General features: G+C 71.2%; 49 protein-coding genes, 3 tRNA genes, 1 other RNA gene and 1 pseudogene (1 of these 54 running past the window's edge). 43 read left to right on the forward strand and 11 right to left on the reverse strand.

From position 1 onward, the window contains the following. Positions 1-85, reverse strand: a tRNA-Ser gene (locus M3C17_RS06055). A 180-nt stretch (positions 86-265) separates the two neighbouring features. On the opposite strand from M3C17_RS06055, the gene mpaB (M3C17_RS06060) reads away from it, so the two are divergent. From mpaB (M3C17_RS06060) to M3C17_RS06120, 14 genes and pseudogenes are all read left to right on the forward strand, one after another. Further along, the gene (mpaB, locus tag M3C17_RS06060; protein ID WP_259976757.1) at positions 266-1,327 is read left to right on the forward strand and encodes a daptide biosynthesis RiPP recognition protein; all 1,062 of its coding nucleotides are present in this window, start codon (positions 266-268) and stop codon (positions 1,325-1,327) included. Then, complete coding sequence (gene mpaB / locus M3C17_RS06065; protein WP_259976758.1) at positions 1,324-2,361, forward strand: daptide biosynthesis RiPP recognition protein; 1,038 nt, start codon at positions 1,324-1,326, stop codon at positions 2,359-2,361. Before mpaB (M3C17_RS06060) ends, mpaB (M3C17_RS06065) begins: the two co-directional genes overlap by 4 nt. Continuing rightward, on the forward strand, positions 2,358-3,725 hold the full coding sequence (gene mpaD, locus M3C17_RS06070; RefSeq protein WP_259976759.1) for a daptide-type RiPP biosynthesis aminotransferase: 1,368 nt from the start codon (positions 2,358-2,360) through the stop codon (positions 3,723-3,725). The genes mpaB (M3C17_RS06065) and mpaD overlap by 4 nt, the downstream gene beginning before the upstream one ends. After that, positions 3,722-4,936, forward strand: coding sequence for a daptide-type RiPP biosynthesis dehydogenase (gene mpaC / locus M3C17_RS06075; protein WP_259976760.1), 1,215 nt, complete (start codon positions 3,722-3,724; stop codon positions 4,934-4,936). Before mpaD ends, mpaC begins: the two co-directional genes overlap by 4 nt. Further along, the gene (gene mpaA1, locus M3C17_RS06080; RefSeq protein WP_259976761.1) at positions 4,920-5,054 is read left to right on the forward strand and encodes an MpaA1 family daptide-type RiPP; all 135 of its coding nucleotides are present in this window, start codon (positions 4,920-4,922) and stop codon (positions 5,052-5,054) included. Before mpaC ends, mpaA1 begins: the two co-directional genes overlap by 17 nt. 34 nt (positions 5,055-5,088) lie before the next feature. Continuing rightward, a complete protein-coding gene (mpaA2, locus tag M3C17_RS06085) occupies positions 5,089-5,214 on the forward strand; it encodes an MpaA2 family daptide-type RiPP (RefSeq protein WP_259976762.1) in 126 nt (41 codons plus the stop codon). A 34-nt stretch (positions 5,215-5,248) separates the two neighbouring features. Next, positions 5,249-5,368, forward strand: a complete 120-nt coding sequence (gene mpaA3 / locus M3C17_RS18770; RefSeq protein WP_311198432.1) for an MpaA3 family daptide-type RiPP — start codon at positions 5,249-5,251, stop codon at positions 5,366-5,368. A 62-nt stretch (positions 5,369-5,430) separates the two neighbouring features. Beyond that, on the forward strand, positions 5,431-6,258 hold the full coding sequence (mpaM, locus tag M3C17_RS06090; protein ID WP_259976763.1) for a daptide-type RiPP biosynthesis methyltransferase: 828 nt from the start codon (positions 5,431-5,433) through the stop codon (positions 6,256-6,258). After that, positions 6,245-7,984 (forward strand): daptide biosynthesis intramembrane metalloprotease, encoded by a 1,740-nt coding sequence (gene mpaP, locus M3C17_RS06095; protein WP_259976764.1) that lies wholly within the window; start codon positions 6,245-6,247, stop codon positions 7,982-7,984. Before mpaM ends, mpaP begins: the two co-directional genes overlap by 14 nt. Then, positions 7,977-8,395 (forward strand): annotated as a pseudogene (locus tag M3C17_RS06100) (ATP-binding cassette domain-containing protein); the annotation flags it as partial. The gene mpaP and the pseudogene M3C17_RS06100, both read left to right, overlap by 8 nt. Next, on the forward strand, positions 8,381-8,692 hold the full coding sequence (locus M3C17_RS06105; protein WP_259976813.1) for an AAA family ATPase: 312 nt from the start codon (positions 8,381-8,383) through the stop codon (positions 8,690-8,692). The pseudogene M3C17_RS06100 and the gene M3C17_RS06105, both read left to right, overlap by 15 nt. Beyond that, positions 8,689-9,417 carry an ABC transporter permease gene (locus M3C17_RS06110; RefSeq protein ID WP_259976765.1) on the forward strand — a complete coding sequence of 243 codons (729 nt, stop codon included), beginning with the start codon at positions 8,689-8,691 and terminating at the stop codon, positions 9,415-9,417. The genes M3C17_RS06105 and M3C17_RS06110 overlap by 4 nt, the downstream gene beginning before the upstream one ends. Further along, a complete protein-coding gene (locus tag M3C17_RS06115; protein WP_259976766.1) occupies positions 9,414-10,148 on the forward strand; it encodes a hypothetical protein in 735 nt (244 codons plus the stop codon). Before M3C17_RS06110 ends, M3C17_RS06115 begins: the two co-directional genes overlap by 4 nt. 49 nt (positions 10,149-10,197) lie before the next feature. Then, positions 10,198-11,109 carry a rhodanese-related sulfurtransferase gene (locus tag M3C17_RS06120; protein ID WP_259976767.1) on the forward strand — a complete coding sequence of 304 codons (912 nt, stop codon included), beginning with the start codon at positions 10,198-10,200 and terminating at the stop codon, positions 11,107-11,109. A 109-nt stretch (positions 11,110-11,218) separates the two neighbouring features. On the opposite strand, the gene M3C17_RS06125 is transcribed toward M3C17_RS06120, so the two are convergent. The 3 genes from M3C17_RS06125 to M3C17_RS06135 are packed head-to-tail and all read right to left on the reverse strand — an operon-like array spanning position 11,219 to position 15,663. Further along, positions 11,219-13,489, reverse strand: a complete 2,271-nt coding sequence (locus tag M3C17_RS06125) for a DUF3488 and transglutaminase-like domain-containing protein (protein WP_259976768.1) — start codon at positions 13,487-13,489, stop codon at positions 11,219-11,221. After that, the gene (locus M3C17_RS06130) at positions 13,476-14,666 is read right to left on the reverse strand and encodes a DUF58 domain-containing protein (RefSeq protein ID WP_259976769.1); all 1,191 of its coding nucleotides are present in this window, start codon (positions 14,664-14,666) and stop codon (positions 13,476-13,478) included. The genes M3C17_RS06125 and M3C17_RS06130 overlap by 14 nt, the downstream gene beginning before the upstream one ends. A gap of 7 nt (positions 14,667-14,673) precedes the next feature. After that, positions 14,674-15,663, reverse strand: coding sequence for a MoxR family ATPase (locus M3C17_RS06135; RefSeq protein WP_259976770.1), 990 nt, complete (start codon positions 15,661-15,663; stop codon positions 14,674-14,676). A gap of 116 nt (positions 15,664-15,779) precedes the next feature. Here M3C17_RS06135 and ffs point away from each other — a divergent pair. From ffs to M3C17_RS06220, 17 genes are all read left to right on the forward strand, one after another. Further along, positions 15,780-15,876: signal recognition particle sRNA small type (ffs, locus tag M3C17_RS06140), an RNA gene on the forward strand. A 105-nt stretch (positions 15,877-15,981) separates the two neighbouring features. Continuing rightward, a complete protein-coding gene (locus M3C17_RS06145) occupies positions 15,982-16,590 on the forward strand; it encodes a rhomboid family intramembrane serine protease (protein ID WP_259976772.1) in 609 nt (202 codons plus the stop codon). Then, the gene (locus M3C17_RS06150; RefSeq protein WP_259976773.1) at positions 16,587-17,279 is read left to right on the forward strand and encodes a hypothetical protein; all 693 of its coding nucleotides are present in this window, start codon (positions 16,587-16,589) and stop codon (positions 17,277-17,279) included. The genes M3C17_RS06145 and M3C17_RS06150 overlap by 4 nt, the downstream gene beginning before the upstream one ends. 61 nt (positions 17,280-17,340) lie before the next feature. Next, positions 17,341-19,476 (forward strand): phosphate acetyltransferase, encoded by a 2,136-nt coding sequence (gene pta, locus M3C17_RS06155; protein ID WP_259976774.1) that lies wholly within the window; start codon positions 17,341-17,343, stop codon positions 19,474-19,476. After that, positions 19,473-20,693, forward strand: coding sequence for an acetate/propionate family kinase (locus tag M3C17_RS06160; RefSeq protein ID WP_259976775.1), 1,221 nt, complete (start codon positions 19,473-19,475; stop codon positions 20,691-20,693). The genes pta and M3C17_RS06160 overlap by 4 nt, the downstream gene beginning before the upstream one ends. A 98-nt stretch (positions 20,694-20,791) precedes the next feature. Further along, the gene (locus M3C17_RS06165; RefSeq protein WP_259976776.1) at positions 20,792-21,550 is read left to right on the forward strand and encodes a beta-phosphoglucomutase family hydrolase; all 759 of its coding nucleotides are present in this window, start codon (positions 20,792-20,794) and stop codon (positions 21,548-21,550) included. Then, complete coding sequence (locus tag M3C17_RS06170) at positions 21,547-24,054, forward strand: glycoside hydrolase family 65 protein (protein ID WP_259976777.1); 2,508 nt, start codon at positions 21,547-21,549, stop codon at positions 24,052-24,054. Before M3C17_RS06165 ends, M3C17_RS06170 begins: the two co-directional genes overlap by 4 nt. 53 nt (positions 24,055-24,107) lie before the next feature. Beyond that, positions 24,108-26,597, forward strand: coding sequence for a DNA polymerase III subunit gamma and tau (locus M3C17_RS06175; RefSeq protein WP_259976778.1), 2,490 nt, complete (start codon positions 24,108-24,110; stop codon positions 26,595-26,597). Beyond that, positions 26,597-27,190 carry a recombination mediator RecR gene (recR, locus tag M3C17_RS06180; RefSeq protein ID WP_136032137.1) on the forward strand — a complete coding sequence of 198 codons (594 nt, stop codon included), beginning with the start codon at positions 26,597-26,599 and terminating at the stop codon, positions 27,188-27,190. Before M3C17_RS06175 ends, recR begins: the two co-directional genes overlap by 1 nt. Then, positions 27,187-28,116, forward strand: a complete 930-nt coding sequence (locus M3C17_RS06185) for a DMT family transporter (RefSeq protein WP_259976779.1) — start codon at positions 27,187-27,189, stop codon at positions 28,114-28,116. Before recR ends, M3C17_RS06185 begins: the two co-directional genes overlap by 4 nt. 86 nt (positions 28,117-28,202) lie before the next feature. Then, complete coding sequence (locus tag M3C17_RS06190; protein WP_259976780.1) at positions 28,203-29,483, forward strand: aspartate kinase; 1,281 nt, start codon at positions 28,203-28,205, stop codon at positions 29,481-29,483. 179 nt (positions 29,484-29,662) lie between these two features. Continuing rightward, positions 29,663-30,733: an aspartate-semialdehyde dehydrogenase gene (locus M3C17_RS06195; RefSeq protein ID WP_259976781.1), complete on the forward strand. Its 1,071-nt coding sequence runs from the start codon at positions 29,663-29,665 to the stop codon at positions 30,731-30,733. Between the two features lie 397 nt (positions 30,734-31,130). After that, positions 31,131-35,147, forward strand: a complete 4,017-nt coding sequence (locus M3C17_RS06200) for a fibrinogen-like YCDxxxxGGGW domain-containing protein (RefSeq protein ID WP_259976782.1) — start codon at positions 31,131-31,133, stop codon at positions 35,145-35,147. A gap of 118 nt (positions 35,148-35,265) precedes the next feature. Further along, the gene (locus M3C17_RS06205) at positions 35,266-36,738 is read left to right on the forward strand and encodes a malate:quinone oxidoreductase (protein ID WP_396819757.1); all 1,473 of its coding nucleotides are present in this window, start codon (positions 35,266-35,268) and stop codon (positions 36,736-36,738) included. A 9-nt stretch (positions 36,739-36,747) separates the two neighbouring features. Further along, positions 36,748-37,401: a thymidine kinase gene (locus M3C17_RS06210; RefSeq protein WP_259976783.1), complete on the forward strand. Its 654-nt coding sequence runs from the start codon at positions 36,748-36,750 to the stop codon at positions 37,399-37,401. 146 nt (positions 37,402-37,547) lie between these two features. Then, complete coding sequence (locus tag M3C17_RS06215; RefSeq protein ID WP_259976784.1) at positions 37,548-38,270, forward strand: FadR/GntR family transcriptional regulator; 723 nt, start codon at positions 37,548-37,550, stop codon at positions 38,268-38,270. A gap of 10 nt (positions 38,271-38,280) precedes the next feature. Next, positions 38,281-39,540 carry an alpha-hydroxy acid oxidase gene (locus M3C17_RS06220; protein ID WP_259976785.1) on the forward strand — a complete coding sequence of 420 codons (1,260 nt, stop codon included), beginning with the start codon at positions 38,281-38,283 and terminating at the stop codon, positions 39,538-39,540. Between the two features lie 73 nt (positions 39,541-39,613). Here the strand turns inward: M3C17_RS06220 and M3C17_RS06225 are convergent, their stop codons facing one another. From M3C17_RS06225 to M3C17_RS06245, 5 genes are all read right to left on the reverse strand, one after another. Next, positions 39,614-40,381 (reverse strand): HAD-IIB family hydrolase, encoded by a 768-nt coding sequence (locus M3C17_RS06225; RefSeq protein ID WP_259976786.1) that lies wholly within the window; start codon positions 40,379-40,381, stop codon positions 39,614-39,616. Then, complete coding sequence (locus tag M3C17_RS06230; protein WP_259976787.1) at positions 40,378-40,854, reverse strand: VanZ family protein; 477 nt, start codon at positions 40,852-40,854, stop codon at positions 40,378-40,380. Before M3C17_RS06230 ends, M3C17_RS06225 begins: the two co-directional genes overlap by 4 nt. A 68-nt stretch (positions 40,855-40,922) precedes the next feature. After that, positions 40,923-40,999, reverse strand: a tRNA-Pro gene (locus M3C17_RS06235). A 56-nt stretch (positions 41,000-41,055) separates the two neighbouring features. Then, positions 41,056-41,997, reverse strand: a complete 942-nt coding sequence (locus tag M3C17_RS06240; RefSeq protein WP_259976788.1) for a metallophosphoesterase — start codon at positions 41,995-41,997, stop codon at positions 41,056-41,058. Then, entirely contained in the window at positions 41,988-44,561 is a 2,574-nt protein-coding gene (locus M3C17_RS06245; protein WP_259976789.1) for a transglycosylase domain-containing protein, read from the reverse strand. The genes M3C17_RS06240 and M3C17_RS06245 overlap by 10 nt, the downstream gene beginning before the upstream one ends. 86 nt (positions 44,562-44,647) lie before the next feature. Between M3C17_RS06245 and M3C17_RS06250 the strand changes: the two genes are divergently transcribed. Both M3C17_RS06250 and M3C17_RS06255 read left to right on the forward strand, forming a co-directional pair. Continuing rightward, complete coding sequence (locus M3C17_RS06250; protein ID WP_259976790.1) at positions 44,648-44,869, forward strand: DUF4177 domain-containing protein; 222 nt, start codon at positions 44,648-44,650, stop codon at positions 44,867-44,869. After that, entirely contained in the window at positions 44,866-45,324 is a 459-nt protein-coding gene (locus M3C17_RS06255; RefSeq protein WP_259976791.1) for a RidA family protein, read from the forward strand. The genes M3C17_RS06250 and M3C17_RS06255 overlap by 4 nt, the downstream gene beginning before the upstream one ends. Positions 45,325-45,379: 55 nt before the next feature. Here the strand turns inward: M3C17_RS06255 and acs are convergent, their stop codons facing one another. Next, positions 45,380-47,347 (reverse strand): acetate--CoA ligase, encoded by a 1,968-nt coding sequence (gene acs, locus M3C17_RS06260; RefSeq protein ID WP_259976792.1) that lies wholly within the window; start codon positions 47,345-47,347, stop codon positions 45,380-45,382. Between the two features lie 419 nt (positions 47,348-47,766). Here acs and M3C17_RS06265 point away from each other — a divergent pair, with 419 nt between their 5' ends. The 10 genes from M3C17_RS06265 (at position 47,767) to M3C17_RS06310 (ending at position 57,371) form a co-directional block, all read left to right on the forward strand. Beyond that, a complete protein-coding gene (locus M3C17_RS06265) occupies positions 47,767-48,774 on the forward strand; it encodes a TadA family conjugal transfer-associated ATPase (RefSeq protein ID WP_259976793.1) in 1,008 nt (335 codons plus the stop codon). Then, positions 48,768-49,661, forward strand: coding sequence for a type II secretion system F family protein (locus M3C17_RS06270; protein WP_311198433.1), 894 nt, complete (start codon positions 48,768-48,770; stop codon positions 49,659-49,661). Before M3C17_RS06265 ends, M3C17_RS06270 begins: the two co-directional genes overlap by 7 nt. 72 nt (positions 49,662-49,733) lie before the next feature. Then, a complete protein-coding gene (locus M3C17_RS06275) occupies positions 49,734-49,946 on the forward strand; it encodes a DUF4244 domain-containing protein (RefSeq protein ID WP_259976794.1) in 213 nt (70 codons plus the stop codon). A 107-nt stretch (positions 49,947-50,053) separates the two neighbouring features. Continuing rightward, complete coding sequence (locus M3C17_RS06280) at positions 50,054-50,461, forward strand: TadE family type IV pilus minor pilin (protein WP_311198434.1); 408 nt, start codon at positions 50,054-50,056, stop codon at positions 50,459-50,461. After that, on the forward strand, positions 50,461-50,790 hold the full coding sequence (locus M3C17_RS06285; RefSeq protein WP_259976795.1) for a helicase: 330 nt from the start codon (positions 50,461-50,463) through the stop codon (positions 50,788-50,790). The genes M3C17_RS06280 and M3C17_RS06285 overlap by 1 nt, the downstream gene beginning before the upstream one ends. Before the next feature lie 79 nt (positions 50,791-50,869). Next, positions 50,870-53,800 (forward strand): type I DNA topoisomerase, encoded by a 2,931-nt coding sequence (gene topA / locus M3C17_RS06290; RefSeq protein ID WP_259976796.1) that lies wholly within the window; start codon positions 50,870-50,872, stop codon positions 53,798-53,800. Then, a complete protein-coding gene (gene tmk, locus M3C17_RS06295) occupies positions 53,797-54,426 on the forward strand; it encodes a dTMP kinase (protein WP_259976797.1) in 630 nt (209 codons plus the stop codon). Before topA ends, tmk begins: the two co-directional genes overlap by 4 nt. A gap of 86 nt (positions 54,427-54,512) precedes the next feature. Next, a complete protein-coding gene (locus tag M3C17_RS06300; RefSeq protein ID WP_259976798.1) occupies positions 54,513-55,670 on the forward strand; it encodes a DNA polymerase III subunit delta' in 1,158 nt (385 codons plus the stop codon). After that, on the forward strand, positions 55,667-57,226 hold the full coding sequence (locus M3C17_RS06305) for an alpha/beta hydrolase (RefSeq protein ID WP_259976799.1): 1,560 nt from the start codon (positions 55,667-55,669) through the stop codon (positions 57,224-57,226). The genes M3C17_RS06300 and M3C17_RS06305 overlap by 4 nt, the downstream gene beginning before the upstream one ends. 69 nt (positions 57,227-57,295) lie before the next feature. Next, positions 57,296-57,371 (forward strand) — tRNA-Thr (locus M3C17_RS06310). Positions 57,372-57,501: 130 nt separating this feature from the next. Here the strand turns inward: M3C17_RS06310 and M3C17_RS06315 are convergent. Then, a protein-coding gene (locus M3C17_RS06315; RefSeq protein ID WP_259976800.1) for a MerR family transcriptional regulator crosses the window boundary here: on the reverse strand, positions 57,502-57,671 show its 3' portion. Its footprint extends 820 nt past the window's final position; 170 of the gene's 990 nt are visible here — the last part of the coding sequence; the start codon falls outside the window, past its right edge; it ends in the stop codon at positions 57,502-57,504.

The following is a 57,671-nucleotide window of genomic DNA, read 5'->3' on the forward strand; positions in this document are numbered from 1 at the left end:
CGGTGACGGCGGGATTCGAACCCGCGGTTGCTTGCACAACACACGCTTTCCAAGCGTGCTCCTTCGGCCGCTCGGACACGTCACCAGGGAACAACCTGTCCATCCTATCCGATGCGCCGACTGCCGCGTGACCGGCGACCGAGCGGTCGATGACGTTGGGTGGACCCAGCTAACATATTGCACGTTACCCGCGAGTCGCCCTATCCTCATGTGAGGACGGAAAGTCGTCCTCTGGGGTGGACACGGCTTCGAAAGGAGCATCCGTATGCGTGCGTCGGTGACCTCGCCGAGCGGCCGATTCGCGGCCGAGGCCTTCGAGCAGTACGTCAGGGCGCGACGGACCGTGGTCGACGGAGTGGTGTTCTTCCTCGAATCCGCCGCGGACCTCCCGGAGGTCGAGGCGATCGCAGAACCTGGGGACATCGTGATCGCGCCGTCCGGCTCCACAGACGGCGGGGGCCGCCGTCTCATCCGATACGAGGGGCGCTTCTGCGAGCCCGGCGATCAGATGACGCTCGGCGGCGGCCTCCGCTACCACCTGCAGGACTACCTCGCTGCGCCGTTCCTGCTGATCGACAGGCCGACCGTGATCCGGCTGCACCGCCTGGAAGGTGTCGCAGCCCTTCTCAACGATGCGGATCTGGCCTGGGAGACGGGCGTCTTCGTCGGCCAGCTCCTGAGCAGCGCCGCGATGATCGACTCGCACGCCTCCTTCCTGCCCGCACCGCCGAGCGGGGACGCGCTGGTGCGGATCCACGTCACGGCCGAGGGAGACTACCGCGACGGTCCGGACGGCCTGCTGCTCGGCGTCGTCGGCGATGAGCGGGCGGAGCTGGAGGCGACAGCCGCCGAGCACGGCGGTCCGGGGCGCGCGCTCGCGCGGGTGGTCCCTCCCGGAGTCCTCGAGGCGGACCTCGATGATCGGCCGTGGTTCGGGCGATACATGATGGCGCTGGCGCTCCTGCGCGGACGCGACGACCTTCCTCCCCGTCCCGCGCTCTCCGGTTTCGGCGGACACCTGGTCGGGGCGCTCGACGACGTCGATGCGCACCCGCGCGCGGTCGCCGTCGATGCGCCCTTCCTCGTGACGGGCGAGGGAGACGAGTACCTGCTCCTCGACCCCACCAGCGGCATTCGTCTGCGTCTCGGGGTGGACGCCGCACGCGCGGCCGAGTGCCTCATCGCCACGGGCGAGGAGCCCGGCGCGGCAGCGCTGCTGGCATCGGAGCTCGGCAGTCGCGCGAGCGCGGTGCGACCGCTTCTCCGCCAGCTGCGACGGCGGCTCGCCGCGGCCGGCCTCGATGTCCCCGCGGCGCCACGGCGATGAACGCGACGGACGACACGGACCTGCGCGGCGCCCGGGCCCTCCGCGAGTGGGTCACGGGGGAGCCGCGGGAGTACGCACGGGTGTTCCTCGTCGAGAGCGGCGCCTCCGCCGAGACTCTTCACGGCTGCACCTCACCTGACGACGTCGTGCTGTTGCCCGCGGAGAGCGAAGGCCACGACGGCCCAGCGCAGACGGTCCGCTACACCGGTTCCCTGGACCAGATCGGGGACGAGCTGTACCTCGGTGCCCGCGGCGTGGAGCTCCAGGACTACATCGCCGCCGCCTTCGTGCAGATCCTCGGCCCGACGGTCGTGCGCTTCGCCGACGCGGCCAGCTGGCACGCGTTCCTCGACGACGCCGAGCTGGCCCGGCACACCGGGGTGTTCCCCACCGCCTTGACCGATCCCCGGGTGCTGCTGGCAGACCGTGGTGCGCTCATGCATCCGGCCGAGCGGCGGCGCCCCAGCGCAATCAGAGTGGGGTCAGGCGGGCGGATCGGCATCGGCGTCCATGGCGCCTCCGCCGTCGGGGGTGGGCAGCTCGCGGAGGTGCTGGCGGAGCCCCGACCCGGCGTGCTCGCACTCGACGGCATCGCGTCCGAGACCGACCTCATCGCCGACCTCGCCCGCCACCCCTGGCTGCCGCGATACCTCACCGCGATCGAACTGGTGAAGATGCTTCGCCTGACCGACGGCGAGTCGACGATCGCGGGCTTCGGCTGGTCGCCGCTCGCCGACGGCGGCAGCGATGCCGAGCCGCTGAGTGCGGACCCCTTCCTGCTCCGCACTCCCGATGGCTTCGTCCTGGCCGACATCACCACGCTCCGGCGACAGCTGCTGCCGCCCGCCACCGCGATGGTCGTCGCGGCGACGCAGACGTCGACCACGCTCGCACGCGCCGCGGACCGTACGGCACGCCTCCTCGGCATCGCGGTGCAGGATGCGCGGGCGCTGTGCCGTCAGGCGATCCAGGCGCTCAACGTGCATCCCGGCAGCGCGGTGCACCGCAGCACGACGGCGGAGGCCGTGGGGTGAGGGATCCGCACGCGCTCTGGACCTCGATGCTCCCTGCGAGCTCCGTCTTCCCGCCCGACCGCGTCGCCGTCGCCGCGCGCGGACACCGCATCGAGTTCGCGGATGGCTCCTCCCGGCTGTGCGCGACGAGCGGGCTCTGGAACGTGCCCCTGGGCTTCGGGAACCCCGCGGTAGTCGAGGCGGTGAGCCGAGCCCTTCGCGATGCCTCGTACCTCACCCTCTTCCGGTCGCCGCATCGCTACGCCGAGACCGCGGCCGACGCCCTCATCCAGCTCGCCGGTCCCGACCGGTACGCGCGGGTCATCTTCTCCACATCGGGTGGCGCGGCGAACGACGCCGCCATGAAGCTCGCGCGCCAGTACTGGGCGCAGCAGGGCACGCCCGCCCGTTCCCTGAGCGTCGGTCTCCGGGCCAGCTACCACGGCACGACCTACGGCAGCCAGGCGCTCAGCGGGGACGATCTGCTGCAGACGGTCTACGGCGTAGACCGCCGAGGAGTGCGACACGTCGCCGCGGACGACGACGGAGTGGAACTGGAGGCGCTGCTGCAGCGCGAGGGCTCACGGGTCGCCTCGGTCGTGGTGGAACCCGTGCTCGGGTCGGGGGCCCGTGCGCTCTCCGATGGCTTCGTGCGCCGACTCATCGAGCTCCGTGACGAGTACGGCTTCCTGCTCGTCGCGGACGAGGTGGCCACGGGCTTCGGTCGGACCGGCAACATGTTCGCGACAGACACGTGGAGTGCCGCGCCCGATGTGCTCATCCTGTCGAAAGCGCTGACGAACGGCGCCATGGGCGCTGCCGCCCTTCTGGTGGGCCCGCGCGTCGCGTCCGCGTTCAGCGCCGGCGGCTGGACCTTCGTCCACGGGGAGACGCAGGCGGGAACACCGGCGTGCGCGGCAGCCATCGTCGCCGTGATCGACGAGTTGCACCGCATCGACGTGGAGTCCACGACGCAGGCGCTGGCGGTCGAGCTTCGAAGCCTTGCATCGCGGTGGACTGCTGACGGGGTGGTCGGTGAGATCTCCGGGCGCGGCTGCTTCCTCGGAGTGGAGCTGCGCGCCGCCGACGGCACTCCGCTGACCGCGCAGGAGGTGCTCGGCGTCGTGTCGGCGATCGCTGACCAGGGGGTCGTGGTGCATCCGGGGCCGAGCTCGATCCAGCTGATCCCTGCCTACGGCTTCACCGACCGGGAGCTCGACGAGGTGGACGCGGCTGTGCGCGCCGGCGTGGCGCAGGCGCGGTCCCGGATGCAGGCGCACACACGAGTGCAGGTGCCCGTGCAGGCGCCGGCGCAGCTGCCAGCACAGATGCAGCCGCAGACGCCGGTGCAGACGCCGGGGCAGACGCCGGGGGTCTGCGCATGAGGGCGGACTCGACGCGACGCGTGCCCACGCTGTGGCACGGACACGGCGTCGCGCGACGGATGACCGCGCGGCTGACCGCGGGGCGGGCGGCGCTCGTCATCGCGGACGCGGCGGTCGCGGCCCCGCTCCCGCCCGGAGCCTCGGTGCGGACCATCACCGTCGACGCGCGGCGCGTGGATGTCGCGATGGTCCTGACGCTCGCGCACGAGATCGCGCGGCGGCGGCCGGAGGTCGTCGTGGCCGTGGGCGGGGGCAGCGTCCTGGACGCCAGCAAGATCGCCGCGCTCGCCCTCGCCCCCGGACGTGCCCTCGACTATGCGATCGGCCACGCCTCCCGCTCGGCGCTGACGATGCTCCCGCGTGCCGCCGCGCCCGTCGACCTCATCGCCGTGCCCACCACGATCGGCACCTCGTCCGAGACCAACAGCGTCGGCATCCTCAAGAACGCGAACGGCTACCGCCTGCTCATCGGAGACTGTCTGCGCCCGCGACACGCACTGATCGATCCGTGCCACCTGGCCACCCTGACCCGCAACGCCGTCAGAGAAGGGGCGTTGGAGGCGTTTCTTCGGCTCGCGGGCGCGTCGACGGGCGTGGGACGCACCACCAGGAGCGACAGCGACGCGGTCGCCCTCGGCAGGGCGATCCTCGAGACGGCGGCCCGTGATTCCGTGACGCCGGCGGGGCGGCTTCGTCTCGCGCGGCTGAGCGCCGCGACGCAGCGCAGCGCCGCGCTCCGCGGCCCCGATCGCTTCAGCGCCCGCCACTGGTACCTCGCGAACGAGGTGGCCTTCCATCTGCGGGTCCGGAAGATGGCGGCCACAGCTGCCGTGATCGCGGCCGTCTGGCGGCGGATCTGGGCGGGTGACGTACGGTGGGGCGACCGGGGCCGCCTGGAGGAGTTCTGGGCGCGGGTCGCCCACGCGGTCGCGCTGCCGCTCGACCCGCCGACCGGGATCGCCGCGCTGCTGGACGGCTGGGCCATCGCGAGTCCGCCGCGGCCGAGCACCCGACGGATCGATCGCATCGCCGCTGCCACGGAGGCCTGCTGGGGGCGACGACGGCCGATGCTGCCCGGCCTCATCGCGGCGGACTTCCGCGAGGTGCTGCGCGATGCCCGGTGGGCTCCGCGACCACTCCACGGCGATGGTTTCGCCGACGGAACGACCGAACGACCGAGAGGAGGTGAGGGAGATGAACACAGACGTTGACACCCGCATTCGCTTCGAAGAGCTGGATGCGATGGAGGCCCCCAGCTGGGAGAGCTTCTACAAGGGCGTGCTCGGGGCGCTGGTCCTGATCGGGATCGGCGCGGCTGCGGCGACGTGAGACCCGGGATGACATCGAGAGAAAGGAGGTGAACATGCACGCTGCGACATCGACCCTCGAGTTCACGGAGCTCGAGGCCATGGACGCGCCGGATGACGCCGGCGACTTCCTGCGCGGATTCGCGGTCGGCGTGATCATCGGGATCCTCGCCCTGACCTAGACCGAGTCCGGAACACCAACCAAGGAGGTGCGCAGTGCAGACGACGTCGCTGGAGTTCGCAGAACTCGAACAACTCGACGCACCGCTCGAATGGTGGGAGCACGCCAGCTACATCATCGCCATCATCGGCGCTGCGGCGGCGATCGCCACATGACCGGTGGGGGGGGGGCGGCCCCACACGCCCGCACCCCATCGCCGCGGAAAGACAGCATGCGTATGACACAGCCCCTGACGGAGACCATCGGGGCCCGCCTGCGCGCAGCGGGCGCCGTCGCGCGCGCACAGGACCTCTACGAGGGCGCCGGCACCGACTTCTACGAGCGGCTCGTCGGCGGCGACCCGGTCGAGATCCGGGAGGTGCTCGCTCTCGCCAGAACGACGGGCGACCCGATCCTCGATCTCGCAGCGGGAAGCGGCCGACTGACGATCCCGCTCGTGAGATCCGGCCGGCGCGTGACCGCCCTTGATTCCTCCTCGGACATGCTCTCCCGCCTCCGTCGCGCCCTGCCGGATCACCCGCTGCTCGACGGCGTCGTCGCAGACATGCGGAGCTTCGCGCTGGGGCGGGTCTTCCCCCTCATCGTGCTCGGCGCCACATCCATCACGCTCCTCGACCGCGCAGGCCGAGCGCGGCTCTACGCGGCCGTGCAGGGCCACCTCGCCGCGGGCGGGGTGTTCGCCCTGACGGTCGCCGGTGGTGCCTCGGCCACGGAGCTCTCGTCGCCGCAGGACAGGGAGATCACCGTGCCGGGCCCCGACGGCGCGCAGACCTACCTGTTCTCGCAGCAGATCGAAGACGGCGGGTCCACGCGCCTGGTCAACTGGGTCCGCGTCGCGGACGTCGCGCCTCACGCCGAGGTCACCGTCCTCACCAGCCGCCTGCGGCTCCTCGACGCACACCACCTCGCGCGGGAGCTGGTCGACGCGGGTTTCGTCACGCCCGCCATCACCGCCGTGCGCGCGCACCCGGGCGTCGACATCCTGCTGCTCGCGACGACGTGGCCCGACGCGCCCCGGAGAGGCGGCCCCGATGTTCGCGGCTGATCTGCTCCGCCGCCGCGGTCGCCGCGCGGGCGCCCCGCTCCGCGCGGCGGACTGCCCGCTTCTCGCCACCGAGGTCGCTTTCGTGCCGCACGGCGACGACGGGAACTGGATCGCGATGCGGCAGGGTGTGCCGTCCGCGCGGGTGTCGCGCGCCGTCGTCGAACTGCTGACGGCGATGGACGGGCGCACGCCGCTCGACCGCCTGCATGGGCGCTTCGCCGCGTCGCAGCCCCTCGACGAGTTCCTGCGCCTCGTGCAGCGATTCCGCGCCACGGGGCTCCTGGACGGCTCGGCGACGCCGCCGCCCGGCCGGTGGACGTACCGCGCGCCCCTGACCGTGCAGTTCGCGACGTTGCGGGCGCCGGCGCTGTTCGGGCGGCTGCACGGACTCGTGGCGTCTCTGCCGCCGCGGCTCATCGTTATGACGGCCGCCGCCCTCGTGGCGCTGGGAGGCGTCGCCGCCGTCCTCCAGCTGGCCGACATCGCGGCCGCCGCGAGCAGTCCCGTGCCGCTGCCCAGCCTCGTGATCGTCATCGGCACGCTCGGACTCCTGACGCTGCTGCATGAGACCGCGCACGGCCTCGCGCTCACGCGGTTCGGCGGCAGCCCGCGTCGTGCCGGGATCATGCTCCTCTACCTGACGCCCGCGTTCTTCGTCGATGTGACGGACGGCTGGCGTCTCAGCGCCCGCCGACACCGCGTCGGAGTGGCGCTCGCGGGCCCCGCCGTACACGCGGTCGTCGGTGCGGGCGCGTGCCTTGCCGCGCTCGTGCTGCCGCAACGACCGATCCGGCTCACGCTGCTGCTTCTCGCGGTCGCCTGCGGTGTGATCATCGCGGTCAATCTGATCCCGTTCGTGCGCTTCGACGGGTACCTCGCGCTCATGTCCGCGTTGGACGAGCCGAACCTGAGGAACCGGACGATCCGAGACGCAGCCGCCTGGACGGCTCGGGTCCTGTTCGGCGGCCGCCGCGCGAGCAGGAGCCTGGACCGGTGGTGGAGCGTGCCGTTCGGCCTCGCGAGCGTGGCGGCACCCGTGATGCTGGTGCTCTTCGCTCTGGCCCGCGCCGCGCGAGCGCTCGCCGCAGGCGGGCCGGCGCTCGGTGTGCTCGTGGTCGCGGGGGAGGGCGCGATCGCTCTCGTCGCCCTGCACCTGGTGGTGCGCTGGCTGTACCGAGTGCACCGTTCGGGGGTGTCCACCCTGCGGTTCGTGAGCGTCATCGCCGTGGCGCTCGGGACGGCCGCGCTCGCCGGGGTCGTCGTGCCCGTGCCCTCCAGCATCGCGCTCGGCTTCTCCGTTCGAGGGGATCGGGTGGTGCTTCTGCAGGCGGGGAGCCGACCAGCCGTCGATCTTCCCGAGGGGGCGCAGGTCACACTGCTGAGCAACGGCTTCCTCGTGAACGACGAGATCGGCCGGGGAACACTCCGCACGCGGCCTCCGACGCGGACGACTGTCGCACCGGATGCCCTGTTCCCCGTGACGGTCGACGGCGTGGCGCTCTCCGCGGTCGCGGTCGCCGACGTGAAGCTGACCTCCTCGCCGACGCACCTTCCGCTCACCGGCCAGGCCCGGGTGGACCTCGGCAGCAGAAGCGTGTGGCAGGCGTTGTGGACGGATGCGGTGCTGGCACCGCTGTCGGCCCCGGGAGACGCGCATCTGCCCGACGAGAAGCGACATGGCGAGAACCAGCAGGACGACACGGAGAAGAGGGATGCCCATGGATGAGCACGCGATCGAGGTTCGCGGCCTGACGAAGAGGTTCGGTGCGCACACCGCCGTGGAGGAGCTGTCGTTCGCCGTGCCGTGCGGGTCGATCGTCGGGCTGCTCGGGCCGAACGGGGCGGGGAAGTCGACGACGCTGCGCGCGATCGTCGGGCTGCTCGCCCCACGGCCGGGACCGCCCTCGTCGACGGGCGGCCCTTCTCCGCACTGGACAACCCTGCCGCCCACGTGGGCGTGCACATGGACGGGTTCGGCTTCGAAACGGGGATCACGGCGCAGCGTCACCTGGAGATCGCGCGCCTCGCCGCCGGTGCTCCGCGCAGCCGGGTCGCGGATGTGCTCGCCGAGGTCGCGCTCACCGCCGACGCCCGGCGCCGCGTGAAGACCTTCTCGACGGGGATGACGCAGCGCCTCGGTCTGGCGACCGCGCTGATCGGCTCCCCGCGCACGCTGATCCTCGACGAGCCGGCGAACGGACTCGACCCGGATGGCATCCGCTGGCTGCGCGGATTCCTCCGCAACTTCGCTCTCCGCGGGGGGACCGTTCTGATCGCGAGCCATCAGCTGCTCGAACTCGAGCAGATCGTCGACGAGGTCGTGATCATCAAGCGGCGGGCGCTCTTCGCCGGCCCTCTCCGCGACCTGGTCGCGGATGGCGCCGACTCCCTGGAGAGCAGGTACTTCGACCTCGTGGAAGGAGCGGACTGGTGAGGGGCGCCGTCGCGAGCGAGCTGCTGCGGTCGGTGAGCGGGCTCTCGGTGCTGGCGGTCTATCTGGTCGCGGTCCTCCTGCCGGCGTACGTGCTCTTCTCGGACGGGTCGCGGTTCGATGCCGCGGGTCTCGACGCGGGCGAGGCCACGCTCCGCCTGATGCAGCCGTTGGCGTGGGCGGCGATGTCCGCGGCGTTCGTGGGTGCCTACACCGTGACGCGCGAGTACTACTACGGCGCGATGGACCGGACGCTCACCGCGATGGGCTTCCGCCGGGCGTTCGTCGCGAAGCTCGTGGCGGGCGCGCTGATCGCGGTGGCGCTGACGGTGTGCACGGCCCTGTGCTGGACGGTGGGGACGTTCTTCGTCCTGAGAGCCCAAGGCCTGGTGATGGAGATGACCCCCGCGGCCTGGGGCGTGTACGGCGGCGCGGTGTTCGGCGCGATGTTCGGTGCGGTGATGGGCGCATCCATCGGCTGGATCAGCCGGAACTACTACGTGACCGCGATCGTGGTCCTGGGGTTCCCGATGGTCGTGGAGTTCGCGTTGCTGCGAACCGCGCCGGAGGTGGCGAAGTTCTCGCCCGGACTGGCGCTCGCGGCTCTGGGCGTTCCCGGATACCAGGGGCGGCTGCTCGATCTGGTGCCCGCCCTCGCCGTGACTGTCGTATGGACCGCAGGGTTGGTCGCGGTGGCGTGGGCTCGGGGGCGCAGGAGCGTGGCGTGATCCGTCGGGCGTTCCACGCGCAGGTGCAGGGCTTCGCCGGGGACCTGGTGCTCCTCGGGGTCGCGACCGCGGCGTTCGTGATGTCGCTCTCCCTGGCGCTGAGCATCCCGTCGGAGGCCGCCGCGGCTCCTCCCGGCGCGAGGGAGTCACTTGCCGCGCTCCTGAGCTCCGCGCTCGCGATGAACGCCGCGATCCTCGCCGCGATCTACGGCTCGTTCCGGTACACGATCGATCGACGTGACGGCGTGATCGCGCAGCGGCTGATGCTGCAGTCCCGGTGGGCGCTCCTGCTCGCCAGAGCGCCGACGACCGCGGTCGGCGGCGCGGTCGTCGCGCTGGTCTCTCTGCTCGGTGGTCGTCTCGCGCTCGCTCTCGCGCTGGGCGGTGTCCCGGTGGACGTCGGCGCCGTCGCGCGTACGCTCGGCATCGGTGCGGTCGCGGCCCTCTGGGGGCTGGGAGTGGGCCTTCTCGTGCGGTTCCATCTGGTGGCTCTGTTCGTCACCGCGATGTCCTTGGGGGTCGCGCCCGTCCTGGCAGCGCTCGGCGTCGCGGCGGCCGCCGCCTCCCCGCTGCTGGCCCTGCTCGCGGCGTTCGGATTCGATGTCACCGGGGTCGGGCTGCTGCCGGAGCATCGACTGGATCCCGCCGTGTCAGCGCTGGTGGCGGTGGGCTGGGTGCTCGCGGCGGTGGGAGCCGGGGGTGCGGCGTTCGTCCGCCGCGACGTGACCTGACGGCCAGCGCACAGAGCACCGCTGCGGACGGGCGACGTAGGATTTCGAGGTGGCAACCCCCAAGATCGTCCTCTTCTACGCCTTCACGCCCCTGGCCGACCCGGAGGCCGTGCGCGTCTGGCAGCGCGATGTCGGTGAGGCCCTGGGGCTGCGGGGTCGGCTGCTGATCTCGTCGCACGGGATCAACGGCACCCTCGGCGGCGACATCACCGCCCTGAAGAAGTGGCTGCGCTCGTTCCGCTCCTATGCGCCGTTCCGCGACGCCGACATCAAGTGGAGCGAGGGCTCCGGCCTCGACGCCGAGGGGCGCAGCGTGGACTTCCCCAAGCTCAGCGTCAAGGTGCGCGAGGAGATCGTGTCGTTCGGTGCACCCGGCGAGCTCCGCGTGGACGAGCACGGCGTGGTCGGTGGAGGCACGAGGCTCACCCCCGAGCAGCTGCACGCCCTGGTGGAGGAGCGCGGCGAGGAGGTCGTGTTCTTCGACGGGCGCAACGCGCTCGAAGCGCAGATCGGGCGGTTCCGCGGCGCGGTCGTGCCCGACACGGACACCACCCGCGACTTCGTGAGGCTGCTCGACGAGGGGGTCTACGACGACCTCAAGGGGAAGCCCGTCGTGACGTACTGCACGGGCGGCATCCGGTGCGAGGTGCTGTCGAGCCTGATGACCGCACGCGGCTTCGGAGAGGTGTACCAGCTGGAGGGCGGCATCGTCCGCTACGGAGAGAAGTACGGGGACGACGGCCTCTGGGACGGGTCGCTGTACGTGTTCGACGGCCGTGGGTCGGTCGACTTCTCCGACCACGCGCGAGTGATCGGAGAATGCGCCGGCTGCGGTGCCGCCACCAAGCGCACCGCGAACTGCCCCGACCTCTCCTGTCGCGCGCAGTTCGTGGTGTGCGAGACCTGCGACGCGGTGCCCTGCGATGCGCACGCGGCGGGGGCGGTGTCCGCGACCGCCTGACCCCACGCCCGCGGCGACCCGCCCTGGTGCGTGACCCCGCGCCCCGGCGACCGCGGCGACCGGTCACGGTGCGTGACCCCGCGCCCCGGCGACCGCCGTCTCCCGCGGCTCAGGCGAGCAGGCGGGTGTCGGCTCCGCGCGGCGCGTACAGCGATCGCGGCAGCAGGACCGCGCGCACCCGGGTCGGACCGTCCGCACTGCGCCGCAGACTCGCGAGCACGAGGCCGAGCGGAGCGCTCAGGTCGACGGGCTCGGCGTGCCGGGCGGGGCGTGCATACGCGGAACGCTCGACCGCGTCCGTCAGCTCCCGCAGTGCCGCCGCATCCGCACCCCGATCGCGGGCGAGGCCGCTCGCGCGCGCTCGCGGGCTCTCCGCGTCCGACACCGGCAGGTGCAGGTCGAGCAGGGTGTCGCGCAGCTCGGACCACGCGGCGGCCGCATCACCGCGCCGAGCGCGCCGCATGCGCATCGCCCGCTCGACGAGCCGGATGAGTGCCGGAAGGAGCAGCACGACGATCGCACCGCCGACGACGAGTGCGACCGGGGTCGGGTCGAGGCTCCGCAGCTCTCCCGCGCTGGACGAGTCGCCGCCCGCGTCGCCGCGGTCGACCTCGGGCCCTGACGTCTCCTCGGTCTGCGGTGCCGCACTCGGCGCGGGCCCGACGGGGCTTCCGGTCGTGCCGCCCTCGGACACCCCGGCGCGGAAGGCGGTCGGCACGCCCAGCGACGCCGTCGGCTCGAACGGCACCCAGCCGATCCCGGGGAACAGCACCTCCGGCCAGGAGTGCAGCTGGTCGCTCGTGACCGAGAAGATCGACTCGTCGCCGCGCTTCTCGTCGGTCAGGGATCCCGGCAGGTAGCCGACCACGATGCGGGTCTGCATCCCGAGGCTCTCCGCCATCAGCGCGAACGCGCCGGCGAAGTGCACGCAGTACCCCGAGCGCTCGTCCAGGAACTCGGCGACAGCCTCCGCTCCGGTCCCGTCGAAGCCCTCCTCGACCGGGGTCTCCAGCGAATACTCGAACTGCGCGCGGAACCAGTTCTGCAGTGTCACCAGCCGGTCGTAGTCGGTGTTCTCGCCGGCGGTGACCTCCGCGGCGAGCTCGGCGATGATGTCGGGGAGCTCCACCTCGTCGGTCTCCGGGTCCTGCACGGGCGGTGCCGCCTCGACCGCGCGGATCTGCTCGAGCGTCGGGACCACACGGGTGGAGGTGACGGTGTAGTCGTTGCCGGCCGCATCCGCCCGGCGAGAGTAGAGGGTGCGGTTCTCGGGGGCCACGCGCCAGGCCGCGCTGAGGCCCTGCACCTCGGTGGCGGGGTACGGCAGGGGCAGCCAGGAGCTCGACATCCGCAGCACCCGGATCGACGTGGTCGTCTCCTCGGTCACCACGCCCTCGCCCCACTCCGGCGCGCCGAACCCGTCGGCCTGGGACTGCAGATCGCCGCGGTCGGGCTGCCAGACGCGGCCGTCGAACCGCGACAGCGTGGTGAGCCGGAGGTACGGGGCGGTATCCTCCTCGGTGGCGAGCGTGAGCACCTCGACGGGATTGGGCTGCCGCAGATCGTCGCCGAGCCGGAGAGACGCATCCACCGTGACCCCGACGCCCGTGCCGGCGACGGTGGATGCGACCGGGAGCGCGGGCGTCAGCACGAGCGTCACGGCGAGCGCCGCCGCGCCCATCCCGACCGCGAGCCCGATCGAGGAGCGCCGCGGCGCCTCGGGGTGTCGCTGGGCCGTCGCACCGAGGACGAACAGCGCGTAGATGCCGAGGAGCACGAACCAGGCGACGTTCGGCTGGCCGCCCGTGACGATCATCGGGATCGCGCCGATCGAGCCGGCGAGCAGGATCGTGAGCACCGCCGCGCGATGCGCGACCAGGTGATCGAGCAGGATCGCGACCACGGCGAAGCCGGCGCCGAGCACGGCGGTGAGCGCGGGGGAGGCGTCCAGCGGTGCGGAGCCGAACACGATCTGCTCCCACGCCGCGGCGCCGAGGCCTTGGAAGACGGTCACCGTGGTCGCGGTGGGCGCGAGGCCGAGGATGGCGGTGTCGCCCGCGAGCATGAGCGTGAGAGTGGTCACGGTGATCGCGAGCTGGGCGAGCAGCACGGCGAGCCCGCGGAGGGCGTCGCCACGATGCCGCAGCAGGTGACGCAGCAGCATCCCGACCCCGGCGACCGCGGCGACGAGCAGCACGACCGTGAACGACCAGGGGCCCGGGGTGATCACCGAGGTGAACGGCCACAGTGCCACGAGTGCTCCGGCCGCCGCGATGGTCCCCGATGCGACGAGCCGCGGCGGCTCGATGCCGTCGCGGTGCCAGAGCGGTGCGACGCTCGCGGGCGGAGTCGCGGCGCGTGGCCGCTCAGCGCGGAACATCGCTCGCTCCGATCCGCGCGGCCAGCGCGTCGTCCCAGGCCTCGGCGGCGTCGGAGCCGAGTGCGGTCACCGTCCAGCCGTGCGGGCGGGCGGCCTCCACGGCACCGGGAAGCGGCTCCGTGACGAACAGCATCGGCGCCGCGGCGCCGGAAGGACGCAGGAGTGCCGCGTCCTCCTCGTCCAGCCGCCCGGTGATGTAGACGAGCGGACCGGGCGGGGTGCCGCCGATGAGCGTCGCGAGGTCGCGGGCCTCGCCGCGCGGGGTGACCAGAGCCAGCGCGACCAGGAGTCCGTCGCGGTCGTCCTCGTGACCGCGGAGCGTGCCGAGCACCGCGCCGGTGCTGTCGAGCACGTCCACGCTGTAGCCCTCCGCCGCGAGGTGCAGGGCGACCGAGGCGCACAGCGATACGGCGGTCTCGAACGCCGGGTCGGCGTGGTCGCCCGGTGCCGCCCAGCGCGAGCCGCTGCGATCCAGGACCACCACGGCGTCAGGACTCGATTCCTCCTCCTCCTGCCGGACCATGAGCTCGCCGCGATGGGCGGTGGCCCGCCAGTGGATGCGGCGCATGCTGTCGCCGGGCGCGTAGCCGCGGGGCGAGAGGTTGTCGCTTCCCTGGCCCAGTCTGGTCGACGAGGTGTGCGCGGTACCGCCGGCCGCCCCGATCCGCACCGAGAGCGGCGCGAGCGCGAAGACCTCGGGAACCACGGTGATGGTGCGGGTGTCGCCGAAGGCCTGCTCGCGCTGCGCGAGGCCGAAGGGGTCGACCGTACGCAGCATCAGCGGCCCGAGCGCCCACACTCCGCGCCGCACGCCGGTGATCGAGTAACTGAGCTGAGCGCTCTCTGCCGGGTACTCGCCACCGGAGTCGCCCGTGACGGCATCGGGGAGCACGTCGTGCCACAGGCCCCGGGGGACGCGGAGCGCCCGCAGCGCGAACCGGACCGTGACGCGGGAGGTCTCCGACACCGTGAGCAGGTCGGTGGAGATCTGTCGGCTGACCGTCCCGGACCGCCGGGGGAGTCGCACGGCGAGGGCGGCGATCACCGTGAGCGTCGCGAGGAACACGCCGAGGTACAGGAGGATGCGCGATCCGACGACGTTGGCGGCGATCAGACAGCCGAGGGCGGCGATGAGCGCACCGGTGCCGCGAAGCGTGAGGAGTCGGCGTCGGCGCATGGCGGCCTCAGGATCGTGTCGCGACGGGGACGCGCACGCGCTCGGCGATCTGGCGGAGTGCGGCTTCGACGGGCTGGGCGCCGGCCCGGTGGGCGCCGCGAGCGGGCAGCAGCCGGTGGGCCAGCACGGGGATGAGCAGGGCGGTGATGTCGTCGGGGATCACGAAGTCGCGTCCGTCGAGGGCCGCCCACACCTTGGCCGCCCTGACCAGCTGCAGGGTGGCGCGAGGGCTGGCCCCCAGGTGCAGGCTCGGGTCGGAGCGGGTGGCCTGAGCGAGCGCGACCGCGTACTCCTCCAGCGCCGGGGCCACGTGCACGGCGCGCGCCCACGCGATCAGCTGGGAGATCGACGCGGCGTCGGCGACCGGCGCGACGGTGGCGAGCGGATTCACCACATCGCGCTGACGCAGCATGAGCGCCTCCGCGGCCGGGTCCGGGTATCCCATCGAGATGCGCATCATGAACCGGTCGCGCTGGGCCTCGGGCAGTGCGTACGTGCCCTCCATTTCCAGCGGGTTCTGGGTCGCGACGACGAGGAACGGGTCGGGCAGGCGGTGCGTGGAACCGTCGACCGTGACCTGCCCCTCCTCCATGGCCTCGAGCAGCGCGGACTGGGTCTTGGGGGAGGAGCGGTTGATCTCGTCGGCGATGACGATGTGCGCGAACACCGCCCCGCGCTTGAACTCGAACTCCCGGTCGACAGGGTTGTAGACGGAGACGCCGGTGACGTCACCGGGCAGCAGGTCGGGAGTGAACTGGATGCGGCGCACCGTGGCGTCGACGCTGGCGGCGAGAGCCCGCGCGAGCATGGTCTTGCCCACGCCCGGCACGTCCTCGATGAGCAGGTGGCCTTCCGCGAGGAGGCAGACGAGCGCGCTGCGCACGGCGTCGGGCTTGCCGTCGATGACCTGGCTGATCGAACCGAGGATCGCTGCGGTCTGCGCCGCGAAGCCCTCGGCATCGATCGTGACCGGGGGCAGGGGGGCGTTCTCTGGCATGCGATCCCTCTCATGTCGGCGCAACGATGCGCGTGAATCGATCGTACGCTTCGGCGGGCGTGCGGGACCATGCCCGGGTGGGTTCGCCGCCTTCCGTCGGGTCGGGTAGAGTGGACGACGGCTCTCCGCGTGGCGGCATCCAGGCCAATTCCCCCAGGGCGGAAACGCAGCAAGGGTAACCGGGCTCTGCTGGGTGCGCGGAGGGTCTTTTCTTTTCCCTCGACCGCAGCGCGATCTCTTCTCCCGCGGCCGCATCATCGCGATCGCGGAGTCGCAGGAACTCAGGAAGACGTCGGACCCGCCTGCGACAATCGAGCCGTGACCCTCCCCCCGACTCCGGCACCACGGCACCCGCTCGGCCGATTCGCGTCCCCCGTGCTGCTGCTGGCGCTGATGTGGGCCGTGCAGTTCGCCGATGCCGTGCTTCCGGGCTCGTTCAGCGGCTTCGGCATCCGCTCCTGGGATCCGGCGGGGCTCGGCGGAATCGTGTTCGCACCCCTGCTGCACGCAAGCTGGACCCATCTGATCGCGAACTCGGTGCCGTTCCTCGTGCTGGGGTGTCTGGTGGCCGTGGAAGGGGCACGCCGGTTCTGGGCGGTCACGGCGATCGTCGCCGTCGTCGGCGGCCTCGGCACCTGGCTGGTGAACGCACCGGGGACCCTGACCGTCGGGGCTTCCGGGCTCGTGTTCGGCTACTTCGGCTACATCGTCCTGCGGGTGTTCACGCCGGGGCGCGTCGCCCATCGCATCCTCTATGCGGTGATCGCGGTCATCGTGATCGTCCTCTACGGCGGAACCATGCTCGCGGGGGTGTTCGGGGCCGCCGCCGGCGTGTCGTGGCAGGGGCATCTGTTCGGGGCGATCGGCGGCGGCGTCGCGGCGCTCGCCGCACGCCCCCGTGCACGCGGAGGAGCCGCACAGCCATGACCACGCGACGAGCCGCGCCCCGCGCACGGTCGGCGGGGTCACGCACTCCTGCGGCCGCCCGCGCCGCGGCGGCGCGCCGTCGTGCCGCCACCCGTCGGCGCAACGCTCGACGTGCCCGCGCGAAGCTGCTCCTTCGCCGCCTGGCCGTCTCCGCCGGGGTGGTGGCGGTGGTCACCGGGCTGTTCGTGCTGATCCCGTTGGGCCTCGCCAGGGACCCGGCTCCCATCTGCATCGACCGCCCGTCCACATTCCCCGAGGCGGGCATCGAGGGCTGGCGGGGCGAGCAGCTGGAGAACGCCGCGACGATCATCCGCACCGCGTCGACGCTCGGGTTCGGCCGGGACGGGCAGATCCTCGGGGTGATGACGGCGATGGGCGAGAGCAGCCTCCGTGCGATCGACTACGGCGACTGGGAGACGAGCGGCTGGACCAACCCCGACGGCACTCGCACCACGAGCATCGGGCTGTTCCAGCAGCAGGACTGGTGGGGCAGCGTCGAGCAGCGGATGGATCCGGCGACCTCTGCCGCGCTGTTCTTCGAGCGGCTCGGGCGGCTGCCGTCGTGGCAGACGATGCCGCCGTCGCACGCCATCCACCGCGTGCAGATCAACACCGACCGGGACTACTACGCCCGCTACGAGGACGACGCGACGGCGGTCGTCGACGCCCTGTCCGCCCCCTGCGAGTGACGGGACCTTTGTCACGGGGCGGTCCGGGTGCGTCCGGGGATCCCCCGCCTAAGCTGGTGCCGTGGCGCGGAGCATCTACATCACCTCGGCCGAAGGCCATACCGGCAAGTCGACGATCGCCCTCGGGGCGCTCGACGCACTGATGCGCGTGTCGCCGCGGGTGGGCGTATTCCGTCCGATCGCGCGCTCGGTCGCGGAGCGGGACGAGATCCTGGAGCTGCTGCTCGCGCACGACGGCGTGCAGCTCGACTACGAGGACTGCATCGGCGTGACGTACGACGACGTGCGCGCCGACCCCGAGGGGGCGCTCGCGACGATCGTCGCCCGGTTCAAGGCCGTCGAGGCGCAGTGCGACGCCGTGGTGATCGTCGGCAGCGACTACACGGATGTGGCGAGCCCCGCGGAGCTCGGCTTCAACGCGCGCATCGCCGCCAACCTCGCGGCCCCGGTGCTGCTCGTGCTCAGCGGCCGCGACCAGCAGCGGCAGGCCGAGCAGCTCGGCACGACCACCGCACGCGTGCCCGCCGCCATCGGGCAGATCGCCGCGCTCGCCCTGTCCGAGCTCGCCGCCGAGCGCGCCGAACTCTTCGCGGTCGCCGTGAACAGGGCCGATCCCGGAGCGCTGGAGGCCGTGGTCGCCGCCGTCCACGACGTGCTGCCGGATGCGCGCACCCCCGTGTGGGCGCTGCCGGAGGATCGCGCGCTCGTGGCGCCGTCCATCCGCGGGATCCTCTCCGCCGTCGACGGCACGCTGCTGGCGGGCGACGAGGAGCGCCTCACGGCGGTGGCCCTGTCGATTGTGGTCGCCGGCATGTCGATGGTGAACGTGCTCCCGCGCATCACCGAGGAGGCGGTCGTGGTCATCCCCGCCGACCGCACCGAGGTGCTGCTGGCCGCGCTGCTCGCGGACTCCTCCGGCACGTTCCCGCGCATCGCCGGCATCATCCTCAACGGGCCCTTCCCGCTGCCCGCCCCGATCCTGCAGCTGCTCGACGGTTTCGCGTCCTCGGTGCCGATCATCACGACCGACCTGGGCACCTACGACACCGCGGTGCGCGTGATGGGCACCCGAGGGCGCATCTCCGCGGACGCCCGGGGACGCTACGACCGCGCCCTCGCGCTGTTCCAGGCCCACGTGGACGTCGCCGAGCTGACCGAGCAGCTGGGCCTCGCCGAGTCGCACGTGGTCACCCCGCTGATGTTCCAGTACGGACTGATGGAGCGCGCCCGCGCTGACCGCCGCCGCATCGTGCTCCCCGAGGGCGACGACGACCGGATCCTCCGCGCCGCGGCGACGCTGCTCGCCCGCGAGGTGGCCGACCTGACGATCCTGGGCGAGGAGACGGCCGTGCGGGCCAGGGCGACCGAGCTCGGGGTGGACATCTCCGCCGCGCAGGTGCTCAGTCCGACGGATCCGGAGCTCGTGGAGCGCTTCGCCGAGGAGTACGCCCGGCTGCGTGCCCACAAGGGCATCACGCGCGAGCGGGCCGCCGACACGGTCACCGACGTGTCCTACTTCGGCACGATGATGGTGCACCTGGGTCTCGCTGACGGCATGGTCTCCGGCGCCGCCCACACCACGGCGCACACGATCCGACCGTCGTTCGAGATCATCAAGACCAAGCCGGGCGTGAACGTCGTCTCCAGCGTCTTCCTCATGGCGCTCGCCGACCGTGTGCTGGTGTACGGCGACTGCGCGGTCATCCCGGACCCGACGGCGGAGCAGCTCGCCGACATCGCGATCTCCTCCGCGATGACCGCGCGTCAGTTCGGCATCGAGCCGCGCGTCGCGATGCTGTCATACTCCACGGGCGAGTCCGGGACGGGGGCCGATGTCGACAAGGTCCGCCAGGCGACCGCCCTCGTCCGCGAGCGCGCGCCCGAGCTGCTCGTCGAGGGCCCCATCCAGTACGACGCCGCCGCCGACGCGGCTGTCGCCAAGGCCAAGCTGCCCGACTCGGCAGTAGCCGGACGGGCGACGGTGTTCGTGTTCCCCGACCTCAACACGGGCAACAACACCTACAAGGCCGTGCAGCGCTCCGCGGGCGCGGTGGCGATCGGCCCCGTCCTCCAGGGCCTCAACAAGCCGATCAACGACCTGTCCCGCGGCGCGCTCGTGGACGACATCGTGAACACGGTCGCCATCACGGCCATCCAGGCGCAGGGCGCCGCGCGAGCGGAGGGGGAGCCCGCATGAGCGCCATCCTCGTCATCAACAGCGGCTCGTCCTCGCTGAAGTACAGCCTCATCGATGTGGCGCACGGGCACGAGCTCGCGAGCGGACTGATCGAGCGCATCGGCCAGGCCGCAAGCCCCGTCTCCCATACGGTGCGCCCCGCGCCGAGCGCCGAGGCCGCCCCGACCATGCTCGACGCCACGTACCGCGCCGAGCAGCCGATCGCGGATCATGCCGCGGCCTTCGCGGTGATGCGGGAGCAGTTCGCGGCGCACGGTCCCTCCCTCGACGACACCCCTCCCGTCGCCGTGGGGCACCGGGTCGTGCACGGCGGCGCCCGGTTCTACGCGCCGACTCTGGTGGATGCGGATGTGGAGCGCCAGATCGACGAGCTCGCGGTGCTGGCGCCGCTGCACAACCCTGCGAACCTGGCGGGGATCCGCGCCGCGCGGGCGGTGTTCGACTCCGTGCCCCATGTCGCGGTCTTCGACACGGCCTTCCATCAGACGCTGCCTCCCGCGGCCTACACCTACGCGATCGACGCGGAGCTCGCCGCCGCGCACCGGGTCCGGCGGTACGGCTTCCACGGCACCAGCCACCAGTACGTGAGCGAGGCCGCCGCCCGCTTCCTCGGCCGCGAGCTGTCCGCGCTGCGTCAGCTCGTGTTCCACTTGGGCAACGGCGCCTCGGTCACGGCGATCGACGGCGGGCGCTCCGTCGAGACGTCGATGGGCCTCACGCCGCTGGAGGGGCTGGTGATGGGCACGCGCTCCGGCGACCTCGATCCGGCCACGCTCGTGCACCTGTCCCGGCGGGCCGGGCTCTCCATTGACGACCTCGATCGGCTGTTGAACACACGCAGCGGACTGGCCGGTCTCGCCGGCCGCAGCGACATGCGCGACATCCTCGCCGGCCGTGCCGAGGGCGATGACGCCGCCACCCTCGCGTTCGACGTGTACGTGCACCGTCTCCGCGCCTACGCCGGCGCGTACATCGCCCAGCTCGGCGGTGTGGACGTGATCTCGTTCACGGCCGGTGTGGGGGAGAACGCCGCCCCCGTGCGGGCTGCGGCGATGGCGACGCTCGGCTTCGCCGGCATCGAGATCGATCCGGTGCGGAACGAGGCGAGGGAGCGCGGCATCCGCGTCATCTCCGCCGCGAGCTCGCGGGTCACCGTGCTGGTGGTCCCGACGGACGAGGAGCTGCAGATCGCCAGGCAGACCGCCGAGCTGCTCTGATCCGCCCCGCGGGGTTACCCCTCGCGTGCCGCCCGCATTACGCTTGCACAGTGGCACGGAGAGGTGCCGACCGTCATCGCCCTTCTCCTGGAGGCTCTGTGCCAGAAGCCCTGCCCGACCTGCTCCACGCCGATGGAGTGCTGTTCGACCTCGACGGCGTGCTCACGCCGACGGCCGAGGTGCACATGCGGGCCTGGAAGGCGGTGTTCGACGACGTCTTCGCGCGTTGGGGGATCACCCCGCCGTACACCGACGAGGACTACTTCGCCTACGTCGACGGCAAGAAGCGCTACGACGGGGTCGCGAGCCTGCTGCACAGCCGCAACGTGGAGGTGCCGTGGGGTGCGGTCGACGACGACCCCTCCGCCGAGACCGTCTGCGGCATCGGGAACCGCAAGAACGCCGCGTTCGCCGCGTCGCTGCGCGGCCAGGGCATCGCGCCGTTCCCCGGGTCGCTCGCGCTGATCCGACGTCTGCAGGAGGCGGGCGTGCCGATGGGCGTGGTGTCGAGCTCCAAGAACGCCGAAGAGGTGCTGGCCGCCGCCGGCATCCGCTCGTACTTCCGCGTGGTGGTCGACGGGGTGGTCGCGGAGCGCGACGGGCTCGCGTCCAAGCCCGCGGCCGACATGTTCGCGGCCGGCGCCGCACGCCTCGGGGTCGACCCGGCGCGCAGCGTCGCCCTCGAAGACGCCACCTCCGGCGCGGCCTCGGCTGCCGCCGCCGGCTTCGCGACCGTGATCGGCGTGGACCGCGGCACGGGCGCGGATGCCCTCCGCGCCGCCGGCGCGACCCACGTCGTGGACGACCTCGCCGCCCTGCTCCCCGCCACCCCGATCGTCAACCCGGAGACCGCATGATCGACCGCGAACGCTTCCCCGTCGACCCGTGGCGTCTGATCGAGACGCGCTATTCCGAGGAGGGCGTCGGCGAGACGCTGTTCTCGGTCGGCAACGGCTACCTGGGCCTGCGCGGCAATCACATCGAGGGTCGCGGCGCACACGAGCACGGCACCTTCATCAACGGCCTGCACGAGACCTGGCCGATCCGTCACGCCGAGCAGGCCTACGGCTTCGCCGAGGTCGGGCAGACCATCGTGAACGCGCCGGACGCGAAGGTGATGCGGCTCTACGTGGATGACGAGCCCATCTCCTTGGACGACGCGGATGTGCGGGAGTACGCCAGGTCGCTCGACATGCGCACCGGCGTGCTGGAGCGCCGCGTGGTGTGGGAGACGCCGTCGGGCAAGCGCGTCCGGATGCGCGACCAGCGCCTCGTGAGCTTCGAGGAGCGTCACCTGGCGGTGCTGCGGCTCGAGGTCGTGGTGGAGAACGCGGACGCCCCCGTCACGATCAGCTGCCAGCTGCTGAACCGACAGGACGGCGCCGGCGTCTACGCCGGAACCCCGATCGCGAGCAAGGGCGCCGGCTTCGACCCGCGCAAGGCCGAGCGCATCGCCGATCGCGTGCTGCAGCCGGCGGAGCACTGGCAGGACGGCATGCGCTCTGCGCTGTCGTACCGGGTGGCGGCGTCCGGCATGACCGTCGCGGTCGTGGCCGACCACATCGTCGAGACCGAGAACGAGTACAACGCCCGCACGCTGTGCGAGCCCGACATCGCCAAGAACGTGTTCCGCGTGCAGGCGAAGGCGGGTGTGCCGATCACGATCACCAAGCTCGTCAGCTACCACACGTCGCGCGGCGTGCCGACGCGCGAGCTGGTCGACCGCTGCCGTCGTTCGCTGGACAGGGCGACCGACGAGGGCGTCGAGTCGGTGTTCCGCCGGCAGCGCGCGTGGCTGGATGCGTTCTGGGAGCGCAGCGACGTGCAGATCGGCGGACGCGACGACCTGCAGCAGGCCACGCGGTGGTGTCTGTTCCAGCTGGCGCAGGCCTCGGCGCGCGCGGACGGCGCGGGGGTTCCCGCGAAGGGTCTGACGGGCTCCGGCTACAGCGGTCACTACTTCTGGGACACCGAGATCTACGTGCTGCCCTTCCTCACCTATACGACGCCGCGCTGGGCGTACAACGCGCTGCGCGCCCGGGTGAAGATGCTCCCGGCGGCGCGCCGCCGCGCTGCGCAGCTCAACGAGGCGGGGGCGCTGTTCCCCTGGCGCACGATCAACGGCGAGGAGGCCTCCGCGTACTATGCGGCCGGCACCGCGCAGTACCACATCAACGCCGACATCAGCTTTGCGCTGGGCAAGTACGTCCGGGCGACGGGCGACGAGGCGTTCCTGCGCCGGGAGGGCGCCGACATCGCGATCGAGACCGCACGGCTCTGGGCCACGCTCGGCTTCTGGCGAGGCTCGCGCCTGGTCGAGCAGTCCGGCGCGGGCGACGGCCTGCAGACGTTCCACATCCACGGCGTCACGGGCCCGGACGAGTACACGACGGTCGTGAACGACAACCTCTACACGAACGTCATGGCGCGCTACAACCTCCGCTACGCCGCCAAGGTCGTGCGCGAGATCAGGGAGAGCTACCCCGAGGACTACGCGGCGCTGGTCGAACGCACCGGGCTCGGCCCCGGCGAGGCGGAGTCGTGGGACCGCGCCGCCGAGGCCATGTACATCCCGTACAGCGAGAGTCTCGGCATCCACCCGCAGGACTCGCTGTTCCTGGAGCGCGAGGTGTGGGATCTCGCGAACACCCCTGCTGATCAGCGGCCGCTGCTGCTGCACTTCCACCCGCTGGTGATCTACCGCTTCCAGGTGCTGAAGCAGGCCGACGTCGTGCTGGCCCTGTTCCTGCAGGGCAACCACTTCTCGCCGGAGGAGAAGAAGGCGGACTTCGACTACTACGACCCGCTGACCACGGGCGACTCGACGCTGTCGGCGGTCGTGCAGTCGATCCTCGCGGCCGAGGTGGGGTATCAGGATCTGGCGCAGAAGTACTTCGAGCAGTCGCTGTTCGTCGACCTGCACGACCTGCACCACAACGCCGCGGACGGCGTGCACGTCGCGTCGGCCGGCGGCGTGTGGACGGCTCTGGTGTGCGGCTTCGGCGGCATGCGCGACTACGGCGGCGACCTGAGCTTCGACCCGCGGCTGCCCGCGGCGTGGCCGTCGCTGTCGTTCCCCCTGCAGTGGCAGGGGACCGCGCTGCAGGTGACGGTGACGCGGCACGAGCTGCGCGTCCAGGTGCGCAGCGGGCCTCCGGTGCCGTTCAGTGTGCGGGAGAACGCGTACATCGCGACCATGGAGGACGACGTCATCGTGCCGCTCGCGAACCAGGGGCCGGTGATCCCCGGTCGACCGACGCTGAAGGAGTTCGCCGACGCGCGACGCGACGACGGCACACGGCTCTCGGCCTCGGTTCCCGTGATCACGAGCGCGATCCCGGTGGTGGAGCCGATCGACTAGGCGGGGCGGCGGAGGGGCCGCCCAACGTCCGTGGCACGCCGTAGGCTGGTGGGGTGACCACAGCCCTCTACCGCCGCTACCGCCCCGAGACGTTCGGCGAGATGATCGGCCAGTCGCAGGTCACCGATCCGCTCATGACCGCGCTGCGCGGCGACAGGGTGGGTCACGCGTACCTGTTCTCGGGTCCTCGCGGCTGCGGCAAGACGACGTCGGCGCGCATCCTCGCGCGGTGCCTGAACTGCGCGGAGGGGCCCACCGACACCCCGTGCGGCAGCTGCCCGAGCTGCGTCGAGCTGTCGCGCGCCGGCGGCGGGTCGCTCGATGTGGTCGAGATCGACGCTGCGAGCCACAACGGCGTCGACGATGCGCGCGACCTGCGCGAGCGGGCGACCTTCGCGCCGAGTCGCGACCGCTACAAGATCTTCATCCTCGACGAGGCGCACATGGTCACCCCGCAGGGGTTCAACGCGCTGCTGAAGCTGGTCGAAGAGCCGCCGGAGCACGTGAAGTTCATCTTCGCGACCACCGAGCCCGAGAAGGTGCTCGGCACGATCCGATCCCGCACGCATCACTATCCGTTCCGGCTCGTTCCGCCTGCGGCGATGCTCGAGTACGTCGAGAGGCTGTGCGCCGAGGAAGGCGTGGTCGTCGAGCAGGGTGTGCTGCCGCTCGTCGTGCGCGCGGGCGGCGGGAGCCCCCGCGACACGCTGTCTCTGCTCGACCAGCTGATCGCCGGGTCCGATTCGCCGGCCGGTTCGGAGACGGTCACGGTCGGCTACGCCAGGGCGGTGGCGCTGCTCGGCTACACGCACGGTGCGCTGCTGGACGAGATCGTGGATGCGCTCGCCGCGGGCGACGCCGCCGCCGCGTTCCCCGCCATCGACCGGGTGGTGCAGACCGGGCAGGACCCTCGGCGCTTCGTCGACGATCTGCTGGAGCGGCTGCGCGACCTCATCGTGATCGCGGCCGTGGGGTCCGGTGCCTCCGCGGTGCTGCGTGGCATCGCCGAGGACGAGCTCGACCGCATGCGCAGACAGGCCGAGTCCTTCGGCGCGCACCGACTGTCCCGCACGGCCGATGTGGTGAGCGCTGCCCTCGACGACATGTCCGGGGCCACATCGCCCCGGCTGCACCTCGAGCTGATGGTGGCGCGCGTGCTCGCCGAGGCCAGTGCCCCCGCCGCGCCCGGGTCTCCTGTCGGGGGAGCGCCGTCGACAGGTGCCGCGCCCGCCGCGGCCGCAGCGGTGCCGTCTTCCGCCGCGGCGCCGTCCGTCCCGCAGGCCGCGCCCGTGCCGCCCGCACCCGTGATGACGCAGGCCCCCGCCCCCGAAGCTGCGGCGAATGCCTCCGCGGCCGATGCAGCAGTGAACGCGTCTGCCCCGAGCACGGGCGCCGCGAACACGAGCGTCGCGAACGCGGGTGCCCCGAACGCGACTGCCGCGAACACGGAAGCCGCGAGCACACCTGCCGCGAACGCGACCGCCCTGAACGCGGGCGTCGCGGACTCCGGATCCGCGCCCGGGGGAGATGCTCCGACCGCCGCCGCGCCGACGGGCGCACCTGGGGGCACCGGCAAAGCACCGGAGGCCGCTCGACCGGAGGCCGGCACGTCGACGGCGTCCGCGCAGACGGCAGCGCCGGCGACTCCCGCGGCCGCCGCGGGACCGGTGTCCTTCGAGCGCATCCGCGCCGCGTGGCCGGCCGTGCTCACCCGGCTCGAGAGCATCAGCCGCACCTCGTGGCTCCTGGCGACCGCCGTACAGCCGCTGGCGTTCGACGCCGAGACCGAGGTGCTCACCCTGGGCTTCACGAGTCAGCACGACGTGGCCAAGTTCAAGGGCACGACGCCGGGATCGGGGCCGTCGGACCACTTGCGCTCCGCGATCGAGCAGGAGGTCGGCGTACGCGTGAAGTACCTGCCGGCACCGATGCCGCCCGGCGGCGCCCCCCGGCAGCCGGCCGCCTCGGCCGCCCCCGCGTCCGGCGACGCCGCTCCCGCATCGGAGCCTGCGTCAGCGGCGCGATCCCGCCCGCAGGTCCGCGCCGCGTCCTCCGCCCCCGTGACCGAGTGGGCGGTGGCGTCGATCCCGACGTCCGAGGCCCCGGTCGCCGTCGCACCGTCCGCGCCGCTGGCGGTCGACGAAGAGCCGGAGGAGGCCGAGGCGGCGTCCTCGGCGCCCACTCCGCCCGCCGACGGTGCGGTGGATCGCGACGAGCCGCCGCTCCCCGGCGACGACGACGCTCCCGCGTTCGACGACGAGCCGCCGTACGATCCGGCGTACGAGCCCAGCGGGGCGTACGAGCCCCCGCCCGCTCGCCCCGCCGCGCCGCAGACGACAGCCACGCGGCCGATGGCCACGCGTCCGGCCGACCCGCAGTCAGCAGGTCGCCCGGTCCGATCCGCCGCTGCTCCGCCGGTCGTCACCGAGCGCGCCCCCGCCGCCGGGGGAGTCCAGCGCTACGGTGAAGCCGTGATCCGCCAGGTGCTCGGCGCGACATTCCTGCGCGAAGAGCCCTACGAGCCCCCGACGAGGTTCTCCTGATGTATGACGGCATCGTCCAAGAGCTGATCGACGAGTTCGGCCGCCTTCCCGGCATCGGCCCGAAGTCCGCGCAGCGCATCGCGTTCCACATCCTGCAGACGCCGACGTTCGATGTCGCACGTCTTGCGGAGCTTCTCACGGAGATCCGCGTGCGGGTGCGGTTCTGCGAGATCTGCGGCAACGTCGCCGAGCAGGAACGCTGCGCGATCTGCCGCGATCCGCGCCGGAACCAGGCGCTGATCTGCGTGGTGGAGGATGCGAAGGACGTGGCTGCCATCGAGCGCACCCGCGAGTTCCGCGGCCTGTATCACGTGCTCGGTGGCGCGATCAGCCCGATCGCCGGCATCGGCCCGGACGACCTCCGCATCGCTCAGCTGATGACGCGGCTCGCCGACGGCACCGTGCAGGAGGTCATCATCGCCACCAACCCGAACCTCGAGGGCGAGGCCACCGCGAGCTATCTCAGCCGACTCCTCACGACCATGCAGATCACGGTGTCGCGTCTCGCGTCCGGGCTCCCGGTCGGCGGCGACCTCGAGTATGCGGACGAGGTCACTCTCGGCCGTGCCTTCGAGGGTCGGCGCGTGCTGTGACACCGCACTCCGGCTTCTCGCAGCGGGGCTGGCTGCTCTTCGCGGTCATGGCGCTGCTGTGGGGCGTGCCCTATCTGTTCATCAGCGTCGCGGTGGAGTCCATCTCGCCTCCGGCCATCGTCGCGGGCCGAACACTCCTCGCCGCTCTGCTCCTGCTGCCGTTCGCGCTGCGCAGCGGCGCTCTGCGGGCGGCGCTCCGGCACTGGCCCTGGGTCCTGGCGTTCGGCGCGGTCGAGATGGCCGGACCGTTCCTGCTGCTGGGCCACGCGGAGATGACGCTGCCGTCCGGCATGACGGGTCTGCTCGTCGCCACCGTGCCGCTGTTCGCAGCGCTGATCGCCCTCGGCGGCGGCGACCGCGGGGTGCTCCGCCCCGCGCGCGGCATCGGGCTGCTGGTCGGCTTCGTCGGCGTCGCGGTCGTCGTCGCCGGTCCCGGACTGTTCGGCGGGGAGGTGAGCCTGCTGGCGGCGGGGGAGGTGCTGCTGGTCGCGGTGCTGTATGCGATCGCGCCGTTCATCGTGGCCCGCAAGCTCGGGGATGTGCCGTCCCTGGGCACCATCACCCTGTCGCTGCTGATGATCGGCCTGTTCTACCTGCCGATCGGCCTGCTCACCCAGCACGAGGTGCCGACGGTTCCCTCCCTCGCCGCCCTGCTGGCGCTCGCGGTCATCTGCACCGCGCTGGCTTTCCTCGCGTTCTTCGCGCTCATCCGCGAGGTCGGGCCGGTCCGCGCTCCGCTGTTCACCTACGTCAACCCCGTGGTGGCGATCGTGCTGGGGGCGATCGTGCTGGCCGAGCCGCTCACGCCCGGCCTGCTGCTCGGCCTGCCGCTGATCATCGTCGGCTGCTGGTTCGCCGCCACCGGCGGTCGCCTGCGTCCCGTTCCTGCGGAGACCGCCTCGCTCCCTCCTGCGCCCGCGCCGTGAGCGCCGTCGTCACATGCGCGGGCGGGCATACGCGCCGATCGTAGAATGAGCGTGGGCGGATCCGCCCGTCATCCCAGGGAGTGAACGTGGCCCTCATCGTGCAGAAGTACGGCGGCTCCTCCGTCGCCGACGCAGAGAGCATCAAGCGCGTCGCCAAGCGCATCGTCGACACGCGGCGCGCCGGTCACGACGTGGTCGTCGCCGTCAGCGCCATGGGTGACACCACCGACGAGCTGCTCGATCTCGCCAACGAGGTCGCACCGATCCCGGCCCCCCGTGAGCTCGACATGCTGCTCTCCAGCGGTGAGCGCATCTCGATGGCGCTGCTGGCGATGGCGATCCACTCGATGGGCTTCGAGGCGCGCTCCTTCACGGGCAGCCAGGCGGGCATGATCACGGACTCGCAGCACGGTGCCGCCCGGATCGTCGACGTCACGCCGGTGCGCCTGCGTGAAGCCCTCGACGAGGGGGCGATCGTGATCGTCGCCGGGTTCCAGGGGTTCAACCGCGACACCAGGGACATCACGACGCTCGGACGCGGTGGTTCGGACACGACGGCCGTCGCCCTGGCCGCGGCGCTCTCCGCCGACGTGTGCGAGATCTACAGCGATGTCGACGGGATCTTCACCGCCGACCCCCGCGTCATCCCGAAGGCGCAGAAGCTCGACCACGTCTCGAGCGAGGAGATGCTCGAACTCGCCGCCAACGGCGCGAAGGTGCTGTACATCCGCGCCGTCGAGTATGCACGCCGGCACGGCGTCCTGATCCACGCCCGGTCGACGTTCTCGTCGGCCGAGGGCACGTACGTTCTGGGCGAGGGTATGAGGAATCCTCGCGAAGCCGAGGGAGCAGTCATGGAAGAACCGATCGTCGCGGGTGTCGCCACCGACTTCAGCCAGGCCAAGATCACCGTCGCCGGTGTGCCCGATGTGCCGGGCAAGGCCGCCGAGATCTTCAAGATCGTCGCGAAGTCCGGGGCGAACGTCGACATGATCGTGCAGAACGTCTCCGCGACCGGTCGCACCGACATCTCCTTCACGGTCCCGAAGGCCGATGCCGCCGCCGCTCTCAAGGCGCTCGCCGGCGAGCAGACCGAGGTCGGGTTCCAGAACCTCATCCACGACGACCAGATCGGCAAGCTCTCGGTGGTCGGCGCGGGCATGCGCACCCACTCCGGCGTCTCCGCGACGCTGTTCGAGGCGCTGTCCGCCGGCGGCATCAACATCGAGATGATCTCCACCTCCGAGATCCGCATCTCGGTGGTGCTGCGCGACACCGACCTGACGGAGGCGGCGCGCACCGTGCACACGGCCTACGGTCTCGACGGCGACGCCGAGGCGACGGTCCACGCCGGCACCGGCCGCTGATCCTGCCATCCACCGCCGGATTCCCGCCCTCGTGGGGTCGGCGGCGTCATGCTCGCCTCGCGCCTCCGGCGGCGCGATAGACTCGCCGGAACCCTGACACCGGCGACAGGCGCGGCTTCTGCACCCCGACGCCGTGCCCGGAGCCTCGTACGCCGTACCGCACGAAGCCAAGGAACACCATGACCCGCATCTCCGATTCAGGACTCTCCGTCGCCATCGTCGGCGCCACCGGCCAGGTGGGCACCGTGATGCGCGAGATTCTCGCCGAGCGGTCCTTCCCGATCCGTGAGCTGCGGCTGTTCTCGTCCGCACGTTCGGCCGGCACCGCGATCGAGTTCGGCGGCGCGACGATCATCGTCGAGGATGTGGAGACCGCGGATGCCGCCGGCATCGACATCGCCCTGTTCTCGGCCGGTGCGACCGCGAGCCGCGCCTACGCCCCGCGCTTCGCCGAGGCGGGCGCGGTGGTCGTCGACAACTCCAGCGCCTGGCGGATGGACCCCGAGGTGCCCCTCGTGGTCAGCGAGGTCAACCCGCACGCGATCGACGACCGCCCCAAGGGCATCATCGCGAACCCGAACTGCACCACGATGGCGGCGATGCCGGTGCTGAAGGCTCTCGACGCGGAGGCCGGGCTCGAGCGCCTGATCGTCTCGACCTATCAGGCGGTGTCCGGCTCCGGCCTGGCCGGGGCGCAGGAACTGCTCGGTCAGGTGGAGGGTGTGCTCGCCCAGGGCGACACTCTGCGCCTGGTGCACGACGGCTCTGCTCTGGACTTCCCGGAGCCCGAGAAGTACGTCGCCCCGATCGCCTTCGACGTGATCCCGCTCGCGGGGAACCTGGTCGATGACGGCCTGAACGAGACCGACGAGGAGAAGAAGCTCCGCAACGAGAGCCGCAAGATCCTCGAGCTCCCCGACCTGCGGGTGGCGGGCACGTGCGTGCGCGTCCCGGTCTTCACGGGGCACTCGCTCTCCATCAACGTGGAGTTCGTGCGGGAGATCACCCCGGAGCGTGCCCGCGAGGTGCTGAGCACGGCGCCCGGCGTGGTGCTCGACGAGGTCCCGACGCCCCTTCAGGCTGCGGGCAAGGACCCGAGCTTCGTCGGACGGATCCGTGCGGATCAGTCGGCGCCGGACGGCAAGGGGCTCGTGCTGTTCCTCAGCAACGACAACCTCCGCAAGGGTGCTGCCCTGAACGCGGTGCAGATCGCGGAGGTGCTCGCAGAGCGCCTCGCAGCGGTGCGTTGACTCCCCATCCCCTGACGGTGCGCTGACTCCGCATCCTGACGGTGCGCTGACCGCGCATCCCCTGACTGTGCGCTGACCCGTGGCTCCCGCCGAGCTGCGGCGCCGGTCTCGTCCGGTCGACGATCCGCCGCGCGGCCGCCCTCTCGGAGCGGCGACAGCGCTGTGCCTGCATATCGCTTAGCAGCGCTGTCTGGGAGAACCCTGATGGGTAAGATGTTACCTGTCTCTGAGGCTCCGTTCCATCATGTCGGGCAGCACGTTGCTGTGCTCCCCGACGATCGGTCGTCTCGGAGTGCCGCTCACCCGGTCGGGTGCGGTGCATGGCGCTCCTCGTTCCGGACTGACCGGATGAGCCCTGGCGGGAACGTCCGGGCTCGCGAGGGCTTCGAGTCTGGGGATGTCGATGGATCGTGGGTTGGTGTTCGCGCGGAGGCGGTTGTGCCGTGCGCTGATCGGGGCGCTGGCTGCGGCTGCCGTGGTCTCCGGTGCCGTGGTGATGCCCAGTGCTCCCGCGTCGGCGGCGACCGGCGCGCCGGACGGCCGTACGCAGGAGACGGCTGCCGGTTCGTGTTGGGAGATCAAGCAGAACGAGCCGGAGGCGCAGAGCGGCGTCTACTGGCTCGTCACACCGCAGCTCGTGGCCCCGCAGCAGTTCTACTGCGACCAGACCACCGACGGCGGCGGCTGGGTGCTGATCGGCCGCGGCCGAGAGGGATGGAAGCAGGGCTACGACGGCGTCGGCACTGCTGAGAATCTGCGAGAGACCCCCTCGGGCGTCGCGGCCTTCGCTCCTGCGCAGCTTCCGGGCAAGACCGTGGATGGGCTGCTCGGCGGCGGACGCGTCGACGCCCTGCCGGACGGCATCCGCCTGCGTCGTGCCTACAACATCGGCGGCACGCAGTGGCAGGAGGCGCGGTTCAGCCTGGCGAAGCGCGATCGGTGGGTGTGGACGTTCGGCGCCGAGCACGCGGTGAAGAGCTACCGGTTCGAAGACCCCCAGGGCACGGTGACGGGGAGCGGCGGCACGACCCACAAGTTCGGCCCCGACTTCGGCTACCGCAGCGTGAACTTCAGCGAGATCTCGGAGTATGCGGCCAACTCGCTCGCGTTCCGGTTCCGGGCCGGCTGGTCGTACAGCCTCGACTCGGCGGGCAACGCCGACCCCGCGTCCTACCTGTGGTCGCCGGAGGAACAGGGCTTCGCGCGCCCGTTCACGCAGGTGTACCTGCGACCGCAGCTGAAGCGGGACGACCTCGACTTCGGCACGATCGCCCCCACGGGAGCACCGGCGCAGACGCTCACCCCGCTCCCCGAGAACACGGCGATGCGCACCACCTGGGGTGTCTCCGGGCTCGCGAACGGCAGCACGAAGGAGAGCAGCACCGAGGTCGCGCGGTTCGGCCAGGTCGGCGGCACCGTGTTCGTCGGCGGTAACTTCCGCTACGTCCAGCGCACCGAAGCGGGGGACGGGCGCGTCGATCAGCCGTATCTCGCGGGGTTCGCCGTGGACACGGGGGAGTGGGTTTCCACCTTCCGCCCCACTCTCGACGGGCAGGTGAAGGCCATCGCGGGGCTCCCTGACGGGCGGGTCGCCATCGGCGGACAGTTCAGAACGGTGAACGGGGTGCCACAGGCGGGCCTCGCCTTCCTCGACCCGGTCACCGGCCAGTTGTCCGGACCACAGGTCACCGTCGAGCACCGTGCCACCGGCGCCATCCCCTTCGTGCGAGACGTCGACGTGCAGGACGGGTTCCTCTACGTGGCCGGCGCCTTCACCCACCTGCGAGCGACGGGGTCTGCGACCAGCGCGGCCGCGTGGAACGGCGGCCGCATCGATCTGAGCACCAGCCTTCCTGACACGTCCTGGAACGCGCAGCTCAACGGCACCACGATGTCCGTCGACGCCTCTGACCGCGGTGACCGCACCTACTACTCCGGCTACTTCCGGATGAAGGGCGCCACGTTGGCTCTGAGCGCGACCGCGCTGCAGACGGCAACGGGTGCCCCCCTCGTGACACCCGCGTGGACCCCTTCGTTCAGCGCGTACACGCTCGACGACGCCCACCAGCCGACCGGCAACATCTGGCAGAACGCCGTGCACGAAGTCGGAGATCGGGTGTGGCTCGGCGGCTCGCAGCACGCGCTGTTCTCGTACGACCGCAACACGTTCGCCCTGCAGAGCGGCAACATCGCACTGCTCGGCGGCGACTTCCAGACCGTCGAGACGAACGCCGACTCCTCCCTGGTGATCGGCGGATGCCACTGCGGCGACTGGGTGTACGAAGACGCCTACAGCTATGTCTATCCGTACAAGCAGGCCACGCAGGCGGACAAGATCTCCCTCGTCGGCGCCTGGGACGCGAAGACCGGTCGCTACGACTACGAGTGGTCGCCGACCCTGCAGTCCCGGGTGGGGTACGGCGCCTGGGGGACCTTCTTCGACAGCACGGGGGTGCTGTGGGTCGGCGGCGACGTCTCACGCTCTCTTCGCGCCGGCGGCGCGCTGCAGTGGTCGGGCGGCTTCGCCCGCTTCGCGCCGCGCGACTCGACCGCGCCCGGCACTCCCGGTCCGATCTCGGCGACGCCCTCCGGCGACGGCTCGACCTCGACCCTGGCGTGGGGCGCGGTCACCGGGTCGGGAGCGGTCACGTACGAGGTGATGCAGGGCGGTCGGGTGATCGCTTCGACGACCGCGACCACGTACACGGTGCCCGACCCGAGTGAACCGACCGGCTACTTCGTGCGGGCGCGCGACACGGCGGGCAACCGCTCCGCGACCACAGCCGAGTTCGTGCTGCAGCCGCCCGCACCGTCCGAGATGACGCTGATCGCCGACGGCTCGACGTGGACGTGGCGGTATTCCTCGGAGACGCTCCCCGAGAACTGGACGGCGACGACCTTCGACGACACGTCATGGCACAGCGGAAAGGGGTCGTTCGGACGGGGCACGGACGCGGTGACCACCGATATCGATCCGACCGATCTCGACCCGAAGCCGCTCAGCGCCCAGTTCCGCCACACGTTCGACGTGCGCGATGCGCGCAGCGTGGTCGACGGGAAGATCAGCGTCATCGCGAACGATGGCGTGGTGCTCTGGCTGAACGGCACGGAACTGACCCGCGTGCGCATGCCGGATGGGCCGGTGACGCAGGACACCATTGCGACGGGGGCGACCTCGCACCGCAACGCGCTCGCCAACCGCGTGGTGTTCGACGTCCCGCCGGGGCTGCTGGTCGACGGGAAGAACGTGCTGGCCGCATCGGTGCACGCGAACTACCGTGCGACGAGAGACCTGAGCTTCGAGCTCTCGTACACGGCGCGCCGTGCAGTGGCGCTCGAGGCCGTGCGCGATCTGGCGGCGGAGGCGACCCCGCTGGGCGTCACCCTCAGCTGGACGGCGCCGACCGAAGGGGTCGCTCCGGACGCGTACATCGTGACGAGGGGCGGCGCTGAGGTCGCCACAGTGGCGGCTCCCGCGACCTCCTTCACGGACACCGAGCTGACGGCAGCGACCGAGTACGAATACTCGGTCGCCGCGGCCACGGCCGACGGCATGACGTCGGAGCCGGTGAAGGCTCAGGTCACCACCGCCCCCGAGCCGCCCGCAGAACCGGATGCGGATACCGATCCGGACGCCGGCTCCGAGCCGGGCGACGGCGCGGACCCGGGCGACAGCGCGAACCCGGACGACAACGGCACGCCGGGCGACAGCGCGACGCCAGACGACAACGGCGGGCCGGGCGACAGCACGACTCCGGATGCACACCCGGGCGATGAGGGCGACGCCGGGTGCGCGGCGGATGCGGGCGGGATGGACGACGCCGACGGCATGAGCGATGCCGCCGGGGAGCGCGACGCCGGGGTCATCGGCGACGGCGCGACCCCGGGTGACGATACGGACGGCATCCGGGTGGATCCGGGTGCGACGTGGTCGTGGCATTCGTCGCCTCAGCCCTGGGCGGACGACTGGAACGCTCGTGACTTCGACGACTCCTACTGGAGCACCGGCACGGCGCCCTTCGGGCGGGGTGTCCCCGACGCCGCGACCGACATGACGCTGCCGGACGCACCGCAGCAGCCGCTGAGCGCCCAGTTCCGGCACGCGTTCACGGTCGACGATCCACGTGGGCTCGAGGACGGTACGGTCGCCGTCACCGCGGACGACGGGGTGGCGGTGTTCCTCAACGGCGTCGAGCTCGGTCGGGCGAACCTGCCGGAGGGGCCATTGACGCAGAACAGCAGCGCCACCGCGGCGCCGTGTTCCGGCACTGCCGAGTCTGAGTCCGTGACGTTCCGTGTGCCGGCCGATCTGCTCCGGAAGGGAAAGAACGTCCTGGCCGTCTCGGTGCACGCCCACGACCGCGAGACGCCCGACCTGAGCTTCGACCTGTCGCTCTCCGTGCCGCGGGGCTGATCCGGCTTCACGCGTCCGCACGCCCGCTTCCTGAGGCCCCGGGAGGCGGGCGTGCGGCATGCCGCCGAGGAGGGCCCCACGGAACGAACAGCCCCAGGCCACGCCCTAGACTGGTGGGGTGACTGAAAACGTCGATGTCGTCCTGATCGGCGGTGGCATCATGAGCGCCACCCTGGGTACTCTGCTGCACGAGCTGCAGCCGGAGTGGAAGATCGTCGCCTTCGAGCGACTGTCGGACGTCGCGCAGGAGAGCTCCAACCCGTGGAACAACGCCGGCACGGGGCATGCAGCCCTGTGCGAGCTGAACTACATGCCGCAGCAGGGCGACGCTCCGCTGGACCCGGCGAAGGCCGTCTCCATCAACGAGCAGTTCCAGCAGAGCAGGCAGTTCTGGTCCTCGCTGGTCGAGAAGGGCGTGCTGGACGCGCCGTCGACGTTCATCAACGCCACACCGCACATGACGTTCGTGCGCGGTGAGAAGGATGTCGCCTATCTCAAGAACCGCTACGAGGTGCTCAAGGAGCAGCCGCTGTTCTCCGGGATCGAGTACAGCGAGGACTCCCGGGTCATCAACACGTGGGCCCCGCTGCTGATGCAGAAGCGCCGCAAGGGTGAGCCGTTCGCGGCGACGCGCGTTCCCGCGGGAACGGACGTGGACTTCGGCGCGCTGACGCACCAGCTCTTCGGTCACCTGCGGAAGTCGGGCGTCTCCGTGCGGACGAACCACGAGGTCAAGTCGCTCAAGCGCCAGAAGGACGGCACGTGGCTGATCAGGTACCGCACCACGGTGGGCCGGACGCCGAACGAGATCAAGGCCAAGTTCGTCTTCGTGGGTGCGGGAGGCTGGGCCCTCAAGCTGCTGCAGCGCTCCGGCATCCCCGAGATCAAGGGCTATGGCGTCTTCCCGATCGGCGGACAGTTCCTCAAGACCACGAACCCGAAGATCGTCGCGCAGCACAAGGCGAAGGTGTACTCGCAGGCGTCCGTGGGCGCCCCGCCGATGTCGGTCCCCCACCTCGACACCCGCGTGGTCGACGGCGAGGCCTCGTTGATGTTCGGGCCCTTCGCGACCTTCAGCCCGAAGTTCCTCAAGAACGGCTCGATGCTCGACATCGTCACTCAGGTGCGGGCGCACAACCTGTGGCCGATGCTGCGGGTGGCCTTCGCGAATCCTGACCTCATCACGTACCTCGTCAGCGAGCTGATGAAGAACCACCGCAAGAAGGTCGACAGTCTGCGCACCTTCATGCCGACCGCGAAGGACGAGGACTGGACGCTCATCAACGCCGGTCAGCGCGCGCAGGTGATGAAGAAGGACCCGAAGAAGGGCGGCGTGCTGCAGTTCGGCACCGAGGTCGTCGCTTCAGGCGATGGGTCGATCGCGGGCCTGCTCGGCGCCTCGCCCGGCGCCTCCACCGCCGTCCCGATCATGCTCGATCTGCTGAAGAAGTGCTTCCCGGACGAGTTCCCCACGTGGGAGCCGCAGCTGCGCGAGCTGATCCCGACGTTCGGCAAGAAGCTCAACGCCGATGCCGAGCTGGCGGAGGAGTCCACGACGGCGACTGCCGCCGCCCTCGGCATCAACGCCTGAGACCGGACCGTGGCGAAGCTCTACTTCCGCTACGGCGCGATGAACTCGGGCAAGTCGACCGCCCTGCTGCAGGCCGCCTACAACTACGAGGAGCGGGGGCAGCACGTGCTGCTCGCGAAGCCGGAGATCGACACCAAGGGGGCCTCCGAGATCGAGAGCCGCCTCGGCGTCACGCGCGAGGTGGACTTCCTGATCGGCGCAGAGGACGACGCTCGTGCGCTGTTCGCGGCCCAGCGCGATCGGATGCGTCGCGCTCCGGAGGAGGAGCTCCTGCCGACCGCTCCCGTCGATGTCGCCTGCCTCCTCATCGACGAGGCGCAGTTCCTGACCCCGGCGCAGATCGACGACCTCTTCCGGATCGCGGTCGAGGATGGCATCCCCGTGATGGCGTACGGCATCCGCAACGACTTCCGCACGCATGCCTTCCCGGGGTCCGCTCGGCTGCTCGCGATCGCACACTCGCTGGAAGAGCTGAAGACCATCTGCCGGTGCGGACGCAAGGCCGTGTTCAACGGTCGGGTGGTCGGCGGCCGTTTCGTGTTCGACGGAGACCAGGTCGCGATCGACGAGGGAGCGGACGGCTCGGCATCGCCCGAGCTGACGACCTACGAGTCCCTGTGCGGCACGTGCTACCTCCAGGAGTCCGGCGGCCGCCTCGGCTGACTCGGGATTTCGACGCCGGCACGAGTGCCCCCGGACCTGCCCCGGCGCGACTGACCCCGGGCCCGACGCCGGCAGATCGGCACCGGCGCAGCTTTTGCGTGGTCTGACCACACGCGCTACTCTGTGGTCAGACCACAGGAGGCGGGATGACGGAGCAGCCGGCGCGTGCATGGCGGACCGTGCTCGAGCACATCGAGAGGGACCTGCTCGACGGTCGCCTCGGTCCCGGTGACCGGCTGCCGTCCGAGCGCGACCTCGCGAGCGACCTCGGCGTCGGACGCTCCAGCGTGCGCGAGGCACTGCGCGTGCTCGAGGTGCTGGGCCTGATCCGCACGGCGACCGGGTCCGGCCCGCAGTCCGGCGCCATCGTGATCGCCACGCCGACCGGCGGCATGTCCGCCCTGCTGCGGCTCCAGGTGGCGGCACAGGGCTTCCCCCTCCATGATGTCGTGCAGACGCGGCTCGTGCTGGAGGACGCGGTGGTCGCCACGCTCACCGGTGCCGCCGAGCGCGACACCGCTGCCGCGCACCGCCTGCTCGACGCCATGGACGCACCGGCGCTCACCCCGGCGGAGTTCCTCGCCCTGGACGCACAGTTGCACCTCGCCCTCGCGGAGGCGAGCGGGAACACCGTCATCGCGGCCATGATGGCGGGGCTCCGCTCCTCGATCGAGTCGTACGTGCTTGCAGGAGCCGCGGCCGTCGCGGACTGGGACGCCATGGCCGTCCGGCTGCGCGCCGAGCATCGGGAGCTGGTGTCCGCCATCGACCGTGCCGATGTCGATGCCGCACGGGCCCTGGTTCACGACCACATCACCGGCTACTACACGTCCGCGGGCCTCACCCGCGTCACCCATCCGCAGAACTGAGAGGCACGCCATGGTCCAGCGCCAGCTCCCCAACCCCGCCGAGCTCCTCGAGCTCATGAAGTTCAAGAAGCCCGAGCTGAACGGCCGCAAGCGCCGCCTCGATGGGGCCCTCACGATCGATGACCTCCGCACGATCGCGAAGCGCCGGACCCCCAAGGCGGCGTTCGACTACACCGACGGCGCCGCCGAGGGCGAGCTGTCGCTGCGTCGCGCGCGCCAGGCCTTCCAGGACGTCGAGTTCCACCCGGGCATCCTGAAGCCCGCGCCCGACGTGGACACCGCCGTGGACATCCTCGGCGGCCCGTCGGAGCTGCCGTTCGGCATCGCGCCCACCGGGTTCACCCGGCTGATGCAGACCGAGGGTGAGGTCGCGGGCGCGGGTGCAGCTGCGGCTGCAGGCATCCCCTTCACGCTCTCCACGCTCGGCACGACCTCCATCGAGGGCGTGAAGGCCGCCAACCCGCACGGTCGCAACTGGTTCCAGCTGTACGTGATGCGCGACCGCGAGATCTCCTACGAGCTCGCGCGCCGCGCGGCCGCCGCCGGGTTCGACACGCTGCAGTTCACGGTCGACACCCCGGTCGCCGGTGCGCGCCTGCGGGACAAGCGCAACGGCTTCAGCATCCCGCCGCAGCTCACGCTCGGCACGATCGTCAACGCGATTCCGCGGCCCTGGTGGTGGTACGACTTCCTCACCACGCCGAAGCTCGAGTTCGCCTCCCTGAGCTCCACCGGAGGCACCGTGGGCGAGCTGCTCGACGCCGCGATGGATCCGACGATCAGCTATGACGATCTGGCGGTGATCCGCGACATCTGGCCCGGCAAGATCGTGATCAAGGGCGTGCAGAACGTGGAGGACTCGGTGCGGCTGCGCGACGCCGGCGTGGATGGCATCGTGCTCTCGAACCACGGGGGCCGCCAGCTCGACCGTGCGCCGATCCCGTTCCACCTGCTCCCCGACGTCCGGGCCGCGGTGGGGGACGACTTCACCGTCATGATCGACACCGGCATCATGAACGGCGCCGACATCGTCGCGGCCGTCGCGCTCGGCGCCGACTTCACGCTGATCGGACGGGCGTACCTGTACGGTCTGATGGCCGGCGGACGCCAGGGCGTCGACCGCACCATCGCCATCCTGCGCAGCGAGATCGAGCGCACGATGCGGCTGCTCGGCGTCGCATCGCTGGCCGAGCTCGAGCCCGGCCACGTCACGCAGCTCACGCGTCTGGTGCCGGTCGCCCGCGCGGCGTCCGACGTCACCATCCGCTGACGCGAACGGGCATCCGGCGCGGCCCACGCTCCGGATGCCCCGCGGCGCCAGGGTCCCGAACGCGCCTGTGGCGTCAGACCCGGGCGGTGAGAGTGGGAAGCAGCGCGTCGAGCCGGTCGGCGGTGTCCTCCCAACCGTCCACGGCCACGCACGGCACGCCGATCGCGCGCACGGGGTAGTCGTTGCCCCCCTCGTCGAGGCGGTCTCCGTAGAACAGCATCGCGCCGAGGGGGATCCCGGTGTGCGCCGAGAGCTGTCGCATCCCGAAGGCCTTGTCGATGCCCGCGCGGGTGATGTCGATCGACGTCGACCCTCCGGAGCGCACCTCCAGGCCGGGGAGACGCAGGGCCACCGCGTCGCGGAGCGCGCCGCGCTTGGCGCCGGAGGGGTCCCAGGCGTGCTTGGCCTCGCGCGGGGCGCGCTGCCCGAGTGCCGAGAACGTGATCTGCGAGCCGCGATCCTCGAGGATGTCGCCCCACGGCTCCGCCTCCCACAGCCCGAGCCGCACGGCCTCCTCCTGCAGCGCCGTGAGCGCCGCGGCCTTCTCGTCCGCGCTCAGATCGTGGGCGTAGAGCGGCACGAAGTCGGTTCCGTCGTGGCGGAGGTAGCGGGTGCCGCACGTGGGCAGCAGATGCAGCCGTGCGAGCGCGGCGGCATCGGTGTCGGCGAGCTGCGCGATCACCTGCGAACGGAACTGTGCCTCGTTGCCGCCCGAGATGATGGCGACGTCGACCGTGCGCAGCAGGTCACCGAGGAGCGCGGCGATCCGCGGATCGATCGTGCCCTTGGACGGGGCGAGCGTGTCATCGAGGTCGAAGGCGACGAGAGCGGGCGTGGTCATGATGCCTCCAGCCTAGGAGGTCGCAGCCCGGGAGAACGCGGTGCGAGCAGCAGTGTGCACAGGATCGCGAGGGCGACCCCGAACGTGGCGCCGGTGGAGTTGGCGATCACATCCTGGACGGTGGCGGCGCGGTCCAGGAGCACGAACCGCTGGGTGGCCTCGATAGCCACGGACAGGGCCGGTCCGATCAGCAGAGACAGCGGCCAGATGCGGCGGGGGAGGAGCACGAAGGCGAGGATGCCGATCGGCACGAACACGGCGATGTTGGCCAGCACTTCCAGGCGGTCGAACGTCAGGGCGGTCCAGCCGATGCGGTGGACGCCCGTCAGGACCAGGTCGAGCAGATTCGGCACGGAGTCCTCGACGCGCGACGGCGTGAGCGTCAGCAGGGCGAGTCCCGCCAGGAAGGGGATGCCGAGCACGAGAGCCCAGACGCGCGTGAGGCGGCGCGGCGGCGGCAGCAGCCTCCCCATGCGATCCCCTTTCGTGCGTCTTCCTGATACAGAGAAGGCCGCCCGTGGGGGCGGCCTTCTCGTGTCACTGGTCGGGGTGACAGGATTTGAACCTGCGACCTCTTCGTCCCGAACGAAGCGCGCTACCAAGCTGCGCCACACCCCGTTTGCAACCCTCCGAGTCTACAGGGAAATGTCCCCAGCGCCGAATCGAGACGCCGATCAGGCGCGCGGGATCAGCGTGAGCAGCGTCGCCTCGGGCCGACAGGCGAACCGCACCGGCGCATAGATCGAGTGCCCGCATCCCGCGCTCACGGTCAGCGGCACGGACGTGTCGCCGTGGGTCCACGTGCTCAGTCCCTTGGCCTGCTTCAGCGGGATGTCGCAGTTGGCCACGAGCGCCCCGTACCCGGGAAGGCAGACCTGCCCGCCATGGGTGTGCCCGCCCAGGATCGCCTCGGCGCCCAGGTCGATGAATCCGTTGAGCACGCGCTGATACGGGGCGTGGGTCACGCCGATCACCGCGGTGCCGGGCTCGCGCGGTCCGAGCTCCTCGATGGCGGCGGGCAGCACGTCCAGGCGGTCCCAGTCGCGATGCGCGTCGCTCACGCCGAAGAAGTCGACGGCGGCACCGCGCACCGTGAGTCGTGCGGCGCGGTTGTTGAGGTCGGTCCAGCCGAGCTCGTCGGTGAAGTAGCGGTCCATCGCGGCCGTGTCCAGCACCGTCGGCTCGTGGTGACGCTTCGACGGCCCGGAGAAGTAGCGCAGCGGATTGCGGGGCGCCGGCCCGTTGATGTCGTTCGAACCGTGCACGAACACCCCGGGGATGCCGGCGAACGGCGCGAACGCGCGACGGATGCCCTCCAGACCCTGTTCGTGGCCGAGGTTGTCGCCCGTGTTGACGATCAGGTCAGGACGGAGCTCCGCGAGCGAGGCCAACCAGTCCTGCTTGCGGTGCTGCCACGGCGCCATGTGCGCGTCCGAGAGGTGCAGGATCCGCAGGGGAGGGGTGCCGGGAGGGAACGCCGTCGCGGACTGCTCCCGCACGGTGAACAGGTACCGCTCGATGCCGATGCCCCAGACCGCCGCGGCGGCCCCCACGGCCCCCACCGCGCCGAGCGCGATGAGGGCCGGGTGCGCCGTGCGGGAGGAACCTACTGGCACGTCACGACCACGGTGGTGCTGCCGTTGACCGGTGTGCCCGGCGGCGGGTTCGTGACGCTCACGGTGGCCCCTGGCGGGTTGCACGAATTGTCGAACTCGTACGAGGGGACCCGCGCGGCCTTGAGCGCGGCGTCGGCCTGCTCACGCGACATCCCGACGATGTTCGACGGCACGGCTGCGCCGCGACCGTTGCTGATCGAGAGGGTGACCGTCGCGCTGCTGGCCGCCTGCCCGGTCGGGTCCTGCGCGGCGACGAGGCCCGCCGCGAGCTCGCTGTCGACCTCTCCGCCGATGGCGACCTGGAAGCCGGCTTCCTCCAGCGCGGCGCGGGCCTGATCCTGCGGCATGCCGACGACGCTGGGCACCGACTTCAGTTCCTGTCGGATCAGGTTGTTGTCGGGCTCGGGGAACCGCTCGCCCCCGTAGGCCTCGTTCGCGGCGGCCTGGGCAGCGCGCGCGAGCGGATAGCGCATGTCGTTCAGGTCCCAGCCGTTGTACCTCTGGCGGTAGATGTTCTCCTGGCCCTGCCAGCGCCCCGCCCAGACTGCGGTGGCGACCTCGGTGCTCGACTCGATCATCATGGTCGACCAGGTGTTGTGCGTTCCGGTCTTGCCGATCAGCGGGGTGCCGTCTCCCGGGTTGGCGCGCGCGCCGGTGCCGCCGCCGGCCATGACGGTCTGCAGCGCATACGCGGCCGTCGCGGCCACCTCGGGGGAGATCACGCCGGGGGTGCAGGAGGAGGCGGGGAGCTCGCGGTCCTTCCCGTCCGGGCCGATGACGCGGTCGATCGCACGCGGCGTGCAGTAGGTGCCGCCGCTGGCGACGGTCGCGTAGGCGTTCGCCATGGCAAGGGGAGAGATGTTCTTGGCGCCGAGCACGTCGTACGGCACGTTCTCGTCCGTGGTCTTGCCGCCGTTCGCGAGGGTCACGCCCAGTCGATCCGCGACCTTGTTGATGTCGCAGATGTCGAGCTTCGACGCCATCGCGAAGAATCCGCTGTTCAGCGAGTTCCTCGTGAAGTTCAGCACGGTGTCCGTCGAGCCGCCGCCGCCGCCGAAGTTGCCGATCTCCTTGGTGTTCGCCGTCATGGTGCCGCCGCCGCAGGAGGCCGCGGTGAACTTCATGTTGGTCTGCACGCGGCCGTTGACGACCTCCCGCACCGAGTGCCCCTTCTCGAGCCAGTCGATGAGTGTGAACAGCTTGTACGTCGAGCCGACCTGGAAGCCGTTCGAGTCGCCGTGCTTCCGGTCGCCGGCGAACACCAGCGAGGTGTAGGCGGGGTCGGTGGTCGGCGTCTCGGTGAACAGCGTGTTCTGCGTCATCGAGAGGATGCGCCCGCTGCCGACCTCGATCGAGACACCCGCGGCGCCGAAGTACTTGCCGTCGAAGTTCGGGTCGACGATCTCCGTCATCTTCTCCGCGGCCGGGTTCTGGACGCGGAAGTCGAGCGACGTGAAGATCTTCAGGCCGCCGCGGCGCAGCAGGTCGCGGCGCTCCTGCGGGGTGGCGCCGAAGGCCTCGTCGTTCAGCACGATCGAGCGCACGTACTGGCAGAAGTACGCATTAGTGCCTGCCGCGGCGCAGCCCTGCTGGGGAGGATTGATCGCGGGAGTGATCGGGGCCGCCTTGGCCTCGTCGTACTGCGCCTGCGTGATCTTGCCGTCGTCGAGCATGCGGTAGAGCACGTAGTCGCGGCGCTTCAGGGTGTCGGCGTAGCCGTCTGCTTCGGTGTTGTGGGCCACGCCCTCGGCGTCGGTGTACGTGCCGTCGACGGGCTTGTCGATCCGGTAGGTGTTCGGGTTCTGCACGATGCCGGCGAGGGTCGCGGCCTGACCGACGGTCAGGTTCATCGCCGTGGTGGAGAAGTAGTACCGAGCCGCGGCCTCGATGCCGTAGACCGTGCCGCCGAAGTTGGCGATGTTCAGGTAGCCGAGGAGGATGTCGTTCTTCGAGAAGTCCTTCTCGATCTGGATCGCGTACCGCATCTCCTGCAGCTTGCGCTCGATGCCCTTGCTGCCTACCGCGTTCGTCGCGTCGAGCCAGCACTGCTGCAGGTCGTCCGAGTACGTGTCGGACGTCGTGTCGACATCCTGCTCGCACTGCTGGATGAGCACGTTCTTGACGAACTGCTGGCTGATCGTGGAGGCGCCGCGGCTCGACGTGCCGCGCACGTTGTCGATCAGTGCCTTCATGGTGGCACCGAGGTTCACGCCGCCGTGCGTGTAGAAGCTCTTGTCCTCGCTGGAGAGGATCGCGTCGTACAGGACCGGGCTGACCTGCTCGTACGTCACGGGCACGCGGTTCTGCTCGTAGAACGACGCGAGCGGCACGGGGGTGCCGTCGGGCTGGGTCGCGTAGATGGTGGACTGCTCCATCGGCGTACCCGGGTTCAGGTTCTCGGGCAGCTTGTCGAAGAGCGTGAGGGCCGTGGTGCCGGCGACGCCGGTCATCGCGAGGACGGGGGTGACGCTCGCGGTCACGAGGAGACCGGCGACGGCGCTCAGTCCGACGAGCCCGACGAGACCGCCGAGCACGCCCTTCACCGTGCGATTCTTGTGGGGCATACGCTTGATCGTAGGGGAGTTCCCTGAATACAGCCTTTGACGAGCGCGGCCGGGCGCACCGGCGCGCCCCGATCGACAGGAGTGCCATGACCACGTGGGAGTACCTCACCACGCCGCTGCTGATCCACAACACGGCGGCCATCCTCAACAACTGGGGCAAGCAGGGCTGGGAGCTCGTCCAGGTGGTGCAGGGTCCGGAGGGCGGACTGGTCGCGTACTTCAAGCGCCCTGCCACGACGGACGGCTCGGCCAACGCCGGGCTCGCCGCGGCGGCAGAGGCATCGCGTCAGTTCGAGGGCCAGGCATGAGCCTCTCCGCCCGGCTCGCCGAGCTCGGCATCGAGCTGCCCGCCGTCGCCGCCCCGGTCGCTGCCTACGTCCCCGCCGTCGTGCACGGCGGCCTCGTGTACACCTCCGGTCAGCTGCCGTTCGTCGACGGCTCCCTCCCGGCCACGGGGAAGGTCGGTACCGAGGTCTCCGCCGAGGACGCGAAGTCCTACGCCCGTACCTGCGCGCTCAACGCGCTCGCCGCCGCGGCCGACGCCGCGGGCGGTGTGGACCGCCTCGCGGGAGTGGTGCGCGTGGGCGGCTTCGTCGGCTCGGCCGACGGCTTCACCGGCCAGCCGGGCGTCATCAACGGCGCCAGCGAGGTGCTCGGGGAGATCTTCGGCGACGAGGGCCGCCACGCGCGTGCCGCGGTCGGCGTCGCGGAGCTCCCGCTCGGCAGCCCGGTCGAGGTCGAGGTCACCTTCCGCCTCGCCTGACCCAAGAACGACGAACGCCCCCTCCGTGACGGAGGGGGCGTTCTTCATGCTCGGGTTACTTCACCTGTGCCGAGATGATGCTCATCACCGCGGTGTCGGCGAGGGTCGTCGTGTCTCCGACCTCGCGCCCCTCCGCGACATCGCGCAGCAGGCGGCGCATGATCTTGCCGGAGCGCGTCTTCGGGAGCTCTCCGACGATGTACACGTCCCGCGGCCGCGCGATCGCGCCGATCTGCTCGCCGACCCAGAGCCGCAGCTGCTGCGCCAGTCCCGCCGGGTCGTGCGCGGCCAGGTAGCTCTCCTTGATGATCACGAAGGCCACCACCGCCTGGCCCGTGGTCTCGTCGGAGGCTCCGACCACCGCCGCCTCCGCCGTGGCCTCGTGCGCCACGAGAGAGGACTCGATCTCGGCGGTCGACAGCCGGTGACCCGAGACGTTCATGACGTCGTCGACTCGGCCGAGCAGCCACAGGTCGCCGTCCTCGTCGAGCCGGGCGCCGTCGCCGGCGAAGTAGTAGCCCTGCTTCTCGAACTTCTCCCAGTATGTCTCGCGGAAGCGCTCGGGGTCGCCCCAGATGCCGCGGAGCATGCTCGGCCACGGCTCGGTGATGACCAGGAGTCCGCCGTTGCCGTTGCCGACCTCGACGCCCTGCTCGTCGACCACGTCGAGCGAGATCCCGGGAAGCGGCACCTGGGCCGAACCCGGCTTGGTCGCCGTCACGCCCGGCAGAGCGGAGACCATGATCGCTCCGGTCTCGGTCTGCCACCAGGTGTCGACGATCGGCGTCTTGCCTGCGCCGATCACCTCGCGGTACCACATCCACGCCTCGGGGTTGATGGGCTCGCCCACCGAGCCGAGCACGCGCAGCGACGACAGGTCGAACTTCTTCGGCACGCTGCGGCCGATCTTCATGAACGAGCGGATCGCCGTGGGGGCCGTATAGAAGATGGAGACCTTGTACTTCTCGATGATCTCCCACCAGCGGCCGGGATGCGGGGTGTCTGGCGTGCCCTCGTAGAGCACCTGGGTGGCGCCGTTCGCGAGCGGCCCGTACGTCACGTAGCTGTGCCCGGTGATCCAGCCGATGTCGGCCGTGCACCAGAACACGTCGGTCTCCGGCTTGAGGTCGAAGACGTACTTGTGCGAGTACGCGGCCTGCGTGAGGTAGCCGCCCGAGGTGTGCAGGATGCCCTTCGGCTTTCCGGTGGTGCCGGAGGTGTAGAGGATGAAGAGCGGATTCTCCGCCGGGAACGCCTGAGCCGTGTGCTCCGCTGAGGCGGCGGGAACGACGTCGTGCCACCAGATGTCGCGACCCTCGGTCCACTCCACTTCGTTCTCGCCGCGCTTGACGACGAGGACGTGCTCGACGGTCTGCTGCTCACCCTCACCGCGGTCGGCCAGCGCCTGGTCCACGGCCGGCTTGAGAGCCGACACGCGGCCCTTGCGGTAGCCGCCGTCGGCCGTGATCACGAGCTTGGCGCCGGCATCGTCGATGCGGGAGCGCAGGCTGTCCGCGCTGAAGCCGCCGAACACGACCGAGTGGATGGCTCCGACGCGCGCGACCGCGAGCATCGCCGCGATCGCCTCGGGGATCATCGGCAGGTAGATGGCCACGCGGTCGCCCTGGCCGACGCCGAGTCCCTCGAGGACGTTGGCGACGCGCTTGACCTCCTCGGTCAGTTCGGCGTAGGTGATGCGGCGGCTGTCGCCGGGCTCGCCCTCCCAGTGCAGCGCGACGCGATCGCCGTTACCGGCTTCGACGTGACGATCGAGGCAGTTGTACGCGACGTTCAGCTCTCCGTCGTCGAACCACTTCGCGAACGGCGGGTTGCTCCAGTCGAGCGTCTTCGTGAAGGGGGTGTGCCAGTGCACGAGCTCACGGGACTGGTCGGCCCAGAAGCCCTCGCGATCCGCCGCGGCCCGCTCGTACAGCTCGGGTGAGGCGACGGCCTGCGCTGCGAACTCCTCGGAGGGAGGGAACTGCCGGGTCTCGTCGAGAAGGTGGTCGATCTGGCTGCTCATCGGCAGGCGCTCCTTTGCGGCATACGGGTCATGCGGGCGTGATCGCAGGGGGGAAGGTGCGACCAGGTCAGGGCGAATCTATCCCTGCGCCCTGCGCGGTAATACTGCCGAAAGTCGGTAGTGTCGCCGGTTTTGTCAGGACGGTCGCCTTGCGTACACTCGACGACAGCCGAAATCTCATTCCGGCCTTGGCGCGCCCGATTCCCCCGATCGCGAGCCGCCGTGGGCGGCATCTCATTCCCCCCGTGAGATGCCGCCCTCTTCTTTGGGAGCGCTCCCCACGCCAGGGTGCGCGACGGGCGGCGCCGTCCGCATCGCTTCATCTGCACGCGGGCCGCCGTGTGGAGGTTGTGCACACCACCCGACCGCGGGCGGGGATCCGCGGATGTCCCGCTGCCGCCGGTGCCTATCTTCGCCGTATGTCCGAACGGTTCGTCATCCAGAGCAGAAGCGTCGGCGCGGCCGATGACCTCCCGGCCACGCCGCACGCGATCCTCCGGGCCGAACCGGCGTTCGCACCGCTGGCCCCCTTCGTCGACGACGACGTGACCGATGTGTTCGTGAACGGCGAGGACGCGCTGTTCGTCGATCGTGGCGACGGCACGGAACGGGTAGGCGGCTGGCGCGCCACCGAACGCGAGGTGCGCGACCTCGCCGTCGCGCTGGTCGGACTCGGCGGGCGTCACCTCGACGACCAGGCGCCCTGTGTCGACGTCCGGCTCGGTTCGGGAGTCCGGGTGCACGCCGTGCTCACTCCGGTCTCGACACGGGGTACCGCCCTGTCCATCCGCATCCCTCGGGTGCAGTCCGCCGACCTCGACGCCCTGGCGGCGCTCGGCACGTTCGACCCTCCGCAGCAGCGCTGGCTCGAGCGGCTGGTCGCCGACCGCGCCAACCTCCTGTTGACGGGCGGCACCGGCACCGGCAAGACGACGCTGCTGTCGGCGCTGCTGTCCGCGGTGCCGCCGTCGGAGCGCATCGTCACGATCGAGGATGTCGCCGAACTCCGTCCGCGGCATCCCCACCACGTCGCGCTGGAGGCGCGTCAGGCCAACCTGGAAGGCGCCGGCGGGGTCGGCCTCGCGCGCCTCGTGCGGGAATCGCTGCGGATGCGTCCGGATCGGCTCGTGGTCGGCGAGTGCCGCGGCGAAGAGGTGCGCGAGCTGCTGACCGCGCTGAACACCGGCCACGACGGCGGCGCGGGGACCCTGCACGCGAGCGGAGTGCTCGACGTGCCGGCGCGGCTGGAGGCGCTGGGCGCGCTCGCGGGCATGGATGCCGTCGCGTTGGCGCGCCAGGCCGTCAGCGCCTTCACCGCGGTGCTTCATCTCGAGCGCGCGTCGGACGGCAGGCGGCGCATCGCCAGGGCGGGGCGCCTGGTCCTGCAGGGGGACCGTCTGGGCATCGAGGAGGCGCAGCCGTGGTGAGGGGGCGCCCGAGCACAGCGCCGGGAGTGCCCGATGTCGCGGACTCCGTGCAGACGCTCGCTGTGCTGCTGCAGGCCGGGGCCGCGCCGATCGTCGCGTGGCGGCACCTCGCGGCCTCGGGGGACCGTCACGCGCTCGCCATCGTCGAGAGGGTGGAGGACGGCACAGGGCTCGTCGCGGCGATCGGTGCGGAGGGCGGCTCCTGGGTGGAGCTGGCCGCGGCCTGGGAGGTGGCCACCGTGGTGGGCGCGCCGCTGGCTGAGGTGCTGCGCACGATCGCGGAGTCTCTGCGCGACGCGGCGGCCGCGACCGACGACGTGCGCATCGCCCTCGCCGAGCCCGCCGGGACGGCGCGGCTGCTGCTCTGGATGCCGTTGGCCGGACTGCTGCTCGGGTTCGCGCTCGGCTTCGACACCCTCGGCGTGCTGGTCGGCAACCCTCTGGGCACAGCGTGCGTGATCGTCGGACTGCTGCTCGTAGGGGCTGCTCGTCTCTGGACGTCGCGCCTGCTCCGCCGCGCTCAACCGGCGCCGGGAACCCCCGGCATCGCCGCCGAACTCGTCGCCGTGGCGCTCACCGGCGGCGCGCCCATCGAGCGTGCGGTGCGCCTCGTCGCCGAGACAGCGGTCGCCGAACCTGCGGGGGAGGCACGTGTGCGTCAGGTGCTCGACCTCTCGCGCGAGGCCGGGGTGCCCGCGGTCGAGCTTCTTCGCGCCTCCGCGGCGCAGGACCGCCACCGCGCGCGGGTGCGGGGTCGGCTGGCGGCTGCCGCGCTGTCGACGCGTCTGCTCATCCCGCTCGGCGTCTGCACCCTCCCCGCCTTCCTGCTGCTCGGGGTCGCCCCGCTGCTGCTCAGCGTCCTCGCCTCGACGCCACTCCCCGTCTGACCGGCCGATCCGCATCGACGGCCGTTTCCCGCTCCCAGAAGAAGCCACAGAAGAAAGAGGAAGAAGGAAACCATGAACACCGACACCCCGCACGCCATCCCCATGCTCGACCGCCGCCGCGCCGCTGCGCTGTTCGGTGACGACACCGGAGCCGCCACTGCCGAATACGCCATCACGACCATGGCAGCCGTCGCCTTCGCCGGTCTTCTGGTCGTGATCCTGCGGTCGGACGAGGTGCGCGGCATCCTCACCGATCTCGTCCGTCGCGCGCTGTCGGTCTCATGAGACGGCCCGATCGCGTGGGGGCGCACAGGGTCGGCCGCCTGTGCGCCCAGGCAGAGGCAGCAGCGGAGGCAGCGGCGGAGGCAGAGGCAGAGACGGAGGCGGAGGCGGTGACCGGGACTAAGGCGGAAGCGAGGGCAGGCGTCGGCGCAGGGACGGGCGCTGAGAAAGAGGTGCACGCAGGCGCGGAGGCGGAGCGCGGCTCGGTCGCCGCCGAGCTCGCCGTCGCGCTTCCGGCCGTGGTCCTGGTGCTGCTGCTCGGCGTCGGTGCGCTCAGCGCGGCGTCCAGGCAGGTGGTGCTGCAGGACGCCGCGGCCGATGCCGCACGGCTGATGGGGCGCGGCGAAGGGGAGGGCGTGGCTGCCGGGGCCGTGCGTGCTGCCGTCCCCGAAGCGGGTGTGACCTTCGCCGCAGCCGACGCACTCGTCTGCGCGACAGCCACGCTCGACGTGTCCCTCGGGGCATTCGTCCACGTCCCGCTCCGCGCCTCCAGCTGCGCTCTGGACGGAGGGCGCTGATGGCAGGCTCGGCCCTCGCCGCCGGTGTGCTCGCGGTGGGCGCGACGCTGTCGATCGGTCTCGCGGCGGTCGGGGGAGCGGCGGTGACGGCGCAGCGCGCCGCCGCCGCGGCCGACGCTGCCGCGCTCGCCGCAGCCGATGCGGCGACCGGTGCGGTGCCCACCGCCGAGGCCCCGTGCACGCTCGCCGCGCGGGTCGCCGTCGCGGGTGCGGCGCGGCTGACCTCGTGTTCGCTGGAGGGGGACGTGGCGACCGTGTCGGTGGAGGCGGCGTACGCTGGACTGGCCGCCGTCTCCCGCGCCCGTGCCGGGCCACCCGAGGGTCCATGACGGCGGCGCGACCCCTCACCCCCTGTGAACGACCCCGCACAGCGGTGTGTATGGTGTGCTTCGAAGAAAGGACGCACCCTTGGCTGAAGGCAAGAAGCTCGTCATCGTCGAGTCCCCGACGAAGATGCGGTCTATTCAGGGATACCTCGGCGACGGCTACGAGGTGCTCAGCTCCGTCGGCCACATCCGCGACCTCGCCGACAAGAAGGACATCCCCGCCGAGGACAAGAAGGCGTACGGGAAGTACTCGATCGACATCGACAACGGCTTCGACCCGTACTACGTGGTGTCCGACCGCAAGACCAAGACGGTCGCCGAGTTGAAGCGCGCGCTGAAGAGCGCCGACGAGCTCCTGCTCGCCACTGATGAGGACCGCGAGGGCGAGGCCATCGCCTGGCACCTGCTCGAGACACTGAAGCCCAAGGTGCCCGTCAAGCGGATGGTCTTCCACGAGATCACCAAGGACGCCATCCAGGCCGCTGTCGGCAACACCCGTGAGCTCGATCACGCGCTCGTGGATGCACAGGAGACCCGCCGCATCCTCGACCGCCTCTACGGCTGGGACGTCTCGCCCGTCCTCTGGTACAAGGTGAAGACGGGCATCTCCGCCGGTCGTGTGCAGTCCGCCGCCACACGGCTCATCGTGGACCGCGAGCGCGAGCGGATGGCGTTCGTCTCCGCCGAGTACTGGGATGTCGACGCGAGCGCCGCCGCCACGGGCACCTCGTTCCGCATCCGTCTGGTGCGGGTGGACGGTGGCCAGCTCGCTCGCGGTACCGACTTCGACGACTCCGGCAAGCTCAAGAAGGCCGTGGTCGTGCTCGATGAGGCCAAGGCGACGGCGCTCGCCCGCGCGGTCGAGGCGGCCGGAGCCGGCACCGTCACCAAGGTCGAGGCGAAGCCGGGAACCCGGAGCCCCTATGCGCCCTTCACCACCTCGACCATGCAGCAGGAGGCTGGTCGCAAGCTCTCGATGAGCGCCAAGCAGGCGATGAGCGTGGCCCAGCGCCTGTACGAGAAGGGGTACATCACCTATATGCGCACCGACTCCACGGCGCTGAGCACCCAGGCGGTGCAGGCGGCGCGGAGCCAGGCGGTCGCGCTCTACGGGGACAGTGCCGTTCCGCTCAAGCCGCGGGTGTACAAGTCCAAGAGCAAGAACGCGCAGGAGGCGCACGAGGCGATCCGCCCCTCCGGCGAGAACTTCCGGACGCCCGCCTCCCTGTCGTCTGAGCTGGACCGCGAGGAGCAGCGCCTCTACGACCTCATCTGGAAGCGGACCGTCGCCAGCCAGATGGCCGACGCCAAGTACGAGACCACGACGGTGACGATCGCGGTCGACGCCGGCGGACAGAACGCCGAGTTCACCGCGTCCGGCACGGTGTACACCTTCAAGGGCTTCCTGGAGGCGTACGAAGAGGGGCGCGACGAGAAGCGCAGCGACGCCGATGCGGCCGAGAACCAGTCGCTTCCCGCGGTGGCCGTGGGCGATGAGCTCGCGGTGTCGGACGCCGAGTCCAAGGGGCACCGCACCACCCCGAAGCCGCGCTACACCGAGGCGTCGCTGGTGAAGGTGCTGGAGGAGAAGGGCATCGGCCGTCCGTCCACCTTCGCCACGATCCCGGAGACCATCCTCGACCGCGGCTACGCCGTCAAGCGGGGACAGGCGCTCGTGCCGACGTGGCTCGCGTTCAGTGTCGTGCGTCTGCTCGAGGAGCACTTCGCCGATCTCGTCGACTACGACTTCACCGCCGCCCTGGAGGACGACCTCGACACCATCGCCCGCGGCGAGCAGAACCGCGTCGAGTGGCTGAAGTCGTTCTACTTCGGCTCCGACTCGCACGTGGGGCTGCGCCAGGTCGTCGACAACCTCGGCGAGATCGACGCCAGGGCTCTGAACTCGACGCGCATCACCGACACGGCCACTCTGCGGTTCGGCAAGTACGGGCCCTACCTCGAGGTCGCCGACCCGGAGAACCCGGACGCCAAACCGCGTATCGTCAACGTCCCGGAGGACCTCGCTCCCGACGAGCTCACGGCGGAGAAGGCGCAGGAGCTCATCGATGCTCCGGTCGCCGGCGACCGCGTGCTCGGCGAGAACCCCGAGAACGGCAAGATCATCGTTGTGAAGGACGGGCGGTTCGGCCCGTACGTGCAGGAGAACGACCCCGTCTCCGACGATGCCGACGTGGACGAGACCACGGGCGAGGTCGTCGAGGCTCCCAAGCCCAAGAGGGGCGCGAAGAAGGAGGCGGCGCCCAAGCCGCGCACCGCCTCGCTGTTCCGTTCGATGTCGGTCGACACGCTCGATCTCGACACCGCGCTCAAGCTGCTGAGTCTGCCCCGGGTCGTCGGCGTGGACCCCGAGTCCGGCGACGAGATCACCGCCCAGAACGGCCGCTTCGGTCCGTACCTCAAGAACGGCACGGATTCGCGATCGCTGGAGAGCGAGTCGCAGATCTTCGATGTCACGCTCGAGCAGGCGCTCGAGATCTACCAGCAGCCCAAGTACGGCGCGCGGCGGGCGTCGAGCGCCCTCGCCGAGTTCGATGCCGACCCGGTGAGCGGCAAGCCCATCCGGGTGCGGGACGGCAGGTTCGGGCCCTACGTGACCGACGGCGAGACCAACGTCACGATCCCGCGCGGGCAGACGCCGGACGACATCACGTTCGAGATCGCGGTGCAGATGCTGGCAGACAAGCGCGCCAAGGGTCCGGCGCCCAAGCGCGGGTCGCGCGGCGCTGCGAAGAAGGCTCCGGCGAAGAAGGCTCCCGCGAAGGCCTCTGCGGCGAAGGGTGCTGCGGCGAAGAGCACTGCGAAAACCTCTGCGTCGAAGAGCACTGCGAAGAAGGCTCCTGCGAAGACCTCTGCGGCCAAGAGCGGGGCAAAGGCCTCGGCGTCGAAGTCCGCGAGCGCCACCTCGGCGGCCCGCTCGGCCGCGGCGAAGAAGGCAGCGGCGACCCGCGCGGCCAACGCGGCGGCCAAGGCGGCGGAGCAGGCGGGCTCGTGACAACGGCCCGCGGCGCGTGGATCACTCTCGAAGGCGGAGACGGCTCAGGGAAGACCACGCAGTCCAACCTGCTCGCCGACTGGCTGGAGCAGCAGGGCCATCGGGTCGTGCGAACGAGGGAGCCCGGCGGCACCGAGGTCGGCACGCTGATCCGCGAGATCGTGCTGCACCACCGCGGGGACATCGCGCCCAGGGCCGAGGCGCTGCTCTACGCCGCCGACCGCGCGCACCACGTGGCCACCGTCGTGCGTCCGGCCCTCGCACGCGGTGCGGTCGTGCTGCAGGACCGCTACCTCGACTCCTCCGTGGCGTACCAGGGCGCGGGGCGTGTGCTCGATGCCACGGAAGTCCGCGACCTGTCGCTCTGGGCTGCGGAGGGGGCGCTGCCCGACCTCACGGTGCTGCTCGACCTCGACCCCGCGGCCGCCCGCAGTCGCCTGGACTCGGCCGACAAGCCGTTCGACCGCCTGGAAGCGGAGCAGGCCGAGTTCCACTCGCGCGTGCGGCAGGCCTACCTCGGGCTCGCAGCCGCAGAGCCGGAGCGGTTCCTCGTGCTCGACGCCGCGCAGTCGCCCGAGGTCATCGGAGAGCGCATCCGCGCCAGAGTCGCCGCACTTCTCGACTGATACTGCACACCGCTCCCGTCCGGAGACTTCTCGTGTCCGGCAGGAGGCGTCCCCGCGGCGTCGGCGGTCCCGATTAGGCTGAGTGCATGCCCCCGACTCTCTCCGCCCCGTTCCCGTGGGCCGACGTCTGGGGGCAGGAAGCCGCGGTGCAGACTCTGCGGGCCGCTGCCTCCGACCCGGCCGCCCTCTCGCACGCCTGGCTGCTCACGGGTTCCCCAGGGTCCGGCCGCTCGACCCTGGCCTATGCGTTCGCCGCGGCCCTGATCGCGGAGGGCCCGGACGACGAGGCGACCATGCGGCAGGTGCTCGCCGGTACCCATCCCGATGTCACGGCGCTCCGCACGGACAAGGTGATCATCACGATCGCCGAGGCCAGGGCGCTCGTGGAGCGCTCCTACTTCGCCCCCTCGGCGGGGCGGTACCGGGTGATCGTGGTCGAGGACGCTGACCGCATGGTGGAGCGCACCTCGAACGTGCTCCTGAAGGCGCTGGAGGAGCCGCCGGAGCAGACGGTCTGGATCCTGTGCGCGCCGAGCGAGGCCGACCTGCTGCCGACGATCCGCTCCCGCGTGCGCTCGCTGCGGTTGCGCGAGCCCGACGTCGCCGACGTGTCCCGGCTGATCAGCCTGCGTACGGGTGTCGACGAAGCGGTCGCCGAGCAGGCGGCACGTCATGCCCAGCGTCACATCGGCATGGCACAGCGCCTGGCCACCGATGACGCGGCGCGCCGCCGGCGCGACGAGACTCTGCGTGCCGTGATCGGCGTCCGCGGGGTCAACGACGCCGTGGAGGTCGCCGGCCGCATCATCCAGGCGGCGACGGAGGATGCGAAGGCTCTCACCGCGGAGCGTGATGCGAGCGAGCGCGCGGCGCTGCTGCGCACGGTGGGCGTCGCGGAGGGGCAGGCGGTGCCGCCCGCGCTGCGGGCACAGGTGTCAGCCCTGGAGGACGAGCAGAAGAAGCGGGCGACGCGCAGCCTTCGCGACGGGATCGATCGCGTTCTCACCGATCTGCAGTCGCTGTTCCGAGACGTGGTGATGCTGCAGTTCGGTCGCGGCGACGACCTCATCAATCGCGAGCTGCACACCGAACTGGCAGCTCTCGCCGCCGCGTGGCCGGTGACCCGTACCCTTGACGTACTCGACCACCTTGCCGACACCCGGGAGTCGCTGGAGCGCAACGTCGCTCCGCTGCTCGCCCTGGAGAGCTTGCTCGTGACGGTCACGAGCGGGAGGAAACCGTGAACACCCCACCCCTGTCCCGCCTCCGCCGTGCCGCCGCCCTCATCGCCGGCGTGGCCGTGGCCTCCGTGGCGCTGTCCGGCTGCCTCTACGCCCTGATCCCCGAGCAGTCGAGCAGGCCGAGCCAGGAGCGGGAGCCGGACACCGAGGGTGTCGCGGCGGACCTGCTGCCGTACTACTCGCAGGAGCTCGACTGGACGGACTGCGGCGCTGGGTTCGAGTGCACCGACGTCACGGCGCCCCTCGACTGGGAGAACCCGAGCGCGGGCGAGATCAGCCTGTCCGTGGTGCGGCACCGCGCCGAGGGGGAGGCGGTGGGCTCGCTGCTCACGAACCCGGGCGGCCCTGGCGCGAGCGGCGTCGACCTCATCCGCGACAGCCTCGACTACGCCGTGGGTCCCGCGCTGATCGAGAACTACGACGTGATCGGGTTCGACCCGCGCGGCGTGGGCGAATCGACCGCGGTCACGTGCTTCGACGACGCCGAGATGGACGAGTACCTGTACCCCAGCGAGCCCGTCGGGGCGGAGCGAGGCACGCCGGAGTGGGAGGCCGACCTGCTCGAGGCCCACCGGTCGTTCGCCGAGGCCTGCGACGCGAACAGCGGCGGCATCCTGCCCTACATCACGACTGTCAACGCGGCGCGGGACATGGACCTGATCCGCGCGGTCCTGGGCGACAAGCAGCTCAACTACCTCGGCTACTCCTACGGCACGTTCCTCGGCGCCACCTACGCCGAGCTCTACCCGGAGAAGGCCGGTCGGCTCGTGCTCGACGGGGCGATCGACCCCGCGATCCCCGGGCTCGATGTGGGCGCGACGCAGGCGCTCGGATTCGAGTCCGCGCTGCGGGCCTACATGCAGGACTGCCTGGAATCCGACGGCTGCCCCTTCACCGGCACCGTCGATGAGGCGATGACCGACCTGGGGGCGCTCCTGGCCAGCGTCGACCGCACCCCGCTGGAGAACGGTGACGGACGCCTGCTGAACGCCGACGCGCTCATGACGGGCATCATCGCCGCCCTCTACTCGCAGGACAGCTGGGACTACCTGACGCAGGCGCTGGAGGAGGCGCTGCAGGGCGACCCGACCACGGCGTTCGTGCTGGCCGACTTCTACAACGGCAGGGAGAACGGCACCTACATCGACAACTCGACGGAGGCGTTCCGCGCGTACAACTGCATGGACTATCCGGTGGAGGACGACCCCGCCGCCGAGGCCGCGACGGAGGCGAAGATCGCGGAGGGCGCGCCGACGATCGCTCCGTACTGGACCGGACCCGACCCCTGTGAGGTCTGGCCGTACCCGCCCACGGGCACGCGCGGCGAGATCACGGCCGAGGGTGCGGGGCCGATCCTTGTGATCGGCACGACCAATGACCCGGCGACGCCGTATGAGTGGTCGGAGTCCCTTGCCGATCAGCTCGAAGAGGGCGTGCTGATCACCCGGGTGGGCGAGGGGCACACCGGATACAACAAGGGCAACGCCTGTGTCGACGACGCTGTCGAGGCGTTCCTGCTCGACGACGTGGTGCCGGAGGACGGTCTCCGCTGCGAGTGAGGGCGTCTCGATTCGCGAGAGAGCGCGAGACAGGGTAATATCGGTGATCGCGCCGCTCACGCGTCGCACGCCGCTTTAGCTCAGTCGGCAGAGCATTTCACTCGTAATGAAAAGGTCGTCAGTTCGATTCTGACAAGCGGCTCCAGATGAGAGTAAGGCCCCCGGGAAACCGGGGGCCTTTTCTCTTGGCCGTGCATGGCAGCTGCATGGCAGTGCCGACGGCTCGAGGGCATGCCCGCGTAGGGCGGCTCCAGGGCGCGTGCGGAGCGGGGCCGTCATCCCCGACGGGAGTGCAGTGCGGCGGCGGTCACGCCGACCCCGCGGTCTCGGTCTCGAGCGAAGACGGCGAGCACGTCCGCGGCGGCCGCCCCCGGGATGTCCGCCAGCACGGCGACCAGTCGCCTGCGGGCACCCACGTCCGACTCCGCTGCGGCCTCGCCCACCG

This window comes from Microbacterium sp. p3-SID336 (genome assembly GCF_025143365.1).
Classification (GTDB): domain Bacteria; phylum Actinomycetota; class Actinomycetes; order Actinomycetales; family Microbacteriaceae; genus Microbacterium.

What these genes read in the sequence shown, in the direction of transcription:
- mpaB (WP_259976757.1), top strand. Translation starts at nt 266, where the DNA reads ATGCGTGCGTCGGTGACCTCGCCGAGCGGCCGATTCGCGGCCGAGGCC.
- mpaB (WP_259976758.1), top strand. Translation starts at nt 1,324, where the DNA reads ATGAACGCGACGGACGACACGGACCTGCGCGGCGCCCGGGCCCTCCGC.
- mpaC (WP_259976760.1), top strand. Translation starts at nt 3,722, where the DNA reads ATGAGGGCGGACTCGACGCGACGCGTGCCCACGCTGTGGCACGGACAC.
- mpaA1 (WP_259976761.1), top strand. Translation starts at nt 4,920, where the DNA reads ATGAACACAGACGTTGACACCCGCATTCGCTTCGAAGAGCTGGATGCG.
- mpaA2 (WP_259976762.1), top strand. Translation starts at nt 5,089, where the DNA reads ATGCACGCTGCGACATCGACCCTCGAGTTCACGGAGCTCGAGGCCATG.
- mpaM (WP_259976763.1), top strand. Translation starts at nt 5,431, where the DNA reads ATGACACAGCCCCTGACGGAGACCATCGGGGCCCGCCTGCGCGCAGCG.
- mpaP (WP_259976764.1), top strand. Translation starts at nt 6,245, where the DNA reads ATGTTCGCGGCTGATCTGCTCCGCCGCCGCGGTCGCCGCGCGGGCGCC.
- M3C17_RS06105 (WP_259976813.1), top strand. Translation starts at nt 8,381, where the DNA reads ATGACGCAGCGCCTCGGTCTGGCGACCGCGCTGATCGGCTCCCCGCGC.
- M3C17_RS06125 (WP_259976768.1), bottom strand. Translation starts at nt 13,489, where the DNA reads ATGTTCCGCGCTGAGCGGCCACGCGCCGCGACTCCGCCCGCGAGCGTC.
- M3C17_RS06130 (WP_259976769.1), bottom strand. Translation starts at nt 14,666, where the DNA reads ATGCGCCGACGCCGACTCCTCACGCTTCGCGGCACCGGTGCGCTCATC.
- M3C17_RS06135 (WP_259976770.1), bottom strand. Translation starts at nt 15,663, where the DNA reads ATGCCAGAGAACGCCCCCCTGCCCCCGGTCACGATCGATGCCGAGGGC.
- M3C17_RS06150 (WP_259976773.1), top strand. Translation starts at nt 16,587, where the DNA reads ATGACCACGCGACGAGCCGCGCCCCGCGCACGGTCGGCGGGGTCACGC.
- M3C17_RS06160 (WP_259976775.1), top strand. Translation starts at nt 19,473, where the DNA reads ATGAGCGCCATCCTCGTCATCAACAGCGGCTCGTCCTCGCTGAAGTAC.
- M3C17_RS06170 (WP_259976777.1), top strand. Translation starts at nt 21,547, where the DNA reads ATGATCGACCGCGAACGCTTCCCCGTCGACCCGTGGCGTCTGATCGAG.
- recR (WP_136032137.1), top strand. Translation starts at nt 26,597, where the DNA reads ATGTATGACGGCATCGTCCAAGAGCTGATCGACGAGTTCGGCCGCCTT.
- M3C17_RS06195 (WP_259976781.1), top strand. Translation starts at nt 29,663, where the DNA reads ATGACCCGCATCTCCGATTCAGGACTCTCCGTCGCCATCGTCGGCGCC.
- M3C17_RS06200 (WP_259976782.1), top strand. Translation starts at nt 31,131, where the DNA reads ATGTCGATGGATCGTGGGTTGGTGTTCGCGCGGAGGCGGTTGTGCCGT.
- M3C17_RS06215 (WP_259976784.1), top strand. Translation starts at nt 37,548, where the DNA reads ATGACGGAGCAGCCGGCGCGTGCATGGCGGACCGTGCTCGAGCACATC.
- M3C17_RS06220 (WP_259976785.1), top strand. Translation starts at nt 38,281, where the DNA reads ATGGTCCAGCGCCAGCTCCCCAACCCCGCCGAGCTCCTCGAGCTCATG.
- M3C17_RS06225 (WP_259976786.1), bottom strand. Translation starts at nt 40,381, where the DNA reads ATGACCACGCCCGCTCTCGTCGCCTTCGACCTCGATGACACGCTCGCC.
- M3C17_RS06230 (WP_259976787.1), bottom strand. Translation starts at nt 40,854, where the DNA reads ATGGGGAGGCTGCTGCCGCCGCCGCGCCGCCTCACGCGCGTCTGGGCT.
- M3C17_RS06245 (WP_259976789.1), bottom strand. Translation starts at nt 44,561, where the DNA reads ATGCCCCACAAGAATCGCACGGTGAAGGGCGTGCTCGGCGGTCTCGTC.
- M3C17_RS06250 (WP_259976790.1), top strand. Translation starts at nt 44,648, where the DNA reads ATGACCACGTGGGAGTACCTCACCACGCCGCTGCTGATCCACAACACG.
- M3C17_RS06255 (WP_259976791.1), top strand. Translation starts at nt 44,866, where the DNA reads ATGAGCCTCTCCGCCCGGCTCGCCGAGCTCGGCATCGAGCTGCCCGCC.
- acs (WP_259976792.1), bottom strand. Translation starts at nt 47,347, where the DNA reads ATGAGCAGCCAGATCGACCACCTTCTCGACGAGACCCGGCAGTTCCCT.
- M3C17_RS06265 (WP_259976793.1), top strand. Translation starts at nt 47,767, where the DNA reads ATGTCCGAACGGTTCGTCATCCAGAGCAGAAGCGTCGGCGCGGCCGAT.
- M3C17_RS06275 (WP_259976794.1), top strand. Translation starts at nt 49,734, where the DNA reads ATGAACACCGACACCCCGCACGCCATCCCCATGCTCGACCGCCGCCGC.
- M3C17_RS06285 (WP_259976795.1), top strand. Translation starts at nt 50,461, where the DNA reads ATGGCAGGCTCGGCCCTCGCCGCCGGTGTGCTCGCGGTGGGCGCGACG.
- M3C17_RS06300 (WP_259976798.1), top strand. Translation starts at nt 54,513, where the DNA reads ATGCCCCCGACTCTCTCCGCCCCGTTCCCGTGGGCCGACGTCTGGGGG.